Origin of the sequence: Arthrobacter sp. NPDC093128, from assembly GCF_040683875.1 — a bacterium.
Taxonomy (GTDB): Bacteria; Actinomycetota; Actinomycetes; order Actinomycetales; family Micrococcaceae; genus Arthrobacter.
The window spans coordinates 228,895-286,565 of record NZ_JBFBEY010000005.1; the positions used below are offsets into that span (position 1 = coordinate 228,895).

General features: G+C 63.8%; 50 protein-coding genes and 3 tRNA genes (1 of these 53 running past the window's edge). 26 read left to right on the forward strand and 27 right to left on the reverse strand.

The genetic code is table 11. The features are described from left to right. Window positions 1–3,203: 3,203 nt before the first annotated feature. From AB0N24_RS08280 to rpmH, 8 genes are all read right to left on the reverse strand, one after another. Window positions 3,204–4,472: a ParB/RepB/Spo0J family partition protein gene (locus tag AB0N24_RS08280; RefSeq protein ID WP_364122767.1), complete on the reverse strand. Its 1,269-nt coding sequence runs from the start codon at window positions 4,470–4,472 to the stop codon at window positions 3,204–3,206. A 65-nt stretch (window positions 4,473–4,537) separates the two neighbouring features. Then, entirely contained in the window at window positions 4,538–5,605 is a 1,068-nt protein-coding gene (locus AB0N24_RS08285; RefSeq protein WP_364122769.1) for a ParA family protein, read from the reverse strand. Between the two features lie 87 nt (window positions 5,606–5,692). Continuing rightward, a complete protein-coding gene (rsmG, locus tag AB0N24_RS08290; protein WP_364122771.1) occupies window positions 5,693–6,343 on the reverse strand; it encodes a 16S rRNA (guanine(527)-N(7))-methyltransferase RsmG in 651 nt (216 codons plus the stop codon). Window positions 6,344–6,362: 19 nt separating this feature from the next. Next, the gene (locus AB0N24_RS08295) at window positions 6,363–6,929 is read right to left on the reverse strand and encodes a R3H domain-containing nucleic acid-binding protein (protein WP_364122773.1); all 567 of its coding nucleotides are present in this window, start codon (window positions 6,927–6,929) and stop codon (window positions 6,363–6,365) included. Then, window positions 6,929–7,900 carry a membrane protein insertase YidC gene (yidC, locus tag AB0N24_RS08300; RefSeq protein WP_364122775.1) on the reverse strand — a complete coding sequence of 324 codons (972 nt, stop codon included), beginning with the start codon at window positions 7,898–7,900 and terminating at the stop codon, window positions 6,929–6,931. Before yidC ends, AB0N24_RS08295 begins: the two co-directional genes overlap by 1 nt. Window positions 7,901–7,916: 16 nt before the next feature. Then, window positions 7,917–8,258 carry a membrane protein insertion efficiency factor YidD gene (yidD, locus tag AB0N24_RS08305; RefSeq protein WP_364122865.1) on the reverse strand — a complete coding sequence of 114 codons (342 nt, stop codon included), beginning with the start codon at window positions 8,256–8,258 and terminating at the stop codon, window positions 7,917–7,919. Between the two features lie 46 nt (window positions 8,259–8,304). Beyond that, the gene (rnpA, locus tag AB0N24_RS08310; protein ID WP_104174609.1) at window positions 8,305–8,715 is read right to left on the reverse strand and encodes a ribonuclease P protein component; all 411 of its coding nucleotides are present in this window, start codon (window positions 8,713–8,715) and stop codon (window positions 8,305–8,307) included. Window positions 8,716–8,757: 42 nt separating this feature from the next. Beyond that, window positions 8,758–8,895 carry a 50S ribosomal protein L34 gene (gene rpmH / locus AB0N24_RS08315; protein ID WP_003800212.1) on the reverse strand — a complete coding sequence of 46 codons (138 nt, stop codon included), beginning with the start codon at window positions 8,893–8,895 and terminating at the stop codon, window positions 8,758–8,760. A gap of 468 nt (window positions 8,896–9,363) precedes the next feature. Between rpmH and dnaA the strand changes: the two genes are divergently transcribed. The 11 genes from dnaA (at window position 9,364) to AB0N24_RS08370 (ending at window position 21,627) form a co-directional block, all read left to right on the forward strand. Continuing rightward, window positions 9,364–10,785 carry a chromosomal replication initiator protein DnaA gene (dnaA, locus tag AB0N24_RS08320; protein ID WP_209741811.1) on the forward strand — a complete coding sequence of 474 codons (1,422 nt, stop codon included), beginning with the start codon at window positions 9,364–9,366 and terminating at the stop codon, window positions 10,783–10,785. 536 nt (window positions 10,786–11,321) lie between these two features. Beyond that, window positions 11,322–12,446, forward strand: a complete 1,125-nt coding sequence (gene dnaN / locus AB0N24_RS08325) for a DNA polymerase III subunit beta (RefSeq protein ID WP_214956250.1) — start codon at window positions 11,322–11,324, stop codon at window positions 12,444–12,446. 107 nt (window positions 12,447–12,553) lie between these two features. After that, the gene (gene gnd, locus AB0N24_RS08330; protein WP_364122779.1) at window positions 12,554–13,438 is read left to right on the forward strand and encodes a phosphogluconate dehydrogenase (NAD(+)-dependent, decarboxylating); all 885 of its coding nucleotides are present in this window, start codon (window positions 12,554–12,556) and stop codon (window positions 13,436–13,438) included. 36 nt (window positions 13,439–13,474) lie between these two features. Beyond that, on the forward strand, window positions 13,475–14,680 hold the full coding sequence (gene recF, locus AB0N24_RS08335) for a DNA replication/repair protein RecF (protein WP_364122781.1): 1,206 nt from the start codon (window positions 13,475–13,477) through the stop codon (window positions 14,678–14,680). After that, window positions 14,677–15,231, forward strand: a complete 555-nt coding sequence (locus tag AB0N24_RS08340; RefSeq protein WP_104174614.1) for a DciA family protein — start codon at window positions 14,677–14,679, stop codon at window positions 15,229–15,231. Before recF ends, AB0N24_RS08340 begins: the two co-directional genes overlap by 4 nt. Before the next feature lie 396 nt (window positions 15,232–15,627). Next, window positions 15,628–17,718 (forward strand): DNA topoisomerase (ATP-hydrolyzing) subunit B, encoded by a 2,091-nt coding sequence (gene gyrB / locus AB0N24_RS08345; protein ID WP_364122783.1) that lies wholly within the window; start codon window positions 15,628–15,630, stop codon window positions 17,716–17,718. 60 nt (window positions 17,719–17,778) lie between these two features. Beyond that, entirely contained in the window at window positions 17,779–20,487 is a 2,709-nt protein-coding gene (gyrA, locus tag AB0N24_RS08350) for a DNA gyrase subunit A (RefSeq protein ID WP_364122785.1), read from the forward strand. Beyond that, window positions 20,484–21,131, forward strand: a complete 648-nt coding sequence (locus AB0N24_RS08355; RefSeq protein WP_364122787.1) for a DUF3566 domain-containing protein — start codon at window positions 20,484–20,486, stop codon at window positions 21,129–21,131. The genes gyrA and AB0N24_RS08355 overlap by 4 nt, the downstream gene beginning before the upstream one ends. Window positions 21,132–21,229: 98 nt before the next feature. Beyond that, window positions 21,230–21,303: transfer RNA gene (locus AB0N24_RS08360), tRNA-Ile, on the forward strand. A gap of 23 nt (window positions 21,304–21,326) precedes the next feature. Continuing rightward, a complete protein-coding gene (locus AB0N24_RS08365) occupies window positions 21,327–21,479 on the forward strand; it encodes a DLW-39 family protein (RefSeq protein ID WP_258073995.1) in 153 nt (50 codons plus the stop codon). A gap of 72 nt (window positions 21,480–21,551) precedes the next feature. Beyond that, a tRNA-Ala gene (locus AB0N24_RS08370) sits at window positions 21,552–21,627 on the forward strand. A gap of 52 nt (window positions 21,628–21,679) precedes the next feature. Here AB0N24_RS08370 and AB0N24_RS08375 read toward each other — a convergent pair. Further along, window positions 21,680–22,048, reverse strand: a complete 369-nt coding sequence (locus tag AB0N24_RS08375) for a cupin domain-containing protein (protein WP_364122789.1) — start codon at window positions 22,046–22,048, stop codon at window positions 21,680–21,682. Between the two features lie 120 nt (window positions 22,049–22,168). Between AB0N24_RS08375 and AB0N24_RS08380 the strand changes: the two genes are divergently transcribed. Next, window positions 22,169–23,083 carry a DMT family transporter gene (locus AB0N24_RS08380; protein ID WP_364122867.1) on the forward strand — a complete coding sequence of 305 codons (915 nt, stop codon included), beginning with the start codon at window positions 22,169–22,171 and terminating at the stop codon, window positions 23,081–23,083. A 47-nt stretch (window positions 23,084–23,130) separates the two neighbouring features. Here AB0N24_RS08380 and AB0N24_RS08385 read toward each other — a convergent pair whose 3' ends face one another. Together AB0N24_RS08385 and AB0N24_RS08390 are read right to left on the reverse strand one after the other, a co-directional pair. Then, window positions 23,131–24,006 (reverse strand): glycosyltransferase family 2 protein, encoded by an 876-nt coding sequence (locus AB0N24_RS08385; RefSeq protein WP_104174701.1) that lies wholly within the window; start codon window positions 24,004–24,006, stop codon window positions 23,131–23,133. A 123-nt stretch (window positions 24,007–24,129) separates the two neighbouring features. Next, on the reverse strand, window positions 24,130–25,086 hold the full coding sequence (locus tag AB0N24_RS08390) for a hypothetical protein (RefSeq protein ID WP_364122791.1): 957 nt from the start codon (window positions 25,084–25,086) through the stop codon (window positions 24,130–24,132). A gap of 154 nt (window positions 25,087–25,240) precedes the next feature. Between AB0N24_RS08390 and AB0N24_RS08395 the strand changes: the two genes are divergently transcribed. Together AB0N24_RS08395 and AB0N24_RS08400 are read left to right on the forward strand one after the other, a co-directional pair. After that, window positions 25,241–25,786 carry a peptidylprolyl isomerase gene (locus AB0N24_RS08395; protein ID WP_364122793.1) on the forward strand — a complete coding sequence of 182 codons (546 nt, stop codon included), beginning with the start codon at window positions 25,241–25,243 and terminating at the stop codon, window positions 25,784–25,786. 6 nt (window positions 25,787–25,792) lie between these two features. Then, window positions 25,793–26,674, forward strand: coding sequence for a rhomboid family intramembrane serine protease (locus AB0N24_RS08400; protein WP_364122795.1), 882 nt, complete (start codon window positions 25,793–25,795; stop codon window positions 26,672–26,674). Between the two features lie 1,059 nt (window positions 26,675–27,733). Here AB0N24_RS08400 and AB0N24_RS08405 read toward each other — a convergent pair. Continuing rightward, on the reverse strand, window positions 27,734–28,345 hold the full coding sequence (locus AB0N24_RS08405; protein ID WP_364122797.1) for a DNA-3-methyladenine glycosylase I: 612 nt from the start codon (window positions 28,343–28,345) through the stop codon (window positions 27,734–27,736). 150 nt (window positions 28,346–28,495) lie between these two features. Between AB0N24_RS08405 and AB0N24_RS08410 the strand changes: the two genes are divergently transcribed. Further along, window positions 28,496–30,778 carry an immune inhibitor A domain-containing protein gene (locus AB0N24_RS08410; protein WP_364122799.1) on the forward strand — a complete coding sequence of 761 codons (2,283 nt, stop codon included), beginning with the start codon at window positions 28,496–28,498 and terminating at the stop codon, window positions 30,776–30,778. Window positions 30,779–30,878: 100 nt separating this feature from the next. On the opposite strand, the gene AB0N24_RS08415 is transcribed toward AB0N24_RS08410, so the two are convergent. After that, on the reverse strand, window positions 30,879–31,133 hold the full coding sequence (locus tag AB0N24_RS08415) for a cell division protein CrgA (RefSeq protein ID WP_214956275.1): 255 nt from the start codon (window positions 31,131–31,133) through the stop codon (window positions 30,879–30,881). A 176-nt stretch (window positions 31,134–31,309) separates the two neighbouring features. Between AB0N24_RS08415 and AB0N24_RS08420 the strand changes: the two genes are divergently transcribed. From AB0N24_RS08420 to AB0N24_RS08430, 3 genes are read left to right on the forward strand one after another with little or no spacing between them, the layout of a single operon-like run. Beyond that, a complete protein-coding gene (locus AB0N24_RS08420; RefSeq protein WP_364122801.1) occupies window positions 31,310–32,104 on the forward strand; it encodes a class E sortase in 795 nt (264 codons plus the stop codon). 4 nt (window positions 32,105–32,108) lie between these two features. Beyond that, on the forward strand, window positions 32,109–32,279 hold the full coding sequence (locus AB0N24_RS08425) for a hypothetical protein (RefSeq protein WP_364122803.1): 171 nt from the start codon (window positions 32,109–32,111) through the stop codon (window positions 32,277–32,279). Beyond that, window positions 32,276–32,917, forward strand: coding sequence for an aminodeoxychorismate/anthranilate synthase component II (locus AB0N24_RS08430; RefSeq protein ID WP_364122805.1), 642 nt, complete (start codon window positions 32,276–32,278; stop codon window positions 32,915–32,917). Before AB0N24_RS08425 ends, AB0N24_RS08430 begins: the two co-directional genes overlap by 4 nt. 79 nt (window positions 32,918–32,996) lie before the next feature. Here AB0N24_RS08430 and pknB read toward each other — a convergent pair whose 3' ends face one another. From pknB to AB0N24_RS08465, 7 genes are read right to left on the reverse strand one after another with little or no spacing between them, the layout of a single operon-like run. Next, window positions 32,997–34,889, reverse strand: coding sequence for a Stk1 family PASTA domain-containing Ser/Thr kinase (gene pknB / locus AB0N24_RS08435; RefSeq protein ID WP_364122807.1), 1,893 nt, complete (start codon window positions 34,887–34,889; stop codon window positions 32,997–32,999). Between the two features lie 57 nt (window positions 34,890–34,946). Beyond that, window positions 34,947–36,779 (reverse strand): protein kinase, encoded by a 1,833-nt coding sequence (locus AB0N24_RS08440; RefSeq protein WP_364122809.1) that lies wholly within the window; start codon window positions 36,777–36,779, stop codon window positions 34,947–34,949. After that, window positions 36,776–38,236 (reverse strand): penicillin-binding protein 2, encoded by a 1,461-nt coding sequence (locus AB0N24_RS08445; RefSeq protein ID WP_364122811.1) that lies wholly within the window; start codon window positions 38,234–38,236, stop codon window positions 36,776–36,778. The genes AB0N24_RS08440 and AB0N24_RS08445 overlap by 4 nt, the downstream gene beginning before the upstream one ends. Next, a complete protein-coding gene (locus tag AB0N24_RS08450) occupies window positions 38,233–39,696 on the reverse strand; it encodes an FtsW/RodA/SpoVE family cell cycle protein (RefSeq protein ID WP_364122813.1) in 1,464 nt (487 codons plus the stop codon). The genes AB0N24_RS08445 and AB0N24_RS08450 overlap by 4 nt, the downstream gene beginning before the upstream one ends. Then, complete coding sequence (locus AB0N24_RS08455; RefSeq protein ID WP_364122869.1) at window positions 39,693–41,411, reverse strand: PP2C family serine/threonine-protein phosphatase; 1,719 nt, start codon at window positions 41,409–41,411, stop codon at window positions 39,693–39,695. The genes AB0N24_RS08450 and AB0N24_RS08455 overlap by 4 nt, the downstream gene beginning before the upstream one ends. A gap of 59 nt (window positions 41,412–41,470) precedes the next feature. Then, entirely contained in the window at window positions 41,471–41,953 is a 483-nt protein-coding gene (locus AB0N24_RS08460) for an FHA domain-containing protein (RefSeq protein WP_104174632.1), read from the reverse strand. Beyond that, complete coding sequence (locus AB0N24_RS08465) at window positions 41,950–42,696, reverse strand: DUF3662 and FHA domain-containing protein (protein ID WP_214956780.1); 747 nt, start codon at window positions 42,694–42,696, stop codon at window positions 41,950–41,952. Before AB0N24_RS08465 ends, AB0N24_RS08460 begins: the two co-directional genes overlap by 4 nt. A 353-nt stretch (window positions 42,697–43,049) precedes the next feature. Here AB0N24_RS08465 and AB0N24_RS08470 point away from each other — a divergent pair. Continuing rightward, window positions 43,050–43,132: transfer RNA gene (locus AB0N24_RS08470), tRNA-Leu, on the forward strand. 144 nt (window positions 43,133–43,276) lie between these two features. Here the strand turns inward: AB0N24_RS08470 and AB0N24_RS08475 are convergent. From AB0N24_RS08475 to AB0N24_RS08485, 3 genes are all read right to left on the reverse strand, one after another. Beyond that, window positions 43,277–44,638 carry an MFS transporter gene (locus AB0N24_RS08475; RefSeq protein WP_364122815.1) on the reverse strand — a complete coding sequence of 454 codons (1,362 nt, stop codon included), beginning with the start codon at window positions 44,636–44,638 and terminating at the stop codon, window positions 43,277–43,279. 169 nt (window positions 44,639–44,807) lie between these two features. Continuing rightward, the gene (locus AB0N24_RS08480; RefSeq protein WP_364122817.1) at window positions 44,808–45,200 is read right to left on the reverse strand and encodes a universal stress protein; all 393 of its coding nucleotides are present in this window, start codon (window positions 45,198–45,200) and stop codon (window positions 44,808–44,810) included. Next, the gene (locus AB0N24_RS08485; RefSeq protein ID WP_364122819.1) at window positions 45,197–46,147 is read right to left on the reverse strand and encodes a 2-hydroxyacid dehydrogenase; all 951 of its coding nucleotides are present in this window, start codon (window positions 46,145–46,147) and stop codon (window positions 45,197–45,199) included. Before AB0N24_RS08485 ends, AB0N24_RS08480 begins: the two co-directional genes overlap by 4 nt. 306 nt (window positions 46,148–46,453) lie before the next feature. Here AB0N24_RS08485 and AB0N24_RS08490 point away from each other — a divergent pair, with 306 nt between their 5' ends. Genes AB0N24_RS08490 through AB0N24_RS08515 form a run of 6 tightly spaced genes read left to right on the forward strand, consistent with a single transcriptional unit; the run spans window position 46,454 to window position 52,898 of the window. Further along, window positions 46,454–48,013, forward strand: coding sequence for an ABC transporter substrate-binding protein (locus AB0N24_RS08490; protein WP_364122821.1), 1,560 nt, complete (start codon window positions 46,454–46,456; stop codon window positions 48,011–48,013). A gap of 28 nt (window positions 48,014–48,041) precedes the next feature. Continuing rightward, a complete protein-coding gene (locus AB0N24_RS08495; RefSeq protein ID WP_364122823.1) occupies window positions 48,042–48,971 on the forward strand; it encodes an ABC transporter permease in 930 nt (309 codons plus the stop codon). Window positions 48,972–48,979: 8 nt separating this feature from the next. Further along, a complete protein-coding gene (locus AB0N24_RS08500) occupies window positions 48,980–49,978 on the forward strand; it encodes an ABC transporter permease (protein WP_364122825.1) in 999 nt (332 codons plus the stop codon). Further along, a complete protein-coding gene (locus tag AB0N24_RS08505; RefSeq protein WP_364122827.1) occupies window positions 49,975–51,120 on the forward strand; it encodes an ABC transporter ATP-binding protein in 1,146 nt (381 codons plus the stop codon). The genes AB0N24_RS08500 and AB0N24_RS08505 overlap by 4 nt, the downstream gene beginning before the upstream one ends. Then, on the forward strand, window positions 51,113–52,162 hold the full coding sequence (locus AB0N24_RS08510) for an oligopeptide/dipeptide ABC transporter ATP-binding protein (RefSeq protein ID WP_364122829.1): 1,050 nt from the start codon (window positions 51,113–51,115) through the stop codon (window positions 52,160–52,162). The genes AB0N24_RS08505 and AB0N24_RS08510 overlap by 8 nt, the downstream gene beginning before the upstream one ends. A 10-nt stretch (window positions 52,163–52,172) precedes the next feature. Then, the gene (locus tag AB0N24_RS08515; protein ID WP_364122831.1) at window positions 52,173–52,898 is read left to right on the forward strand and encodes a sulfite exporter TauE/SafE family protein; all 726 of its coding nucleotides are present in this window, start codon (window positions 52,173–52,175) and stop codon (window positions 52,896–52,898) included. A gap of 40 nt (window positions 52,899–52,938) precedes the next feature. Here the strand turns inward: AB0N24_RS08515 and AB0N24_RS08520 are convergent, their stop codons facing one another. Next, window positions 52,939–53,970, reverse strand: coding sequence for a 2-hydroxyacid dehydrogenase (locus tag AB0N24_RS08520; protein ID WP_364122833.1), 1,032 nt, complete (start codon window positions 53,968–53,970; stop codon window positions 52,939–52,941). Next, window positions 53,964–55,265: a glucarate dehydratase family protein gene (locus tag AB0N24_RS08525; RefSeq protein WP_364122835.1), complete on the reverse strand. Its 1,302-nt coding sequence runs from the start codon at window positions 55,263–55,265 to the stop codon at window positions 53,964–53,966. The genes AB0N24_RS08520 and AB0N24_RS08525 overlap by 7 nt, the downstream gene beginning before the upstream one ends. 121 nt (window positions 55,266–55,386) lie before the next feature. On the opposite strand from AB0N24_RS08525, the gene AB0N24_RS08530 reads away from it, so the two are divergent. Continuing rightward, window positions 55,387–56,298: a LysR family transcriptional regulator gene (locus AB0N24_RS08530; protein ID WP_364122837.1), complete on the forward strand. Its 912-nt coding sequence runs from the start codon at window positions 55,387–55,389 to the stop codon at window positions 56,296–56,298. An 11-nt stretch (window positions 56,299–56,309) separates the two neighbouring features. Here the strand turns inward: AB0N24_RS08530 and AB0N24_RS08535 are convergent, their stop codons facing one another. Together AB0N24_RS08535 and AB0N24_RS08540 are read right to left on the reverse strand one after the other, a co-directional pair. Further along, window positions 56,310–57,005 (reverse strand): FadR/GntR family transcriptional regulator, encoded by a 696-nt coding sequence (locus AB0N24_RS08535; protein ID WP_364122839.1) that lies wholly within the window; start codon window positions 57,003–57,005, stop codon window positions 56,310–56,312. A 10-nt stretch (window positions 57,006–57,015) separates the two neighbouring features. Beyond that, window positions 57,016–57,671, reverse strand: the 3' portion of a protein-coding gene (locus AB0N24_RS08540; protein WP_364122841.1) for a mandelate racemase/muconate lactonizing enzyme family protein. 472 nt of this gene lie beyond the right edge of the window; only the last 656 of its 1,128 coding nucleotides appear in the window; the start codon falls outside the window, past its right edge; its stop codon occupies window positions 57,016–57,018.

Below are 57,671 nucleotides of genomic sequence, written 5' to 3' on the forward strand. Positions count from 1 at the left end.
TTTCCCCAGTCCTGCTTCGTTTCTCCACAGACGATATCCACATGTTTATCCACAGCTCCGGCAGCGAAGTTCTCATTGTGACTCTCGACATAACCGATACGTGCATCGGGCCGCCCTCGCCTGTGGCGCGAGTCACTTAATGCGACGGTTGTGAAGTGTACTGATTAGTCTTCAGGAATAGTCGCAAAAGACGCTTGAATCGGGCGATATTGGCCGAAATTGCCGATTTTGGATGCTGTTTTTCCTCGGAGAGAACGGCGGGCGATGTTTCACGTGAAACACGCAACGCGACGACGCCAAAACGGTCTTTCGGGCCTGCTGACGTTCGGCCGCGTAAAACCTGGGCGAGAGCGCTTCATCCCGGCTCTATCCACAAAGTTATCCACAGGGATATCCACCACGTTATGCACCTCGTTATACACCGCTGTGTCCGCTGCGCCTGGTCTTGGGCAAGAAGCTTGGATGCCGCCAGGCACCACCCGAGGGGACTGAGAAGACTCCAGGCCGCAGGACTAGAGACACCAATGCCCAGCGCAAGAACACATACCGGACCTCCTTGTTGTCGTTTCTTCCTGCGCTCAACAGTGACGTCCTAAAACGATCGTGAAGTGGCGACGCCAAATGCTTCGGGCTACGCCGGCGCCCATTAGCATGCCGCGGGATCGCGGAGGCGGTTCGCAAAGAAGAGCACACCCGGATCGATGGTCAACGAGCAAGGCGACGCGCGGACCAGCGAAGGCACGGCACGTAGTACGCAAAGTTGGGCCGCTGGCCGCAGGGCACGATACTTCAATTCTGTGGCTCTCCAGCCAGGCACCTCACGTCTCGGGCATCCGGGTCACGGTTCAAACCGGAATCACCCGCGCCGCTATGGGGGACCGTCCAGGCGGTTCGATACGAAACGGGGAACTCGCCATGAAGCCCGATGACGCTCCCAGTGCGTGGATTGCCATGGCTAGTTGATCCACCGAAGTTCGCATCCAGTAGACATTCCCGCGGGGGAGACTGGCTACACTCAACGCAGGGATGGCTGGAGTGGGCCGAGGCTTCCGTTCGAGGCCTGCACGGCATCACATCGATTGATACATCAGTGGCCCGGTCGCGGTTCTGCACGAACAGGGTTCGAGATAGGCTGCGGCAGATTCAAGTGCATCTGTCCGTCGGCCTGCCGGCAACATCGCAGCCGCAGCACCGGGCGAGGCCCAGCGGATCCTGGCGTCGTGATGACATGGTCTACGGGGGTACATGGAACAGTGTCGTTCATGGCTATCCACCGGGATTGCAGAGGCCGCCATTCGCGGCAGATTAAGTATGACTACTTGGCTCAACCCGCATGTTCCGCGTTTCACGTGAAACATCCAGTTCAGATCACCATCCCGAGTTCCAGCTGACGGATCCTGAGTTGCGCCACAGTCGAACCCCGTCGCCGGCTAGGTCGCGGCTTCAGAACACCGGCACCTCCGCTCACGACGGACCTTAGCAGCAGGGGAGACATAGTTGAAGACAAAAGGAGCCGTGGCCCGGGATTCAGTGCCGCGGCGTCACTGCCGTCAACCACAGATCAAGCAGCCTCTAACGCGTCCCCGGCATGACGAGTAGGGCGCCTCGGCCCATCAAAGGCGATGATCACGTTTCACGTGAAACATCTCGGATCCATACGCCGTTACCACCGGTCCTCTCCTGGCTCTTTGATCGTGCGACCTGGGTCCTTCTTTCTGGTCCCCCCAAGGCCGAGTCGAATTGACAACGAGCCCATGGTGTCGGAATCAGAGTCGGCGATCACAACCCGCTCCTCTGCTGCACACTGGGGTTCATACATAGCAACGACCTACCTGATGACTGCCCCGCCTCCCAAACAGCTTCATCCGCGCGAGTACTCCTTTCGACGCGGACAACAACTAACAACCTGCCCGCAAAACAAGCTGTTGTACCCAAAGCAGAGGCGGGAACAACGCAGACAAGAGTCATCCGAACACACGGACCAGCCTTCCGGATGTCTTAAATCTAGCCGTGGTCAAACCGTCGACGTAGACAGACCATGTTTGGGTGTCTTGATCAGATAGCCCGTCTACCCGCTGTGCTTCGTGGCGCGGAATTCGTCCGCATGTGTCCTGCATATGCCGGTAGAAGCCAGCGGACGAAGCGGGCAGTAGTCCCTCCGCGCTGTCCATTCGCGCACCTTTCAAAGACAGCGCGGCATGGACACACCCAGTACTGGCGCCTCCACAGCCTCCCGAATCCCCGAATGCGCCGATGCGCCGATGCGCCGATGCGCCGATGCGCCAGTCTGCCATCATCCTCGTCGTGCCCAGTGCAACCGCCACTGAACCGCCGTGGGCCACCATGTTTCACGTGAAACATGAGGGCAATTCAAACTGTGCAACCAAGAAGCCGGGGGGCCACATCCGGCTGAACGGGGAGAGCCCAGAGGCAGACTCCCTGTCGTGACCACCCCGATAGAACCATCGCGCGTCTGTTCCACCGAACCTTCACGCCACGATGGAAGTTCATATTGGTGAAACCAGGTTAGTTCACCGTGTTGGCCGGCGCCGATGCTGACTCTTGGCGACCAATCGCAAGCCGTCGCCCGAACCTCACTGCATAACAATCCGCCTCCGCAACTTTATCGGGCCTTCCAGCGTTAGCTTCCGGAGCGCGACTCCCATATAGGCGTGCAGCGATGGCGCAGTGATGTTTGGGCCTGACCACATCCTTTTGGTCCGAAACCTGCCGAGACGTGGAGATGAGCGGTTCCCCGCAATTTACAGCTGAAAATCCGCCCAACATCGGTGATTCCGTAGCGGTGGGGCCTGTGCGGCGCTCTGGGTGCGCCATCCGCCGCTAGGGGCGTCCCCGGATCAGCGAACAGCAGGCCGGGACTCACAAGGCTCCAGAAGGCCTCAGGGGATACTCCAGCAGCCCCTCAGAGCCCCTCCGAACCACCCGTGCCAAGGAATTCGAGTTGGAAAGCAGGGCATTCCAGCCCACCTCGGAGCATCGCCGCATGGTCTCGCCAAACTAGTAGCGCCAACGAGGTGGCGACCGGACAAGCAGAATCATGTCCAACTGCATGTACAGCAAGGACAGCAGTAGTGCACAACTGCACAACTGCCCTGGCCGACTAGAGTAGCTACGCCGAATCAAAAGGACAAACGAAAAGGGCCTGTTTCACGTGAAACAGGCCCTACTTCACTGCTGAGGTCTTAGTTCTCGGAACCAGGTGACAGTACTTCCATGATCCGGTTGAGGTCTTCCACGCTGGCGAACTCGATGCTCACGCGCCCTTTCCTGGCTCCAAGGGAGATCTTGACGTTGGTGTCCAGCCGATCCGAAAGTGACGATGCGAGGTAATCCAAGCGTTCGTGGCGTGCGCCCGGGCGGGGGACGTTGTTCTTAGTGGGTGCCGCCGGGCTCTGGTACAGAGTGACAGCCTCCTCGGTGGCGCGAACCGACATTCCCTCTGCGACGATCTTCTGGGCGAGGCGCTCCATCGCTGCCGCATCAGGAAGGGCAAGCAGGGCCCGTGCATGGCCCGCGGACAGAACACTGGCTGCGACCCGGCGCTGGACCAGTGGCGGCAGCTTGAGGAGACGGAGCGTATTCGAGACCTGGGGACGCGAACGGCCAATGCGGTCGGCAAGCTGCTCGTGGGTCGTGCCGAAGTCCTCGAGCAGCTGCTGGTAGGCAGCGGCTTCTTCGAGGGGGTTCAGCTGGCTGCGGTGAAGGTTTTCGAGGAGTGCGTCCCGAAGCAGGTCATCATCCGTGGTGTCCCTGACGATTGCCGGGATGGTTTCGAGCCCTGCGGCCTGTACTGCACGCCAGCGGCGTTCACCCATGACGAGCTCATACGGTTCGCCACCCTTTTCGGTTGAGGTGCGGACCACAATTGGCTGGAGAACGCCTATTTCGCGCACGGAGTGAATAAGCTCCGCCATGTCGTCCTCGTCGAAGACGGAACGCGGCTGCTTCCGATTCGGATGAATGTCACCGACCGGGATCTCAGCAAACCGGACGCCGGGAACCTCCACCAGCTCCGGTCCGTCGTCGGTGGCTGTAGCCGGGCCTGAAGCGGTCTCACTTTGTGCAGCTGCATCAGCTTCGGGCTGCTTTGCGGCACCGGAGCTGGCAACAGTTTTCCGGGCAGGAGATTTCGTGTCAGGAGACGCCGCACCATTGGCCGGGCTCTTGGTTGCAGCCGAACCAGAAGCATCCGCAGCCTTCGCTGAAGCCGCCTTGTTTCCGGAAGTCTTTTCAGCCGCAGCATTCCCGGAGCGTGGCTTTTCTGGCGCCGCAGCAGCTGCGTCCTCTTCAATGAGAACGCTGGCAGCCGTCGTCGGCTTCTTCCTGGCTTCCGGGAAAAACAGGTCAACAGGGCGTGAAGGCGCTGCGCCGTTACCCGAAGCGTTAGCCGGAGCGGAACTTGGAATGAGTGCGCCAAGACCACGACCGAGGCCGCGTCGCTTATCGCTCATGGTTAAATCCCTCCAATGGAAGAGCCCGGCAGACCCGGCTCTGGCTAGTGCAATTGTTGAAAATTCTAACGTTCAGCGATTTCCGCTGCGGCTTCCAAGTAGGAGAGTGCACCGCTGGAGGACGGATCGTAGGTCATCACAGTCTGCTGGTAACTGGGTGCCTCCGAGATCCTGACGGACCGCGGAACCACTGCGCCAAGGACCTGGTCAGGGAAGTGCTGACGTACTTCGGCAGCCACCTGTGCAGCAAGGTTCGTGCGGCCGTCGTACATGGTGAGGAGAATCGTCGAAACAACCAGGTCGGCGTTGAGGTGCTTCTGGATCATTTCAATGTTCTTGAGGAGCTGGCTGAGGCCTTCCAGGGCGTAGTACTCGCACTGGATGGGGATCAGGACCTCTCCGGCGGCGCAGAAGGCATTGACGGTGAGAAGGCCCAGGCTTGGCGGGCAGTCGATGAAGATGTAATCAAGACGCGCCTCGCCGGCCTTCTCGCGTTCCTTGGCGTAGACGTCAATCGCTCGCCGGAGCCGCTGCTCCCTGGCAACGAGGGAGACCAGCTCGATTTCCGCACCGGCCAGGTGGATAGTGGCGGGGGCACAAATCAGGTTGGCTATGTCCGGGCACGGAGCCACAACATCCTTGAGGGGCAAATCGTTGATCAGGACGTCGTAGATGCTGTCCACATCCGCATGGTGCTCTATCCCGAGGGCAGTGGAGGCGTTGCCCTGGGGATCAATGTCAATGACCAGGACGTTCAGTCCTGCAGCCGCGAGGGCAGCGGCAATGTTCACCGTGGTGGTGGTCTTGCCAACGCCGCCCTTCTGGTTGGAAACCGTGAAGACGCGGGTTTTCTCAGGCTTGGGAAGCTGCCGGCCGACCAGGCGTTCACGGCGTTTGTTCTCGTGCGCAAGGTCGCGGGCGATGGGGCTCGAATCATCGATGGAGTCCATGATGTTCCCGCTGACCGAGCTCGAAGTTTCACGTGAAACCGCGGTCGACTTGGAGCGGTTTGCAACCGAATTCAGATGATTCCACGAGTCACTCTGCGCGATTGAGGGCGCAACAATGGCCCGTGCGGACCCCAGGGACACAAACGGGGGTATCCGCTGTGTGGAGGCTTCGCTACTGGTCACTGTGACACACTCACTCTCATTCGGCTTTTTCTGCCGTTCACTAGCCTAACCGCTTCCCCCTAAAGTCCTGTGGCACCGGGCCAGCGGCTAGGCAATCTTTTGCTTCTTATTAACGATGATTCGGACCACAGTGGTGGGTTCCTCCAAGAGGTCCTCACCGACTACTACGACGGATGTCTGCACCCCACCGAGCTTCCGGATGGCTTTGGCAGCCTTCTCGATTTCTTCGCCGGCACTGCGTCCCTTGATGGCCACGACCTCGCCCTTGCCCGCAAGCAGGGGGATGGTCAGACCGGCCAGGTTCGACAACGCGGACACTGCCCGGGCCGTGACGACGTCGGCGTTCACCATGCCCACAGCCAGTTCGGCCCGGGTGCGCATCACGGTGACGTTGGTCAGCCCAAGATCGTCCACGACTTCCTGTAGCCAGATCACCCGGCGTTCCAGCGGTTCGATCAGCGTCAGTTCCAGGTCAGGACGGGCAATTGCCAGGCACAAGCCCGGCAGCCCGGCACCGCTTCCAACGTCCGCGACGTGGCTGCCGGCTGCGATTTCCCGCTCAATGACTGCACAGTTCAGTACGTGCCGGCTCCAGAGCCGGGGAACCTCGCGGGGGCCGATCAGTCCCCGCTCGGTCCCGGATGTGGCCAGGTGCTCCACATAGCGTTTGGCCAGGTCGAGGCGATCACCAAAGATCGCCTCGGCTGCCTTCAGCTCCGCGGCAGTGATGTCAACCATTGTCAGCGTCCCGGCGTCTTCAGTCTGCGGAGACAACGATGTGCCTCCCGGCACCTTCGCCTTCGGATTCGCTGACGAAACCAAGATCGGCCACAGCGTCGTGAACGATCTTCCGCTCGTAAGCGCTCATCGGCTCCAGCGCCACAGCGTTTCCGGATTCCTTGACGGAGGCTACGGCGTCCTCTGCAATCTTCTGCAGGTGGCCGGCACGCTCCTGCCGGTATCCGTTGATGTCCAGCACCAGCCGGGACCGGTTTTCGGTGGCTGAGAGTACGGAAAGGCGGGTCAGCTCCTGCAGGGCTTCCAGCACTTCACCGTCACGGCCGACGAGGCTGTCCAACCCTGATGACTCTTCCTCGGCCACGATGGAAATGTAGGTCCGTCCGTTCCGGACCTCGATGTCGATGTCGCCGTCAATGTCGGCGATGTCCAGCAGCTCTTCGAGATAGTCGGCTGCGACGTCGCCTTCCTCTTCCAGCCGGCTCGCGGAAGAACCCTTGCCCGAATCCTGGCTCTCGTCCCGGGCGTCGTCCTGGTCTTCAGTGGCCTCAGCGGTAACGGCGTTTTCGGTGCTATCGACAGACATTACTTCTTCTTCCTGTTCTTACGTTGTGGCTGGATGCGCTGGCCTTTGGCCTCGGCAACCGCGGCAGCGGCGGCAGCCTCAGCCTCAACGTCGGCCTTCTTGCCTCCCAGGATGGGCAGGGCCGGAAGGCCTTTGGCGGCACGGCGCTCGGCGAGGGCCTTGGCGGCGGGGGATCCCGGCGTCGGCATGCGGCGGATGACGAAGAACTGCTGGGCCATGGTCCAGAGGTTGGTGGTGGTCCAGTAGATGAGGACACCGATGGGGAAGTTGATGCCACCCACGCCAAAGACGATCGGCAGGATGTAGAGCATCATTTTCTGCTGGCGCATGAACGGGCTGGCCATGGCCTCTTCGGACATGTTCTTGGCCATGATCTGCTTCTGTGTGATGAACTGCGAGGCCGTCATGGCGAGGATCATCACGATGCTCAGTACGACAACGGCAACGTTGGTGGCACCACCGTGAAGAAGCGCAGACGACAGCGGAGCACCGAAGATGCTCGACGCGTCGAACTGGACCACCTGGTCATGGCTCATGGCGCCGATGCCCTGGCCCTGGTCCTTGGCAGCCGTTATGCCCGAAAGCACCTGGAACAGTGCGAAGAAGAACGGCATCTGGATGAGCATGGGCAGGCAGGCTGAGAACGGGTTGGTACCGTGCTTCTTGTACAGCGCCATCTGCTCCTGCGCCATGGCCTGGCGGGAGAGCTGGTCGGTCTTGCCCTTGTATTTTTCCTGCATCTTCTTCAAGTCAGGCTGCAGCAACTGCATGCCGCGCTGGGCCTTGATTTGCTTGACGAAAACGGGGATAAGGGCAGCGCGGATCACCAGCACCAGCCCGATGATGGACAGCGTCCACGTCCAGCCGTTGGCAGCCGGAAGGCCGATGGCGCTCAGGCCATCGTGGAATCCGATCATGATGATGGAAACCAGCCACTTGAACGGGGCCATTATTGTTCCAAAGAAGTCCATACGATATCCCTATTCGTCAGGCCGCAGAGCGGCCTTCTCCATCAGTCTGAGCAGCCAGGTATATATCCGGGTTGTTCAGCACAACAATTGTGGGGGTGTGGCCTTCCGGCCATTCACGGTGGCCAGCGGGGACATGGTCCACACCGCCGGCGTTCCAGGGATGGCAGCGCGCCAGGCGCCGGGCCGCAAGCCAACTTCCCTTCACGGCGCCGTGCACCGTGATTGCTTCGAGGGCGTACGCCGAGCACGAAGGAAAGAAGCGGCAGACCTGGCCGTACAAGGGAGAAATCACCTTGCGGTAGGCCATCAGCAGCAGGATAAGAAAGTTGCGGGGCAGATTCCAGAGCGTCTTGCCCATAAGGAGCGCTGCTGGTTTGAGGAAACGGACGACGGCGGCAATGGCATTACGCACGCGGTGTCCCTTCCTGTGTTGTTTCCCGTGAAACCGCTGACGCGGCCCGAGGAAGGCGGCCGCCCAGCCGTTTCATGGTCGTTTCCAGAGCGGCGTTGTAATCTGCCAGCAGTTGGTCCCAGCTGGCAGCCGCGGCCGCAGGCAGTGCCCGGACCACAATGGCGAACCCGGTACCGTAATCCTGCAACGACAAAGCGCCGGCTTCCCTCAGTCTCCTCTTAACGAGGTTCCTGACAACAGCGTTCCCAACACTCTTGGAAACGATGAATCCGATCCGGCTTGGTTCGTCAGCAGCAATAGCTACCGTATATAACACTACGTTCCGGCGTCCATTGCGGACGCCGGAACGTACAGTTGTTGAAAAATCGGTTGATGTCCTAAGACGGTTCCTGGTGGCTAGCACCGTTAAACTCGCAAAGGGATATAGACCGACGAGTCAGTGTATTTAGGCCGACAGTTCGGTGCGGCCCTTGCCACGACGGGCTGCCAGGATGGCACGGCCGGCACGGGTACGCATACGAAGGCGGAAGCCGTGCTTCTTGGCTCGACGGCGGTTATTCGGCTGAAAAGTCCGCTTGCTCACGTTAGTTACTCCAGTGGATCAAAGGTGCGCCCACCCGATCAAAAAGGGGAAGAACTGGCCGACGCTAAGTTTTGTATGTGCACACGCTGCCCTCGGCTCGTAGGACGCAGAACGTCAGAGAGATTCAAATGAGGTCGAAAAGCGGACACAAAGGACTTCACAACGTTAGGCCAAAAAGCCTGCCCTAGTCAAACCGGGCCAGGGTTCACTGCCCTGCACCCGCTGTGGTTAACCTCTGCCCACAGCCTGTGGATGAAGTGGCTCACAGGGTGCGTTTTCGAACCACACCAGTGTAATTATCCACAAGGCTCTACCCAGCTATCTTCTAGGCTTTTGATCCCCTAGAGTGGCTCAGTAGCCGATTATCCACGCTCTGTGCATAACCCTGTGGATATAAGCCGGAACCACCCCTGGTTCAGGACTTGTGGCTGCAGGTAATGCAGGCAAGCAAGTTTGAGGAACTGATTGATGACAGTAGACGAAGCCAACCACGCGAATACTGTCGGAAGTTCCTGGCGGCGGGTTGTGAGCCTTCTGGAGCAGGACCACCGGGTTTCACCCCGGCAGCGCGGCTTCGTAATCCTCGCCCAGGCGCAGGGACTGATCGGGTCCACCCTCCTGGTGGCGGTGCCCAACGAGCTCACCCGCGAAGTCCTGCAGACCCAGGTCAAGGAAGCCCTCGACGACGCCCTCCACAACGTCTTCTCCGACGACATCCGCTGCGCCATCGACGTCGACACCGATCTGGTGCCCCTCCACACGGAGCCGGAACCCGCCGTCGAACTTTCCCTCGCGACCGATCCCACCGTGGAACTCAAGCCGCAGCCCATGTTGCCGAGCACTTCCCACGAATTCGGCCGGCTCAACCCGAAGTACGTGTTCGACACGTTCGTGATCGGTTCCTCGAACCGGTTCGCGCATGCAGCCGCCGTCGCCGTCGCCGAGGCACCGGCCAAGGCCTACAACCCGCTGTTCATCTACGGTGATTCCGGCCTGGGCAAGACCCACCTGCTGCACGCGATCGGGCACTATGCCCGCCGCCTCTACAGCGGCATCCGGGTCCGCTACGTGAACTCCGAAGAGTTCACCAACGACTTCATCAACTCCATCCGGGACGACGAGGGCACCAGCTTCAAGACCACGTACCGCAACGTGGATGTCCTGCTGATCGATGACATCCAGTTCCTGGCCGGCAAGGACCGCACGCTGGAGGAGTTCTTCCACACATTCAACGCGCTCCACAACAACAACAAACAGGTTGTCATCACGTCCGACCAGCCGCCCAAGCTGCTCGCAGGGTTCGAGGACAGGATGAAGTCCCGCTTCGAGTGGGGCCTGCTCACCGACATTCAGCCGCCGGAACTGGAAACCCGCATCGCGATCCTCCGCAAGAAGGCCCTCAGCGAAGGCCTCTCGGCACCGGATGACGCCCTCGAATACATCGCGTCCAAGATTTCCAGCAACATCCGCGAGCTCGAGGGTGCCCTGATCCGCGTCACCGCCTTCGCCAGCCTGAACCGTCAGCCGGTGGATGTCGCCCTCGCGGAAATGGTGCTCAAGGACCTCATCACGGACGACGGCGCCCAGGAGATCACTTCGGCGCAGATCCTGACCCAGACGGCCGACTACTTCAAGCTCAGCATGGAAGAGCTCTGCAGCAAGTCGCGGACCCGCACGCTGGTGACCGCACGCCAGATCGCCATGTACCTGTGCCGGGAGCTGACGGACATGTCGCTTCCCAAGATCGGGCAGGAGCTCGGCGGCCGCGATCACACCACCGTGATCCACGCAGACCGCAAGATCCGCGAACTGATGGCCGAGCGACGTGTGATCTACAACCAGGTTACGGAGCTGACCAACCGCATCAAGCAGCAGCAGCGGGATTCCTGAGCCTGGCTTCAGGCCCGCATCCTTACCTTATTAACAGGGGCATGTGGATAAGCCTGTGGATAGTTAAGGGGACAACCGCGGTTAATGGGCTTAAAACCCTTAAGGCATCTGTGGATCAGCGAAACGGCCAAAAAAGTTGTCCCCATCCACACCCTGTTTAAAACCTGCTTCGCCCACAACGGATGAACAGGGCTTAACCGCGGAATCGTGCCGTCAAACAGGGTTATCCACAGTTTCCACAGCAGTTATTAACACTACTAATCCCAAAAAATTGAAATTCCCTCAAACAACAATCTCGTTCCCCGCCCCGCACAGCCTCGTGACCTCGGCCCGGAAGAACCAGCGTCCCTGCCAGGGATGGGGAAATCCTCAATGTTCCGGCTAAGCTGTCAGCAGCGCTCCCATCCTTGGGTCTGTTTGTGGTTCAGCAAGCGCGGACCATGCAGGTTCCGGTGTCCGGGGGCAAGGTTTTTTGGACTCCCTGAGGGAGTTCCCGTTGAAAAAATGGCAGCAGCAATGAAAGGCGGCACCCTTCCGTGAAGTTCAGAGTCGAACGGGACGTCCTGGCAGAAGCCGTCACATGGACCGCCCGGTCGTTGTCTCCGCGGCCGCCGGTTCCGGTGCTTTCCGGGCTCCTCCTCAAGGCCGAGTCCGGCACCGTGAGCCTCTCGAGTTTTGACTACGAAACCTCGGCCCGCCTCGAAATCCCGGCTGATATCAGCGTTGAAGGCACCATCCTGGTTTCCGGCCGACTCCTTGCAGACATCTGCCGCAGCCTGCCGTCTGCCCCCGTTGAGGTCGAAACCGACGGCAACAAAGTCACGCTCACCTGCCGCCGCAGCAGCTTCCACCTCGCCACCATGCCCGAGGCCGAATACCCTCCGCTGCCTGCGCTGCCCACCATCAGCGGAACGGTGCCGGGCGATTCCTTCGCCCAGGCCGTTTCCCAGGTGATAATCGCCGCCAGCAAGGACGACACCCTGCCGATCCTCACCGGTGTCCGGATGGAGATCGAGGACGACCTCATCACCCTGCTGGCCACGGACCGCTACCGCCTGGCCATGCGCGAAGTACCTTGGAAGCCCGTCACTCCCGGCATCTCAACCAGTGCCTTGGTCAAAGCAAAAACCCTCAACGAAGTTGCAAAAACCCTCGGCAACAGCGGAGACATCAACCTCGCACTGGCTGACGACGACAGCCGGCTGATCGGCTTCGAAAGCGGCGGCCGCACCACCACGTCACTCCTGGTGGACGGTGACTACCCCAAGATCCGGTCGCTGTTCCCGGATGCCACGCCCATCCACGCCACGGTGCAGACCCAGGAACTGGTCGAAGCTGTCCGGCGCGTGTCCCTGGTTGCCGAACGCAACACCCCGGTCCGGCTTGCCTTCACCGAAGGACAGCTCCACCTCGACGCCGGCACAGGCGAGGACGCCCAGGCGTCGGAGGAACTTGAAGCACAGCTGACCGGCGAAGAAATCACGGTTGCCTTCAACCCGCACTACCTCATCGAGGGCCTCAGCGTGATCGAAACCAAGTTCGTCAGGTTCTCCTTCACCACGGCACCCAAGCCGGCCATGATCACGGCACAGGCCGACGCCGACGGCGAAGACCAGGACGACTACCGGTACCTGGTCATGCCGGTGCGCCTGCCCAACTAGGTAGCAGCTGATGTCGTTTTAGGCCCCCAAAACGGCACTTACTGCGACCCAGTTGGGTACATCACCGCAGCCCCACCACAACACCAGCGCAGAAAAGAGTTCCTACCGTGCATATCGGACTGATCGGCCTTGGCAAAATGGGTTTCAACATGCGCGAAAGGCTTCGCAAGGGCGGCATTGACGTCACCGGCTTCGACCGCAACCCTGACGTCACCGACGTCGCGACAGTTGACGAGCTCATCGCGGCCGTTCCCGCGCCGCGCGTCATCTGGGTCATGGTCCCAGCGGGTGAAATCACCGATGCCGTGATCACCGAGCTCGGTTCCAAGCTCGACGCCGGTGACCTGGTGATCGACGGCGGCAACTCCCGCTTCACCGAGGACCAGAAACACGGGGCCGCGCTGGCTGAGCAGGGCATCCGTTTCGCCGACTGCGGTGTATCCGGCGGCGTGTGGGGCCTGGAGAACGGCTACGGGCTCATGGCCGGCGGCGATGCCGCCGACATCGAACGGGCCATGCCCGCTTTTGATGCACTCCGTCCTGAAGGCGACCGGGCGGACAGCTTTGTCCACGTCGGCGGAATCGGTGCTGGCCACTACGCCAAGATGGTGCACAACGGCATCGAGTACGGGCTCATGCAGGCCTATGCCGAAGGGTATGAACTCCTGGCCGCCAAGGACATCGTCACCGACCTGCCGGGAACATTCCGGGCCTGGCAGAAGGGCACGGTTGTTCGCTCCTGGCTGCTGGACCTCATGGTCAAGGCACTTGACGAGGATCCGGGCCTGGCCTCGATCGACGACTACGTCGAAGATTCCGGAGAAGGCCGCTGGACCGTCGAAGAGGCAATCGCGAACGCGGTTCCCGCGCCGGCCATCACAGCAGCCCTGTTTGCACGCTTCTCCTCCCGCGAGGACAACTCGCCGGCCATGAAGATGGTGTCCGCACTGCGGCATCAGTTCGGCGGGCATGCCACCCGTCCGGCCAAGTAGCGGCAGTCCTAGCAGTCCGGGAATCCTGAAGACAGCGTGTACTTAGAAAAGCTTTCGCTGACCGATTTTCGCAGTTATGCCCAGGTGGACCTCACCCTCGAGCCCGGGGTGACGGTGCTCGTGGGGTACAACGGCATCGGCAAAACCAACCTCATGGAGGCCATCGGTTACATGGCCACCCTGAGCTCGCACCGGGTCAGTTCGGACGCTCCGCTGTTGCGCTTCGGAACAGAACGCGCCCTGATCCGGGCCAAGCTGGTCCGGGGTGAGCAGTCCACCGTGCTGGAACTGGAGATCAACGCGAGCCGCGCCAACCGCGGGCGTATCAACCGCAGCAACCCTGTGCGTGCCCGTGACATCCTCGGCATCTGCCAGACCGTTCTGTTTGCCCCCGAAGACCTGGCTTTGGTCAAGGGCGATCCTTCCAACCGCCGGCGTTTCCTCGACGAGCTGCTGGTCAGCCTCATGCCCCGCCATTCCGCCACGCGAAGCGACTACGACCGCGTCCTCAAACAACGCAACGCCCTTCTGAAATCAGGCCGTGCCGGCAAATTTACCGCCGGCCACGAGGCAACCTTGGATGTGTGGGACCAGCACATGGCACGGGCCGGCGCGGAACTGCTGCACGCCCGGCTGGAACTGGTGGAACGGCTCAGGCCCCACCTGAACAAGGCTTATGCGCAGTTGACCGACGGTTCCAAAGAGGCGGACGCCATTTACCGGTCCACGCTCCAGGACCTGCTGGACGACGACGGCGCCGGTGCGGCCCACGCTGCCGAACCGTCCGCCGTCGGGCGCGTTGAGGACCTGCGGGTACTCTCCGTCGACGAGCTGACCGAACGCTACGTGCAGGCGTTTGCGGCGTCCCGCCGCAAGGAACTGGAGCGGGGCATTTCGCTCGTGGGGCCGCACCGTGACGATGTGGAACTCATCCTCGGTGAGGCACCGGCAAAAGGGTACGCATCGCACGGTGAAACGTGGTCCATGTGCCTTTCCCTGCGGCTGGCGTCCTACTACGTGATGCTGGACGATGCCCGCACCGGCGGGTCCGCGCCGATCCTCATTCTCGACGATGTGTTTGCCGAACTTGACGTCCAGCGGCGGCGTAAACTGGCGGCAATAGTATCCGGCGCCGAACAGGTGCTGGTGACTGCCGCCGTCGACGCCGATATTCCGGAGGAACTGACCGGGCGGCGGGTGAAGGTCATCCCGGGAGGAATCGATGAGTCGGAATCCCCATGAATAAGGACACCGGAGGTCTGCAGCCCGGCCGCGATCCCGACGACATCGATGCTCCCCAGGCCGCCCTCAACCGGATGCGCGAAGCGGCGGCTGCCCGGGGTGAAATCCGCCGCAAGCACCCGTTGCCCGCAAACGGAGCCAAAAAGCCGGGGCGCAGCGCGGGAACCCGCGGCTTCACCCAGTTCCACGGCACCGGCCGCGATCCGCTCGGCCTGGGCAAGGTGGTGGGACGGTTGGTGGCAGAACGCGGCTGGACCTCCCCGGTTGCGGTCGGATCGGTCATGGCCGAATGGGGCACCCTGGTGGGTCCGGAGATCTCGGCGCACTGCACCCCGGAAAGCTTCACCGACACCACGCTCCACGTGCGGTGCGATTCCACGGCGTGGGCCACCCAGCTCCGTCTCCTCAGCTTCAGCCTCCTGGAGAAATTCCGCACGGAACTGGGTGAGGGCGTTGTCACCAAAATCCAGGTCCTGGGACCGGCGGCGCCCAGCTGGCGGAAGGGCGGACGGACAGTCAACGGCCGCGGCCCCCGCGACACGTACGGATAGCGGAAGGCACGACCGCCGCTGCGATCCCGACTCTTGAAAAATGGTGAAACGGCGTGTAGGGCGCTCAAACTGCCCTGGGCCGTATAGGAACCCAGAGGCCGGACCCCTGGAGCCTTGCAGGCGGAGCCAATGGCCTGCCAGCGCCACTTTCCTCCGCGTTTGCCGCCTTGGAATGCGGGATTCCGCCCGCCCACACGGTAGAATCGGGGTAGATAACTGGGCGCCGGTGAAACGTTGACTGAGTCCGTTTTCCGGCGCATTTTCCTGCGGCCGGGGCACGGTTCCGCCAGTCACCGAAGTAATCGGCGTTATCAGTGACGTGCCTGTTGGCGGGAACCTCTTCTATCGGAGACGGTGACGGCCGGCCATACGAATACAGAGGAGTCGAAAGCGCCTGTGGCTAACGACAATGCAGATATCCCGGCAGTGGAACATGCAGCTGAGGATGCCCGTGCAACTGATGCGCCGGCGGAGGCAGCCGAACGCAAGGGATACGGTGCCAGCGACATCACCGTCCTTGAAGGGCTTGAGGCTGTCCGCAAACGGCCCGGCATGTACATCGGTTCCACGGGACCCCGCGGCCTCCACCACCTGGTGTACGAAGTGGTGGACAACTCCGTAGATGAAGCCCTGGCCGGGTACTGCACCCACATCGAGATTGTTCTCCAGGCCGACGGCGGCGTCAAGGTGATTGACGACGGCCGAGGCATCCCCGTGGACATGCACCCCACGGAGCACAAGCCCACGGTTGAAGTTGTTATGACCATCCTGCACGCCGGTGGAAAGTTCGGCGGCGGCGGCTACGCCGTGTCCGGCGGCCTGCACGGCGTGGGCATTTCGGTGGTTAACGCCCTCTCCAGCCGGGTGGACACCGAAGTTCGGCGCCAGGGCCATGTCTGGCGGATGTCCTTCGCCGACGGCGGCAAGCCCCAGGGCGGCCTGGACCAGGGTGAAGAGACGGACCAGACCGGTACGACGCAGACCTTCTACCCGGATGCCAGCATCTTCGAAAGCACGGAATTCGATTTCGAGACGCTCCGCGCCCGGTTCCAGCAGATGGCGTTCCTGAACAAGGGCCTGCGCATCACCCTGACGGACGAACGCAACGCCACACTCGAAAACTCCGAAGACGGAGACCTCGATCTCGACGCCGTACCTACCGAGGGCGAAGTCGCCGCCGAATACCGGACGGTTGTCTACCAGTACGACGACGGCCTGCTGGACTACGTGAAGCACCTGAACTCCGGCAAGAAGGTTGACGTGGTCCACGAGGACGTCATCGCCTTCGAAACCGAGGACACGGAACGGAAAATCGCGCTGGAAATGGCGATGCAGTGGACCAACGCGTACTCCGAAAGCGTCCACACCTACGCCAACACCATCAACACGCATGAAGGCGGCACCCACGAAGAGGGCTTCCGCGCCGCGATGACGTCACTCATCAACCGCTATGCACGCGAGAAGAACATCATCAAGGAAAAGGACGACAACCTCACGGGTGATGACATTCGTGAAGGGCTCACCGCCGTTATCTCCGTGAAGCTGGCCGAACCGCAGTTCGAAGGCCAGACCAAGACCAAGCTCGGCAACTCCGAGGTCAAAGGCTTCGTCCAGCGCGTCGTCACCGACGGCCTGGGTGACTGGCTGGAACGCAATCCCGGCCCTGCACGCGACGTGATTCGCAAGGCCATTTCAGCTGCCCAGGCCCGCATGGCCGCCCGCAAGGCCCGCGACAATGCCCGCCGCAAGAGCCCCCTGGAGTCCTTCGGCATGCCGGGCAAGCTGTCCGACTGCTCCTCCAAGGACCCGGCCAAGTGCGAGGTCTACATCGTGGAGGGTGACTCCGCCGGCGGCTCCGCCAAGCGCGGACGCAACCCGGAAACGCAGGCCATTCTGCCCCTTCGCGGCAAAATCCTGAACGTGGAACGGGCACGCCTGGACAAGGCCCTCGGCAACAACGAGGTCCAGTCCATGATCACGGCCTTCGGTACCGGCATCGGCGAGGACTTCGACCTCAGCAAACTCCGGTATCACAAGATCGTGCTCATGGCCGATGCTGACGTTGACGGCCAGCACATCACCACGCTCCTGATGACACTCCTGTTCCGGTACATGCGCCCGCTGATTGAAAACGGTTACGTGTACCTTGCCCAGCCGCCGCTGTACCGGATCAAGTGGTCCAATGCACCGCACGACTACGTCTACAGCGACCGTGAACGCGACGCCCGGCTCGTGGCCGGCCAGGCTTCAGGCCGCCGCATTCCGAAGGACAACGGCATCCAGCGCTACAAGGGCCTTGGCGAGATGGACTACACGGAGTTGTGGGACACCACCATGGACCCGGACCACCGGACCCTGCTGCAGGTCACCATGGATGACGCCCTCGCGGCTGACCAGATCTTCACCGTGCTGATGGGTGAGGATGTTGAGTCCCGCCGAAACTTCATTCAGCAAAACGCCAAGGATGTCAGGTTCCTGGATATCTAAGAGCCCAACGGCCTTAAATATTCTCGATGCGACATATACCTGAAACGGAAAACATAGACTATGAGTGACGAAACACCCGAGGTTCCGGCCGAATCCGCCGGTCCCGCCGAGCCCGTCCTGGAGGGCGACGTGCTGGTCGACCGCGTGGAGCAGGTGGACCTGCAGACGGAAATGCAGCGCTCCTACCTCGACTACGCCATGGCCGTTATTGTCGGCCGTGCGCTGCCTGACGTCCGTGACGGACTCAAGCCCGTCCACCGCCGGGTTCTATACGCCATGTTCGACGGCGGATACCGCCCGGACCGCTCCTTCAACAAGTGTGCCCGCGTGGTGGGCGAGGTCATGGGCCAGTACCACCCGCACGGCGATACGGCCATCTACGACGCCCTGGTGCGCCTGATCCAGGACTGGACCATGCGCTACCCCCTGGCACTGGGACAGGGAAACTTCGGTTCGCCGGGCAACGACGGCGCTGCAGCACCGCGTTACACCGAAACCAAGATGGCCCCGCTTGCCATGGAAATGGTCCGGGACATCGACGAGGAAACCGTCGACTTCCAGGACAACTACGACGGCAAGAACCAGGAACCCACCATCCTGCCGGCGCGGTTTCCCAACCTGTTGGTCAACGGCTCCTCGGGCATCGCCGTCGGCATGGCCACCAACATTCCGCCGCACAACCTCCGCGAGGTTGCCGACGGCGTGCAGTGGTACCTGGCCAATCCGACGGCCAGCCGCGAAGAGCTGCTGGAAGAACTTTTGCTCCGCATCAAGGGCCCTGACTTCCCGACCGGCGCCACGATCCTGGGCCACAAAGGCATCGAAGACGCGTACCGCACCGGCCGCGGCTCCATCACCATGCGTGCCGTGGTCAACGTTGAAGAGCTCCAGGGACGCACGTGCCTGGTGGTCACCGAACTGCCCTACCAGGCCAACCCGGACAACCTGGCCATCAAGATCGCCGAACTCGTCAAGGACGGGAAGATCTCGGGCATAGCCGACCTCCGGGACGAGACCTCCGGCCGCACCGGCCAGCGCCTGGTCATCGTGCTCAAGCGCGACGCCGTGGCCAAGGTGGTGCTGAACAACCTCTACAAGCACACCCAGCTGCAGGACAACTTCGCGGCAAACATGCTGGCCATCGTTGACGGCGTCCCGAGGACCCTCAGCCTGGACGCCTTCATCCGCCACTGGGTCACCCACCAGATGGACGTCATCGCACGCCGGACCCGGTACCGCCTGCGCAAGGCCGAAGAGGAAGCACACATCCTGCGTGCCCTCCTCAAGGCCTTGGATGCGCTGGACGAGGTTATTGCCCTCATCCGCGCGTCCAACACCACCGAAGCGGCCCGCGACGGCCTGATGCAGCTGCTGGACATCGATGAACTTCAGGCGCGCGCCATCCTGGACATGCAGCTTCGCCGGCTTGCCGCCCTGGAACGCCAGAAGATCCAGGACCGCCATGCCGAACTGGAAGCCCTGATCGCCGAGTACAACTCGATCCTGGCCTCCGAAGAGCGCCAGCGGGAGATCATCAGCACCGAACTTGCCGAAATCGTCGCCAAGCACGGGGATGACCGCCGCACGAAGATCCTGATGGGCTTCGACGGTGATATGTCCATGGAAGACCTCATTCCTGAAGAGGAAATGGTGGTCACCATCACCCGCGGCGGCTACGTCAAGCGCACGCGCAGTGACAACTACCGCTCACAGCAACGCGGCGGCAAGGGCATCAAGGGCGCCCAGCTGCGCGGGGACGACGTCGTGGAACATTTCTTCGTCACCACAACGCACCATTGGCTGCTGTTCTTCACCAACCTGGGACGCGTGTACCGTGCCAAGGCTTACGAACTCGTGGAAGCGGGGCGTGACGCCAAGGGCCAGCACGTTGCCAACCTGCTGGCTTTCCAGCCGGACGAGCACATCGCCCAGGTGCTGGACCTCCGCGACTACCAGCACGCCCCGTACCTGGTGCTCGCCACCAAGCGCGGCCTTGTCAAGAAGACCCGCTTGGAGGACTACGACACCAACCGCTCCGCGGGTGTCATCGCGATCAACCTGCGCGACGGCGACGAACTCGTCTCGGCACAGCTTGTCTCGGAAACCGATGACCTCATGCTGGTTTCCCGGATGGGACAGTCCATCCGCTTCACGGCTACGGACGATGCACTGCGCCCCATGGGCCGTGCGACCTCCGGCGTGACCGGCATGAAGTTCCGCGACGATGATGAACTGCTGGCGGCAGACGTCGTCAAGGACGGCTCGTTCGTTTTCATCGTCACCGAAGGCGGCTACGCCAAGCGCACTGCGGTGGAGGAATACCGCCTCCAGGGCCGCGGCGGCCTCGGAATCAAGGTCGGCAAGTACCAGGAAGAACGGGGCCACCTCGTGGGCGCCCTGATTGTCCAGGAAGAGGACGAGGTCCTGGTGGTCATGGAAGGCGGCAAGGTGGTCCGGTCCTCGGTGGCCGGCGTGCCTGCCAAGGGCCGCGACACCATGGGCGTCATCTTCGCCAAGCCGGACAAGAACGACCGCATCATCGAGGTTGCGCGCAACAGCGAACGCGGTCTGGAAGGCGAGGAGGCTGAGGCCGCCGACCCGGAAAACCCGTCCGAAAGCCCGGCTGCGGCCGGGGATGACGTAACGTTGGCTGAAGGTGCAGGATCACATGACGGGTCCGCAGAGGAAGATTCAGCACCGGCCGCGGAGTCCGAAGAGTCATCGGACGACGCTGAGCTGGACGAAGAAAATACCGGAGGTAACGAGTGAGCAATTCCGACTCATATCCCAAGCCGAACAGCAACACTCCCGGCGGGATCAGGCAGCCGGCGTCCGCTCCGCGCGTGAACGCCCCCGTACGTCCCCAGCAGCGGCCCTCGACGCCGGGCGCTCCGGCGCAGCGTCCTGTGGTCCCCGGGCAGCGCCCAACCCAGGGGCAGCGCCCTGCGCAGCCGCCCCAGGGCGCGCGCCCCGGCGTTCCCGGCCAGCGTCCGGGCCAGGGCAGCGCCCAGGGCGCTCCCGGGCTGGTCAAGCCGGCTCCGAAGGCGAAGGTCCGCCGTGCCCGGCTCCTCGTTAGCAAGGTGGACCCCTGGTCCGTGCTGAAGATGGCCTTCCTGTTGTCCGTTGCCCTGGGCATCGTTACGGTTGTTGCGGCGATCGTCCTGTGGACCGTCCTGGACCTGACCGGCATCTTTGACCAGGTGGACAGCCTGCTCGGAACACTTGCCGGTTCAGAAGGCGGCGGGTTCGAACTGAAGAAGGTGGCTTCCCTCGGCCAGGTCGCTTCCTTTGCGGTCATTATCGCTGTGGTGAACGTTGTGCTGCTGACTGCCCTGTCGATGCTTTCGGCCGTGCTGTACAACATTTCCGCCACCCTCGTCGGTGGCATCGGCGTGACCCTGACGGACGACTAGTCCGTGGATTTTCGCCGGAATTCCACCGGCGAAATGCCTCGATTTGAGATCGGGCCGGGATGTGCTGTAAAGTCATGTCTCGGCCCGATGAGGCATCGGGGCGTATAGCTCAGGCGGTTAGAGCGCTTCGCTGATAACGAAGAGGTCCCAGGTTCAAGTCCTGGTACGCCCACGGAACCTGCACAGGTTTTGGAAATGGTTCGGGTAACACCGAGCCGGAACGGGGTGCATGTGAAGAAGTTGCTGGTTGTTGCAGTGGCTATCGCAGGCGCCTTGCTTTTCAAGAAGGTGCAGGAATCCGAAGCCCGGAAAACGGTCTGGAGCGATTCGACTGACAAGGTCGAATAGTCCGGATTCCCGGTCCGGACGCTGGTAAGCAGGGTTCCGGAACTAGGGTATGATTGACGGGTTGCTTCTTATGGGGGCATGGCGCAATTGGTAGCGCACCTGCTTTGCAAGCAGGGGGTTCGGGGTTCGAGTCCCCGTGCCTCCACCATAAGAAAGGCCCCGGAATGCGGAAACGCAATCCGGGGCCTTTGCTTTTGCCCTCAATCCTTGTGCTTGGCGTAGTCGTCCATGCCCTGCCAGTCGATGACGACGTAGGGTTCGTCTCCCACCACCCAGGCGTCGTGTCCGGGCGGAACGATGCCGAAGTCGCCGGGTCCGTACTCCATCTCTTCGCCGTCGTCCATGACCACCTTCAGCCGGCCCGAAATCGTGTACCCCATATGGCTCGCCATACAGCTTTCCGTTTTCGCGATTGGTTTGACGTGTTTGGACCACTGCCAGCCTGGCAGGAACGTGGCCCGTCCCACTGCGCCGGCGTTAATGTTGACCAGTTCCAGCTGACCCGTTCCGTCTTCGAAGGGGCGGGTTTCCTCCGGTTTGTCCAAGCTCATGCGGATCAGTGACGCCATGATGGTCTCCTTCTTGAATGACAGTGAGACCGGGATATAAGAATGGCACTGCGGTATTTCGCCGTCAAGGACGCGCGGGCAGCGGAACCAGGCCTTCAGGGCAGCACTACTCTTGGAACAGTGAACTTCTTCCTCGCCGCCTTGGGGGTGCTGGGAGTGGCCTCCTCCGGGCCCCTCATCGCCGCCACGCTGGGGGCCACCACTGTCAGCGCCCTGGCCATCGCCTTCTGGCGCAACGCCATCGGAGCCGCTGTCATGGCCTCACCGGTCCTGGTGACGAATCTCCGGCAGTTCGGGAAAGTGACACCGCGCGAGTTCCGCTGGTCCGTCCTCGCCGCCGTCGCCCTGGCGCTGCACTTCGCTTGCTTCATCACCTCCCTCCAGCTCACGTCCGTGGCGGCGGCGACGGCGCTGGTCTGCCTCCAGTCCGGCTGGATCGCGGTGTTCCAGCTCTTCCGGGGAGTGCGCCACCCCTGGCAGGTACTCGCGGGCCTGGGGATGGCGTTCGGCGGCGTTGTGGCGATCACGGGCTTCGACATGGGCACGTCACCGGAAGCCCTGCTGGGCGACCTGCTGGCGGTAGCTGGAGGCGCCCTGGCCGGCCTCTACACGCTGGCAGGCGGCAAGGCGCGCGAAACCATGGGCACCGGCACCTACACGACGCTCTGCTACGGGATGTGCGCGGCCGTGGTGGCGCTGCTGGCGCTGGTCTCGAGGCAGCCGCTGGTGGGTTTCGACGCCGCGGGCTGGCTGGGGATCCTTGCCATCACCGTGTGCGCCCAGCTGGTGGGGCACACAGCCTTCAACCATCTGTTGGCGACCATGAGTCCGCTGCTGGTATCCATGATCATCCTGCTGGAGATTCCCGGCGCCGCTCTGCTGGCTGCCGTGTTCCTGGCTGAGACCATCCCGGGCGGCACCTACGCCGGTCTGGCGCTGATCATGGTGGGGCTCGCCATCGTCGTAGCCGGGCAGCGGCGCAAAAGGCCCTTACGCACCGGCACAACCCGCCTGGCGGAGCTGGGAACGGACTGACGCCGGGGCGCCGGGTTGCCCGACCCCACTGAAGTCGATGTTGAAGGCTACTGGCCGCCGCGGCGCGCAGGCTGGGTGGAGTTCACCGTATGGATGGCGCGCAGGAGCTTGGCCGGGAAATAGACGGAGAAGAACACCACCATGGGCGCTTTGAGGGCCATCTTCTTGACGTTGTGGGCCTTATACGTCCGGTCGAACCGGGTCACGTAGTACCGGTAGTCGCGGGGAGAGTCCTCGAGCCGGCGGGCGGACATTCCGGATACCATCTGGGGCCAGTACTGGACCCTGAGGTCGTGGTCGGCCAGATGCAGGGAGAGGTCGATGTCCTCGTGCATCTCGTCTTTTTCGTCCCGGCAGGTCTCGTCCCGGATGGTTTCCCAGGCGGAGCGGCGGAGCGCCATGTTGGAGCCGAAGAGGAAGTGGTACTGGTGCTTGGCCAGCTTGAGCATCAGTTGACGCATTTTGTCGTCTGCTTTGAGCCCGAAGCGGCGCATCGGCATGTCGTAATAGACCACGGGGCCGGTGGCAGCCTGGACGGAGGGGTCAAGGAAGGCTTTCTGGACCTGTTCCACCCAGTCCGGTTCCACCACGGAGTCCGCGTCGATCCGGCCCAGCACCTCGCCTGTAGCGTGGTTGAGGCCGAAGTTACGGGTCGGAATGAGGCCCTGGTCCCGGTCCTGGCTCAGCAGGATGATCGGACTCTCGGGGTATTCCAGCTGCATTTGCCGCACGATCTCTGCCGTGCGGTCCTTGGACATGTTGTCCACAACAATGATCTCCGCGGCAGGCACCGACTGGTAAACAGCCGCGATGAGGCACTGCCTGATGACGCTTTCTTCGTTATATGCCGGTATGACGATGGATACGCCCGGCAGTAGCGCAGCGTCGTGCGAGGCATCCTCGGCGGATCTATCGGGTGACATCACCACAAATTTAGCACCCTTGGGTGTCGCAGCCCGGGATGCCGGGTGAAGGTCGCGGAAACAACAGAGGGACCCCGCACTGCGGGGTCCCTCTGTTGTGGTGCCGTACGACGACGGTCAGGCTTACTTCTCCGTTGCCTTGGCGGCACCGTTGTTCATGCTGGAAGCGATGTTCTTCACGGCAGTCTTGGCGTCCGTGGCAACCTTGGCTGCCTCGTTCTTGGCGTCCTCAACTGCATCCGCGGCCTTCTCAGCGGCGTCGTCGGAAGCGTCAGCAGCAGTGTCCGCCGCGTCGACGGCCTTCTCGCCCACGGTGGCCGTGGTGCTGGCGTCCTCGACGGATGTCGCAGTGACGTCATTGACGGTGGTGGCGGGAACGGGCGCAGGCGCTACAGGGGCCGGCGTCTTCCACGGATCCTCCACCGGTTTGGAGGCCTTCCAGGCGGCCACACCGGCTGCAACCGCTGCGGCGATCACGCCGAAGATCAGCAGTCCGCGGTGCTTGGGCTTCTGCGGCTTGGCCACTTCACCGGTGACAACGCGGGTGGCTTCGGCTGCTGCAGCCTTGAGCTGCTGGCCCGCGACCTGCGCCTGGTCCTGGATGGAATGCACAACGCCGGAGTCGGCAAGCCTCTGGGCGACGGCATCCACATGGGCCGGTGCGCTTTCGAGGGTGCGGTGCACTGCCTCCGACGCCTGGCCGATCTGGTCCGAAAGCCTGGGGAGGTACTCCACCACAACGCGGTCGCGGGCCTGCGAGATCACCGGGGTGGCCTTGTCCAGTGCCTCGTGGAGGCGCGGGGTGGCGTTATCCACAACGTCATGGATCTTGGGCGCGAGGTGGGCCAGTCCATCCTGGATCCGCGGCGTCACGGTGGCAACGCCGTCGGCAAGGTTGTGGGCTGCCGACTTGAGCCCTTCCTGAATCTTCGGGGAAGCGGTGTCTATGCCTTGCTGCAGGCGGGGAACCGCCCAGTCCACGGCTGCTTCTACGCGGGGGGTTGCCCAATCCTTGGCGTTCTCTACCGCGCTGCTGACTGACTGCTCCAAGTCACGGGCAATACGATCCGATTTCTTCACAACTACCTCCCGATTAATGTGACGGTTCTTTCGTTAGCCTACGTGGATTGGATGGCACCGGCTATTCTTCATCAGCATTTTGGCCGGATTTCACCTAGCGCGGAACTGCACGGGAGGCCTCCTGCGCCATAGCCCGACATGGAACAATGGGCCTATGACTGCCATCGCAACTGCAAAAGCAACCATCCACACCAGCCTCGGCGACATCGTCGTCAACCTCTTCGGCAACCACGCGCCCAAGACGGTCAAGAACTTCGTCGGCCTGGCCACGGGCGAGCAGGCCTGGACCCACCCGGAAACCGGTGAGGACAAGACCGGCACGCCCCTGTACAACGGCACCATCTTCCACCGCATCATCAAGGACTTCATGATCCAGGCCGGGGATCCCCTGGGCCGCGGCGTCGGCGGACCGGGCTACAAGTTCGACGACGAGATCCACCCCGAACTGACCTTCAACCAGCCGTACAAGCTGGCCATGGCCAACGCCGGCATCCAGATGGGCAAGGGCACCAACGGCTCTCAGTTCTTCATCACCACCATCCCCACCGACTGGCTCCAGGGCAAGCACAGCATCTTCGGTGAAGTTGCCGACGACCAGTCCAAGAAGGTCGTTGACGCCATTGAAGGTGTCCGCACCGGCATGGGTGACCGCCCGGTCGAGGACGTCGTCATTAACAGCATCGACGTCGAGCAGCTCTAACACTCCATGAGTTACGGAATTCCGGCGGCAGAGCCGTCCGCGCAGATTCCGGTGTGCCCCCGGCACCCGGATAGGCCTTCCTATGTCCGGTGCCAGCGCTGCGGGCGCCCGGCATGCCCGGAATGCCAGCGGGCGGCCGCCGTCGGGTTCCAATGCATTGACTGCGTCAACGAAACAAAACGTACGACGCCGACAGCCAGGACCGTCTACGGCGGCACCGCCGTCACCGGCAGGCCGTTGGTGACGTTCGGGATCATCGCGGCATGCGCGCTCGTCTACGTGCTCCAGTGGATAGTTCCCAATGACGGGATCTACCAGAATTTCGCTTTCGCCACGGTCTACGCCACCCCCGAGTACGGGGTCTTCGAACCGTGGCGCATGCTGACCTCCGCGTTCCTCCATTCCCAGGGTTTCATCCTTCACATCATGCTGAACATGTACATGCTGTGGATGTTCGGGCAAGCACTTGAACCCCTCCTCGGGCGCATCCGTTTCCTGGCTCTCTACCTGCTGGCTGCGGTGGGCGGATCCGTCGGCTACCTCCTGCTGACGCCGGCCTATACCCCCGGCCAGCCGCTCGCCGGCGTCGTGGGGGCGTCCGGCGCCATCTTCGGACTGTTCGGCGCCATGCTGGTGGTCCAGCGCCACCGCGGCGGGGATACGAAGCAGCTATGGGTGCTGATCGCGATCAACGGTGTCATCGGCTTCATCGTCCCCCAGATTGCCTGGCAGGCCCACCTTGGCGGCCTGGTCACGGGTGCTGCCTGCGCCGCAGCGATCGCTTACGCCCCCCGCGGTCCGCGACGCTGGCTCTGGCAGTCGGCCGGCCTGGTGCTTGTCCTCGGCCTGCTCATTGGTGCCACCTGGCTAAGAATGGCCGCCGTCTAAAGCATTCGGCTTACGCCGGGTCTGCTGGTTCTCCCCCGCTGGGCCTGTCCCGGTGAGCCCTGCCCCACCCGAACCACTCCGCACGGCGCTTCACGTTCTACTCGCGCGCCGTCGCGGAGCCTGTTTCCTCCCAGGCCCGCTTGCCCTCAGGACCCCGGCCCCGGACGCGCTCAGTTCCCGCCGACGCAAGGCGCCATGCGCACGTGCGTCCCCGCCCCGCCGACGCCTTGCTGACGCATCCGGCGGCGTGCGGACGCACGTGACCGCCCGTCCGCATGCCGCCCGGCCCGACTTCAGCCCCGTCGTTCCGGAAGTTTTCCACAGGGGTTATCCACAATGTTGGTAACTTACACGGTTGTAGTTCAGTGTCCGCCTTCCCTGTTGCCCTTGCCAGCTGGCGATTATCGACAGGGGACCCGTTTTTTCTCCACATCTGTGGATAAAGATGTTCCTGTGGGCTGTGGTTAAGTGGACAACTTGGCCGCCGGGACAGCTCCTCGAACACCTGGAAGAACCCTGGGTGTTCCGCCCGCAGCCAGCCGTTTCCCTCCCCGCTCAGAGAAGCGCCCTCCGCAATCCGCACACATCCCGGTGGAAAAGTGCCGATACGGAGGGTAAAACAACGAAAGGCACTAAGTCTTCAACAGGTTATGCACACTGTTAATAACTGCACGCGCCGAAGCCGAACACACAAATCGACCGGCATGCGGCCTGAAAGGGCCATCGACGGCGAAATAACCCCCAGGTTATCCCCACCTGTGGATAACTTCTGGGGATACTGCTGTTCTTAAGTGGATAAGTGCGTGTCACCGATAAATCGCCGCCATCGGCGACGCCGCTGAGGCTTGAGGTGGGAACGTCAGGCATGTTGGAGCGGATTTTCGGCAAACGCCGGCGGTGGGTGGGTTATCCACAGAGAATCCACAGTGTTAATAACTTACAGCCCTGTGGTTCAGCCCGGGAATGCATCGATGACGGGCCATGGCCTGCGGAATGGTCGGCCGGCGGTCCAAGTCTTATCAACACTGTGGATAACTTTCCCCACAGGGCGGGATAAACCTAGGCCGGATCCGTCCACACGCCGGACGAACCTCGGCGGTGGCTGTCGACCAGATGGGTGTCGATCATCCCGATCGCCTCCATTAGTGCGTACATCGTGGTGGGGCCCACGAACGCGAAGCCTTTGTTGCGCAGCGCTTTGGAAAGTGCCATGGATTCAGGCGATGTTGTGGGTATCTCGCCGTGGGTCAGGGGCACTGGGGTTACCGCCGGTTGGAAGCTCCAGACGAAGTCCACCAGGCCGCCCTCGCCCCGCAGGGCGATAGTGGCCTGGGCATTGGTGATGGCGGCCATGATCTTGAGCCTGTTCCTGACAATGCCGGCGTCGAGCATCAGGCGTTCGACGTCCTCTTCGGTGAAGGCGGCCACGGTATCGGGCTGGAAGTTGTGGAAAGCCAACCGGAAAGCGGGCCGTTTCCGCAGGATAGTGGCCCAGGACAGTCCGGCCTGGAAAGCCTCCAGGCTGATGCGTTCGAACAGCCCCTGCTCGTCGCGGACAGGCATGCCCCACTCAGTGTCGTAATACTTCTGGAGCAAGGCGTCTGTGGCGGCCCACGGCGGACGGGCAAGGCCGTCGCTGCCGACAATAGTGCCGCGTTCTTCCGGGGTCATCTGGGTTCCTAGCTATCCGGTGCGGGTTTGCTGCCTTCAGCATATTCAGCGGCAGGCAGCTGACATGCCTCCGCCGCAGCGAAGGTCATAGTCGAAGGCGCACTCTCACATTATGCTGTGGCTCTGATCACAAAATACTGGGAGGTACGTGTGAGGAAACCCAAAATTGCCGTGGCTGGCATTGCAGGGGTCGTTCTCGGGATGCTCAGCATCCAGGCCCCGGCCGTAGCCGCACCACAAGTCGACGACGGGACCGCCGGGCCGGCAGCGGCAATCCGGCAGGACAACCGTCCCGGACCGCGCACGAAGGAACTCGTTGACAAGCGCAAAGCGGCCATTGAAAAGGTGGCCCGTGGACAGGCAAAGGCCAGTGACGACGGCGTAGTCCAGTTGGCGGAGGACAAGTTCGCCGAAATCGAAACCAGCAAGCAGGACAGGATCTTCACCATCCTGGCCGAGTTTGGTGACCAGGGTTCTGGTCGCTTCGGAACTGTGGCGGGTCCGTTGCACAATTCGATCGCAGAGCCGGACCGCACCGTGGACAACACCACGCTGTGGACCGCGGATTTCGGCCCGGCCCACTACGAAGAACTCTTCAACGGCAGCGGCGAATCGATGAAGGGTTACTACGAAGCAGTTTCAAACGGCAAGTATTCCGTCACCAACACTGTGACGGACTGGGTCAAGGTGCCCAACAACGGATCCTTCTACGGCGACAACGCCACCGAAGACACCGGGGGCTCATGGGCCTTTATCCGTGACTCCGGCAATGCATGGTGGAATTCCCAGGTTGCGGCCGGCAAAACGCCGGCAGAAATCGACACGTACCTCGCGCAGTTCGATGTGTGGGACCGGTATGACTTCGACAACGACGGTAACTTCGACGAATCCGACGGCTACATCGACCACTTCCAGGCAGTGCACGCCGGCGAGGGTGAGGAAGGCGGCGGCGGCGCCCTGGGCGAGGACGCCATCTGGTCCCACCGCTGGTACGCCTTCGGCAACCAGTTCGGCTCGGCCGGCCCCGACGGGAACCTTTCCGGCGGCACCCGGATCGGGTCTTCCAAGTACTGGCTGGGCGACTACACCACGGAACCCGAAAATGGTGGCGTCGGTGTGTTTGCACACGAATTTGGCCATGACCTTGGACTGCCGGACTTCTATGACACCTCGGGCGCCGCGACCAACAGCACCGCGTTCTGGACACTGATGAGCTCGGGGTCCTGGCTGGGCCACGGTTCAGCGGCCGAAGAAGGGATCGGCACTACCCCGGGCCTGATGGGTCCGGAAGAGAAGCTCTTTCTCGGCTGGCTGGACCACAGCACCGTGCAGGCAGGCTCCACCGGCGACTTCGTCCTTAATCCGGCCCAGCTTCAGGCCGAGGGCAAGGACCAGGCCGTCCGGGTTAACCTTCCGGACAAGACAACCACCACGGACTACACCGCCCCCTCTTCCGGAACCAAGGCATGGTGGACGGGCAGCGAGGACAACCTCAACGAGTCGCTGACCCACGCTGTTCCGGCGCAGTCGCGGGTAACCGTAACGGCGAACGCCTGGTACGACATCGAGGCGGACTACGACTTCCTCTACGGTGAATACTCCACGGACGCCGGCAAGACCTGGCGGTCCGCCGGGCATGCGCTCAGCGGAGCAGCCGGATGGGGGCAGGTGCGGTACTCGTACGACGCCGCTGGCGCGGCCTCTCTCTTCCGCTTCAGGTACCAGACCGACGGCGGCGTCCACAAGGCGGGTGCCTTCATTGACGACGTGAAGATCTCGGCCGGGAAAACCGTCATCCTCAGCGACGACGCCGAGTCCGGCCAGGGACAGTGGCTTGCCGACGGGCAGTGGCAGCTGAGCACCGGTTCGGTCACCCGCACAACTGAGCAGTACTACCTCGTGGAAAACCGCGAGTATGTGGGCTTTGACACCACACTCGCGGAGGGACCGTACGCCTTCACCAAGGGCATCACCTCTCCGAACTGGGTCGATTTCTTCAAGTACCAGAACGGGATGCTGGTCTGGTACATCGACGATTCCTATGCTGACAACAATGTTTCCGCCCACCCGGGTGCAGGCTCGGCGCTGCCGGTCGATGCCCGGCCCGCACCGCTGAAGTGGTCCGACGGCACGATGCCCGGCAACAGCCGGCAGCCGTTCGACGCGACCTTCGGACTGGAAGCAACGGACCCGCTGTGCGTCGCGAAGGAAGTGCAGACGGGCACTAAACGCAATCCGGCCATCGGGTCGCTGGACGCCTGCGCGGTGAGCAGCGCGCCGATCGGAGTCTTCAAGGACATTGATCCGCTGGCCTACTACAGCGCGGAGAACCCCTCCGGAAGCGTAAAGGTTGCAGGGCACGGGGTAGAGATATCCGTAACGTCCGACGCCGGCTCAGACCTCGCCATCCATGTGGTCAACCCCGGTTTGTAGCAGGGGCACAAAAAAGTCGGACCGGCACAACGTGCCGGTCCGACTTTTTGCGTGAAGCGGGGTGTCGCACAAGGGGCTGACAGCCCCGCGGCGGATTCGGCTATGAACGCCACCGCGTGGTCATCAGGAACCCGGCGATGGCAATTCCGAACCCGGCCACGATATTCCAAGATTCCCATGCCTTGACGGGGAGGGCGCCTTCACTGATGTAGAACGTAATGATCCACAGCAACCCGATGATCATCAGGCCGAACATGACGGGCTTGAACCACACCGCGTTGGGCTTGTATGCCTGCGATGCAGAAGCCGGCTTTTCCGCGGCGGCGGTTTTCTTTCGTGGCTTTGACTCGGGCACGGGTCCTCCTGGTCGGGCTGAATCAAGGGCGGAGCCTCCGGCTTGGTATCCTGCAAGAAGGAAGATGCCGGCGGTGTTGGCGCCTTTGGTCAGGTCTGAATTCTTACTAGCAGCCAATTCTAGCTGTAGTTCAGAACACACCGGCGCCCGCCCGCGCTGCCAATTGAGGAGATCACGTGGTGTTGCTGGAGAAGGGGACGACCTCCGCCGTGCCGGCACGCAGCGGTGGAGGTCTCCGGAAGCTCGTCCAGATCGCTGGTGAGCTGCTCATCACGGTGGGAGTCGTCCTGCTCCTGTTCGTTGCATGGCAGCTGTGGTGGACCAACGTGGAGTCCGATGCCAAGCAGACCGAGACCATCAGGAATTTTGCCCAGGAACTGGGCGGTTCCGAGGGCCCTGTGGCTTCAGATCCGGCCGGCGGGACACCTTCAGCGCCTACCGACTACGGCCCGCCGAAGGTGGCTGAGGCGCCCGGACATGGCGGAACCATCGGCATCATGTACATTCCCCGGTTTGGTGCGGACTACACACGGCCCATCGTGCAGGGAACTTCCACGGATGTCCTGGATACACTCGGCCTGGGACACTACAGCGAAACGGCGATGCCCGGGGCGACAGGTAACTTCGCGGTGGCAGGCCACCGCCAGACGCACGGGGCCGTCCTGGACAACATCCACACCCTGGTCCCGGGCGACAGGATCTACGTCCAGACCAAGGACGGATTTTACGTCTACGTCTTCCGGAACAACCAGATTGTGCTTCCGTCAGCAACGGACGTGCTGCTGCCGGTACCCACCCAGCCCGCGGCCCGGCCAACGGAAGCGTACCTCACCATGACCAGCTGCAACCCGCGGTTCGGCTCGCAGGAACGCATCATTGCGTATTCCCTGCTGGACCACTGGCAGCCGGCTTCCGCGGGGCCGCCGGCGGAAATAGCGGCCCAGGTGGCCAAGGCGCTCGGGAAGGGCTGACGTTATGTACGGATGGATTTTCCGCCACCTGCCGGGACCGCTGTGGCTCAGGATCGTCACATCGCTGGTGCTCCTTGCCGGCGTGCTGGTATTGATGGTTCAGTTCCTCTTTCCCTGGATGTCACAGTTCACCCAGTTCACCGACTCAACGATTGGTTTAGTAACTCGACAATGAGCACCACCAAGATCCTGGTCGTAGACAACTACGACAGCTTTGTTTACACCCTGGTGGGATACCTCCAGGAGCTCGGCGCCGAGACAACGGTGGTGCGTAACGACGACGTCACCCTCGCCGAGGCGATCGAGATGGTGGACGCGCGTGACGGTGTCCTCATCTCGCCCGGGCCCGGCACCCCGGCAGAAGCCGGCGTCTGCATCGACCTGATCAAATGGTGCGGCAGCCATGACAAGCCGATGTTCGGCGTGTGCCTGGGACACCAGGCACTGGCAGAAGCATACGGTGCCACCGTGACGCACGCCGCCGAGCTGATGCACGGCAAAACGTCACTGGTGGAGCACGAAGGAACCAGCGTCTTCGCCGGCCTCCCCTCCCCTGTCACGGCCACCCGGTACCACTCCCTGGCCGCCGTCCGGGAGACCATTCCCGACGTCCTGGAAATAACCGCCCAGACGGCCAACGGAGTGATCATGGGCCTCAGGCACCGGACAGCACCGCTTTGCGGGGTGCAGTTCCACCCGGAATCGGTCCTCACCGAGGGCGGCTACCAGATGCTGGGCAACTGGCTGGAATCCCTGGGCATGGAGGGCGTAGCCGAACGCGCTGCCAAACTGAGCCCGCTTATCCAGCACTGACCTCTCCGTCACCGAATTTCCGGCATCGAAGTGGCGGGCGGGCGCTTAGGCGGTTACCCGAGCGCCTAGGGTGCGGCTCCTAGCCCCGGTCCCGGTCAGTCGCTGTGGGTGTGGGGGTCGGCGTCGGACTGGGGCTGGGCTTAGGCGCCTTGGCAACAATCACGCTAATGGTCTTGCCCTGTTCAACCAGCGCGTTGACCGGGTCGCTCTGCTCGGTCACCTTGCCCGCTTCAACTTCCGAGTTTTCGACTTCCCTCACGGCGATGCTAAGGCCGAGGTTCTTGAGTGCCGCCTCCGCCTCCGCCTGCGGCAGGCCGCGGAGCTCGGGCATGGCCACCTTGCCGGTGGACACAACAATTTCCACGGTGGTTCCAATGGCGACGGTGTCGCCCGGAGCGGGCTTGGTGGTGATCACGAGCCCCGCGGGCACCGTGGCGCTGTTCGCCATGGTGGTGCCGGGCGCGCCGGCCAGGCCGATCTGACGCAAAACATCCCGGGCAGCGGCTTCCGTCCGCCCCGGCAGGTCATTCGGGATCTTGACGGCGCTCGGACCGTCGGAGATGTTCAGGGTCACCTTGGAGTCGGGTTCCATGGACGTTCCTGCCGCCGGCACCGTACCGATGGCTGTGCCCTTGGCGACAGTGTCGTGCTGGATCCGGTTGATCTGCGGACTGAGCCTGGCGTTGTACAGCCGCTGCAACGCCTCGGATTCGGTGAGCGCAGATACCGAGGGCACCTGGATCTTGGCCACCGGAGGGGGCGCCTGGTTCATCATGTTGTAGAGCCAGAGGCCACCCCCGGCGAGGACCAGCAAGGTGAATATCACCAGGGTGGCAATCCAGGTCCGACGGCGGGACTTCTGCCGCGGCGTGCGGTCACGTTCCGGCGGAAGCCCGAGGGGAAGCTCGCCGGCCTCCGACGGTTCGTATACCTGGGCAGGAATGGGCCGGTCATCTCCGAGGGTGTCCTGGACAGGCCGGAGCCGTCCGCTCGGGGAATCGTCAAGGAAGCTGGCACCCGTGACCGAGTACGGGGCGGCCCGGGCCGTCCGTTCCGCGGCCGGGACCGTGTTGTGGGGTTCCGTCGCCGCCTCGGCAGCCGCCACGTCCGGCACGGGAATGCCATTGCGCGCCGCCCGGAGGGCACGCTGGAACGCCGCCGCATCCTGGAAGCGGTCCGCACGATTCTTTTGCAGAGCCTTGGCCAGAACGCTGTCCAAAGCCTCTGACACGTCATGGTTGAGGCTGCTGGCCGGTTCCGGGATCTCACGGACGTGCTGGTAGGCCACGGAAACGGGACTGTCGCCAATGAACGGTGGCCGCCCCGTCAGCATTTCGTACAAGAGGCAAGCCGCGGAATAGAGGTCACTGCGGGCATCAACCGTTTCACCGCGGGCCTGCTCAGGGGAAAGATACTGCGCGGTGCCCACCACCGCCTGGGTCTGCGTCATCGTGGCGGACGAATCGGCCATGGCCCGGGCAATGCCAAAGTCCATCACCTTGATGGTGTCCGAATCCTCGCAGAACATCACGTTTGCCGGCTTGATGTCGCGGTGGACGATTCCGGCCCGGTGGCTGTACTCAAGGGCCGAGAGCACGCCAAGGGTGAAGTCGATGGCATGGCCGATGCTGACCTCCTTGGCGCGGATGAGATCCCTGAGGGTCTTTCCGGACACGAACTCCATCACGATGTAGGGCACCCGGACGGTGTCCTCCGGACCTCCAGGAACCGCGTGGTCCCCGGTGTCGTAGATGGCAACGATCGAGGGATGGTTCAACGCGGCCACGGCCTGGGCCTCACGCTTGAACCGCGCCTGGAACTGCGGGTCCCGGGCCAGGTCCGGGCGCAGGAGCTTGATGGCCACTGTCCGGCCCAGCCGGGTATCAACGCCGCGGTGCACGTCGGCCATGCCGCCGCGGCCAATCAGCTCACCGAGTTCGTATCGTCCGTTGAGGACGCGCTGGGTATTCACTGGGAGGCTGTCCTCTCTGTGCGTCGGGATACGGGGTGAGTCCGGCAAGGGTGCGCCCTAGTTCGACGTCGAGGTAGTGGGCGTGGGCAGGAGTTCCCGGGCCAGGTGGTACGTCACGACAGAACCGGCGGGTACCTTCTTGCCGGCGCCCGGCTCCGAACTGACGAACGTGCCGGGCTGCTGGCCTGCGCTGCCTGCTACGTCTTCACCCTTCACCCAGCGCAGCCCGGCGTCTTCGATGGCGCGCTGCGTCTGTGATTCGGAACTGCCGACGCCAATTGCCGGCACTGACGACTCCTGGCTCGGGTCGGGGCCCTTCGAATAGGTGACCGTGATGGCCTGCCCGGGGTTTACCGGACCCGAGGGCTCGATATTGGTGACAGTGCCTGCGGGCGCATCGTTGAAGACCTGCTCGCCAATGACCTGGAGTCCCATGCCGACGAGCTGGCTTCGGACTGTGTTGTATGGCTGGCCCAGGTAGGCGTCCGGGATCAGGTTGATGGTCTCCGGAGTGCTTTGTGTCGGTGTGGGCGTCGGGCTCGCGCTGGTGGGCGTGGGGCTCGCCGATTTGGACGTCGGGGACGCGCTGCTGGGCTTGGCGCTGCTTGACGTCGACGAGGACTCTGCCGGAGCGGACGGAGAGAAGACGCCGGCCTGTGTGAGAATGACACCTATCAGTGCGAAGAGGACCAGAACGATCAGGGCGATGAGCGGCCACGTCCACGGGCTGCGGCCCTTGCGCTGGGGCTCGTCCACGGGTTCGTCGTAGTGGTCCTGCTCCTCCTCCTGCTCCCAGCTGCGTTCGGCAGCAAGGGCGTCGGCGCGCGACAGCGTGCCGCGCGGACCAGTTGCCCCGGCAGAACCGGCACCGGCGGCAAGCCCTGCGGCTGCGCCGGCGCCTGCGGCGCCGACAACGGGAAGTGCGGAAGTCGTCGTCGCCGATTTGTCCTTTTCCGCACTGGATTCGATGACGCCGGTCGCAGCGGTGGGGATGTCCACCGGTGCTGTGATTGGACCCGTGGCTGCCTCGAAGAGCAGCATCCCGGGTACAGCGGCATGCGCAGCGGCGATGTCGCCGTTGCGGATGGCTTCCGCTGCCTCGGAGAGCTTGATGGCGTTGGCGGGGCGGTTCTTGGGATCCTTGGCCAGCATGGACATCAGGAGGGCCCGTACCGGCGTCGGCAATGTTTCCGGCAGCGGCGGCGGGGCATCATTCACCTGGGCAAGCGCAATGGCGATCTGCGATTCACCGGAGAACGGACGGTGGCCCGTGAGGCACTCGTAGCCGATGACGCCCAGTGAGTAGATGTCTGAGGCGCCGGTGGCGGTCTGGCCGGTGGCCTGCTCCGGGGCGAGGTACTGGGCCGTGCCCATGACCTGCCCGGTCTGGGTGAGCGGGACCTGGTCCGCCAGCCGGGCGATGCCGAAGTCGGTCACCTTGACGCGGCCGTCCGGCATGATCAGCAGGTTGCCCGGCTTGATGTCGCGGTGAACCAATCCCTGTGAGTGGGCCACGGACAGGGCGCGGGCAGTCTGGGCGATCATGGACAGCGTACGGTCCGGGGACAGCACCTGTTCGCGTTCAATGATGCTGCTCAGCGGATGGCCCGGGACCAGCTCCATCACCAGATAGGCCGATCCCTCTTCTTCCCCGTAGTCAAAGACGTTGGCAATGCCGACGTGGTTCAGCAGCGCCGTGTGGCGCGCCTCGGCACGGAAGCGCTGGAGGAACCCGGGGTCGCCGGTGTACTCCTCTTTGAGCACCTTAATGGCGACTATCCTGCCAAGGATAAGGTCCTTGGCTTTCCAGACTTCTCCCATCCCGCCAATCGCAATACGCGTGGTCAGCTGGAATCTCCCGCCGAGGGTGATTCCTGATGTAGGCCTCACTTATTCAACACCGCCTCAAAAATCTTTTTCGCGTTCGGACTGGTTAGCTGTGCACCGGTAGTGATGTCCACGCCCTGCATGACGATGGTCACCGACACCTGCGGGTCATTGGCCGGGGCGAACCCGGTAAACCATGAATTGTTCAAGCCGTCTGTTCCCAGCTCGGCGGTGCCGGTCTTGCCGGCCACCTGGACGCCCGGCACGGCCGCGCCACGGCCAATGCCTTGACTGACGACACTGGTCATCCACTCGGTGATCTGCCGCGAAATCTCCGGGCTGGTGGACGTCCGGAGGACCTCCGGTTTCGGCTCGCTGATGATCCGCAGGTCCGGGGACCGCAAGGTCTTGATCAGGTTGGGCCGCATCTGGACGCCGCCGTTGGCGATGGCTGAAGTCATCAGCGCAATCTGCAGCGGTGTGGCACGGACATCGCGCTGGCCGATGGCGGACTGGGCGAGCCCGGCCGCGTCGAGTTCCTCCTCCGGGAAGGCCCTCTTGGCGTAGTCCAGCTTCAGCTGATCACCGAGGTCCTCGCCGAAGCCGAACTTTGCGGCCTGGTCGGCGATCGCTTGCTGCCCCAGGTCCCGGGCAATCTCCGCGAACGGAGTGTTGCAGGACTGCTGGAGGGCAAAGGCGAAGTCCGCCGTGTTCTGCGTGTAGCAGTTGCCGCCGGCGTAGTTGGGCAGCTTGTACTGGATGCCGGGGAAGCTCATCTCGGCAGGGTTGGGCAGGACACTGTCCTTGTTGTACTTGCCCGAGCTGAGCGCCGCTGCGGTGTCAACGAGCTTGAACACCGAGCCTGGCGCCAGCAGCGCGCCGGTGGGGCCGCTGACGTTTTGGTTCAGGTTGATCCCGGGGATCTTGTTCAGCTCGTTGTAATTGGCCGCCTCGGCGTCCGCGTCCTGGGTTGCGATCAGGTTGGGATCGTAGGACGGCTTGGACACCATGGCCAGGATGTCGCCCGTCTTGGGGTTTGTCACCACAATGGAGCCGCGCTGACCGTCCGGAATCAGGTCGTAGGCGAGCTTCTGGATCTCAGGATCCAGCGTGAGTTCAACCGAGGCCCCCTTGGGCTGGTTGCCGAGGAACAGCTGGCCCACCCGGTCCAGGAAGAGCTGGTCCGAGCTGCCGGCCAGTTGCTGGTTCAGGGCGCTTTCCAGCCCGGTGACTCCGTAGTTCTTGGAGAAATAGCCTGTGATGCCGGCGTACAGTTCTGGCTCCGTGTAGGTCCGCTGGAACTTACAGCTTTCCGACGCCGCAACGGACTGGGCGATGGGCTTTCCGCCGACAATGATGGCACCGCGGTCGTTGCAGTAGTTCTGCAGGATGGCGCGTTTGTTCCAGGCGTTGGCCTGCAGTTCGTCCGCGCCCACCACCTGGACATAGCTGAGGGCGCCGAAGATCAGCGCGAACATGGCTACCGCGGCAATCCATGAATTCCGAATTGCATGGTTCACAGTTGTTTCACCGCTTCAGTTGGCGCGTCGGGATGGGCGGAGGAAGGCTGCCGGCCGGGTTGTTTGGCCGGTCGCGGCGGGGAGGACGGAGCGGGCTTCTTTTCGCCGGGTTCCGCGCCGTGCGGCATGGGCGTAGTGTCCACCGGACCGCGTGCAGTATGCGAGATCATCAGCAGCAGGCCAACGATGATCCAGTTGGCCAGTAGCGAGGACCCGCCCGCTGCCAGGAATGGAGTGGTGAGTCCGGTCAGCGGAATCAGCCGCGTGACGCCGCCGATCACCACGAAGCACTGCAGGGCGATGGCGAAAGACAACCCGCAGGCCAGCAGCTTCCCGAAAGCATCCCGTGTTCCCAGTGCTGCACGGAAACCGCGCGTGAACAGGAGCAGGTACATCAGCACGATGGCGAAGAGGCCGATCAGGCCGAGTTCCTCGCCGAAGGAAGCGATGATCATGTCGCTGTTGGCAAACGGCACGAGGTTGGGCCGCCCCTGGCCGAGGCCCGTGCCCACCAGGCCGCCGTTGGCCATGCCAAACAGGCCCTCGACAATTTGCAGGCTGCCGCCGAACTGCCGTCCGTAAACTTCATCCGTGAAGGCGTTGAGCCACCCGTCGATGCGGAGGCCCACGTGCGAGAAGACTTTGGAGGCAACAAAGCCGCCGCCCAGAAGCAGCGCAACGCCGATGATGACCCAGCTGATCCGGCTCGTGGCCACGTAGATCATCACGATGAACAGGCCGAAGAACAGCACTGACGAGCCGAGGTCCCGCTGGAAAATCAGCACCCCGATACTCACCAGCCAGGCTGTGATCATGGGCCCCATGTCCTTAAAGCGCGGGAACTGGAGCGGCCCGATCTTCCGGCCCGCGAGCAGGATGAGATCGCGGTTGGAGGAGAGATACCCGGCGAAGAATATAGCCAGGGTGATCTTGGCAACTTCACCCGGCTGGAAGGTCATCGGCCCGATCTTGATCCAGACGCTGGCGCCAAGGACCTCGCCTGCGGAGATGCCGGGCACCAGCGGCAGAATCAGCAGCAGGGCGCTCACGGCAAGTGAGATGTAGGTGAACCGCCGCAGGATCCGGTGGTCCTTGAGGAACCAGATAACGGCGATAGCGACGCCCATGGCGACCAGCGTCCAGCGGAGCTGGTTGTTGCCGGTGTCCTCGCCCACCCGGTCGAGGCGGTGGATCATGGCCAGGCCCAGGCCGTTCAGGGCGACCACGAGGGGAAGAATAACCGGATCGGCATATTTTGCGCGGATGCGGAGCACCACGTGGAAAGCAAGGGCGGCAGCGGCCAGCATGCTGGACTGGAACCAGAAATCCGTGTCAAACGCTTTTTCCTGGTCAACCCCTACGAGGGCGTTGGCGCCGATGCCGACGGCCAGGGCAAGAACCAGCAGGGCAAGCTCGGTGTTCCTGCGCGGCTTGGGGGTGGCGGCCTCGAGCTGTGTCATTTGGCCTCCTCACAAGCGTTGGCAGTCTGGCTGGGCGTGGCGGTCGGTGTGGGCGTTCCGGGCGGTGCGGTACCGCTCGGCGAGGGCGCTGCTCCGGAGGCCGACGGGGCGGTGGTGGAGGTGGGCGACGAAGTGGGGCACTCGTCCGCCGGTGACGTGGTCCCGGTCAGGTCCAGGTTCTTGACGATCCGCTGGGCGTCATAGAGGTCGCGCGCCGGCACCGTCTGGCGGACCCGCTGCTGCGAAAATTCCGGGAGGTCCGACATCTTGATCTCCGTCACTGTCTCCAGGGTCGACAGTTGAATGGGTCCCAGGCGCTGCGAAACGCCGTTGTAAATGGCAACCCGCTGGTCGTATTCGCCGATGTAGTAGCGCGTCTGCGTCCAGGCATAGCCGAGCCACAGGCCGACGCTCAGGATCACGAGCAGCGCGGCGGCCGTGGCGATGGTGACCCAGCGGCGCGGCTTCGCGGCAGGCTTGTATTCGTCGGTTTCCTCACGGCCCTGATCCGACTTGTGCGTGAGCACGGTCGCGGCGCGGCGCGCAACGGTCCGGCCGGCGATCGTGGGGATGGAACCGGCTTCAGCGGCCGTGGCGGCCGCGCCAACGAGCTCATGCGGACGCGTTGAAAGTTCCTCGCGGAGAACGGCAGCCGAAAGGTGCTCGCCCAGATGCGGGTCCGTGGTGGTGGAGGGTTCTGCCGGTTTGGGTGCCGGCCCGGGGACGCTGGTGCCGGCGCTCCCGCCGTCAATGCTCCCGGTTCGGTCGTCCCCGCTGGCATCGTCTCCGGCAGGCTTCGGTTCGGAACCATCGGCAGTCCCGGGGGCAGTTTCCGGGGGCTGTGCCTCGCCAGCCCCGCCGCGGACGTCCTGCAGCTGTGCCTCTTCGTCAGGAATTTTGGTAGCGGGCGCCGGGGTGCTCGCGAGGGCGGCCGCGCCGGCAGCAATTGCGCTGCCTGCCTGCGGCTGGACGATTTCGACGGCGGCCGTGCGGACGTCGTCGGGAGTTTGCTCCACGATTTCCAGCATGACCACGGTGACGTTGTCCGGGGCGCCGGCCTCAAGGGTCAGGTCCACGAGCGTTTCGACGCATTCGCGCAGGTCCTTGGTCTCGCGGACCGTACGTTCCACCACGTGTCCCGCAACGTAGTTCAGGCCGTCGGAGCAGAGGAGCCACCGCTCGCCGGGTTCGACGTCAAGGGTGGCCAGATCGAGCTCCGGGCTTGCATCGACGTCGCCCAGGACCCGCATCAGAACGTTCTTGTGCGGATGTGTTTCCGCTTCCTCCGGGCGCAGCCGGCCCTCGTCGATGAGCCTTTGGACGAACGTGTGGTCGACACTGATCTGCTTGAATTCGCCGTTGCGCAGCCGGTAGGCCCGGGAGTCGCCGATATGGGCGAAGTGCAGTTTGCCTTCGGCCAGGAGCAGGGCCGTGACAGTGGTGCCCATCCCGGCAAGCTTGGGGTTGATGTGGACCAGTTCGGACAGGAGGGAATTGGCGGTCTGGATTTCGTCCGCCAGCACGGTTCCCGCGTCGCCGTCGTAATTCCCGTGGTCCAGGTGGAGCATGTCCAGGACAGTCGCCGCGGAGGCCACGTCACCTCCGGCGTGGCCGCCCATGCCGTCGGCCACAACGGCCAGGTGCCGGCCGACGTAGGCGGAGTCATCATTTTTGGCGCGGATGCGTCCCACATCCGAGCGGGCGGCGTAGCGCATGATGAGCGGCCGCAGCGGGGTTGGGCCCTTTTCGGCGGGAATCTCCGGGACGGCCACGGCTATGGCCTCAATTCGATGACCGTCTTGCCGATTCTCACGGGGACACCGAGCTCCACCGGGAGGGCTCGGGTGAGCTGCTGATTGTTGAGATACGTGCCATTGGTCGAGCCAAGATCCTCGATGAACCAGCGGCTGCCCTGCGGGAACAGCCGGGCGTGCCGGCCTGAGGCGTAGTCATCCTCAAGGACCAGCGTGGCTTCCTGCGCGCGGCCCAACAGGATGGGACTCTCTGCAAGCGGGATGGTGTGGCCTTTGAGCGGACCCTCTGTGACAACCAGCTGCCGAGCCTGCTGTTTCGCGGGCGGCGGAGCGGCTTCCGCCAGTTCGGGGTGTTTGCGTACCTGGCGGGCAGTCGGGGCACCCATGGCGGCCTTCCGGCCGATCATCAGGTCCCGGCGCATGGCGGACACGATGCTGAAGATAAGGACCCACAGCAACAGGAGGAATCCGAAGCGCAGGGCCGTAATGGTCAGTTCGCTCACTGGCGGCCACCGGAGTTGGCGGGCAAAAGGCGGAAGATGATTTTGGTCCGTCCCATCGTGATGGTGGAGCCGTCAGTAAGGTCTACGCTGCCTACGACCTTGTGTCCGTTGACGTAGCTGCCGTTGGTGGATCCCAGGTCGACGGCCTCTGTAGTGCCGTTGGTGGTGCGGATTTCAAGGTGGCGGCGGGAAACCCCGGTGTCGTCCACCAGGATGTCGGCCTCCGACGACCGGCCCAAAACGATGGACGCGGCATTCAGGGAGTATCGCTGTCCGTCAATGTCCAGGACCGGCTGGAGCCGAACCGGCTGGCGGCTCGGAGCAGCCGGGACGTTGTTCCGTGGCACCGGCGGAGCCGCAGCGGAACCGGAGGCATTCTCAGTCTTTGAATCAATCTCGAAATCGCCCGCGCGGATTTCTTCGTCGCGGCGGAAGGAAATGCGGACCGAACCGCGGAGCGTGTAGCCCTGGCTCCGGACGTGGTTGATGACCACGTCGCAAAGTTCTTCCGCCAGGGGCGTGCCCCACTCCTGTGCCCGCTTGAAGTCGTCGGCGCTGAGGCGGACGTCAAAAACATTGGGGGCAAGTGTGCGTCCGGCGGCGATGGTGATGGCCTTGTGGTCCACTTCCCGGCGAAGACGGCTGGCGATTTCCACAGGTTCAACCTGGGCGCGCGAACCGGTGGAGAAGACACCGCGGACGGCCTTTTCGATGCCGCGCTCGACTTTGTCCAGCATTCCCATGGCACCTCTCCTCTCCTGACGGCTGCGGGGCAGCACACGTTTCGGAACTCAGTTCACAACATTGCCGGGAGTGCGCCGGGGACGGGCACTCCTACATCAGATACTACTGGGCAGGGCTGTGAATGACCTTAATGCACAACGCCGGGGCGGGCAGAATAGTTCATCCCGGCCTGCGCTGGCGCGGTTCGGACGGCATCATCCGAAGGCCCCGTCCCTGGGCGCATTTCTGCCCGGACGGTCGGCCGCAGGGCCCGATTGGTGTTTTGCCGTGGTTGTCCGTTATGCTTGATCTCGCTGCTTTTGCAAGGCTGGGAGTCCGGAAAACGGGCGTCTTGTCGTGTAAGAGAAGTTGCGCGCGAGTGGCGGAACGGCAGACGCGCTGGCTTCAGGTGCCAGTGTCCGAAAGGGCGTGGGGGTTCAAATCCCCCCTCGCGCACGCAAATGGAAGAACCCCGGTCTTAGGACCGGGGTTCTTCTGCTTTAAGATTTATGCGGCGTTTCCCCGCCCCACGGTCCAATCCCCTGGAATGACCGGGGGACGGCGCCACAGGGGCGGGGAATAGCGGCGCGGGGCCCGTGCCTAGCGGGCTGCGGCCGGCTGCCGGGTCTCCGCTGTGGCGGCACCTTCGGGGGCCTCCGCAGCAGGAGGGGCCGACGTCGTCCGTTCCTTGAGGAAGTACACCAGGCCGGCGGCTAGCGTGGACGCCGCCGCCAGCGCGAACAGGCCGGGGACAACACTTCCGGTCTGTTCCTTGATGAGGCCGAAGCCGAACGGTGCAACGAAGCCGCCCAGGTTGCCGAGCGAGTTGATGATCGCGATGGCCGGCGCGAGCACCAGGGGGTGCAGGCCTGACTGGGGGATGGTCCAGAACAGCGGCGACGCGCTCTTGAAGCCCATCGCGGCGACGGCGAGGAATACGAGGGCCAGGACCGGGGAGGCAACGGCTGCCGCGAACGTTCCGACTGCGGCGACGAGCAGGGCCACCACCAGCAGCGGACGCTTGGACTTGGCCCGGTCCTGCCATTTGGCCGCAAAGTACATCGCGAAGACGGCACAGACCCACGGAATGGCGGACAGGAACCCAACGCTCAGGTCCGTGGTGCCGGGGATCTGCTTGACGATGCTCGGCAGCCAGAAGGTGTTGGCGTAAATGGACAGCTGGACTGAGAAGTAGATGCCGCATAGGAGGAGGATCTGCGGGTTCAGCAGCATCTTCCAGCGGTTGACCTTTGTGTCCTTGCCGGTGGTGTGCTCAGCATCCTCGCTGGCGATGGCGCTGATGAGGGCCGTTTTCTCCCTGCCGGTCAGCCATTTAGCGTCCTCGATCCTGGCGTCCAGGAGGAAGTAGACCGTGATGCCGACGGCGACGGAGAGCAGGCCTTCGAAGCCAAAGAGCCACTGCCAGCCGCGGAAGCCGAGGGCGCCCTGGAGGCTGAGCAGCATTCCGGCGATGGGTCCGGAGAGGGCAGCGGCAACCGAGGAACCGGCAATGAAGATGGCGGTGGCCTTGCCCCGCTGGCCGGCCGGAACCCACCGGGCGAAATAGAAGATGACGGCGGGGAAGAACCCGGCCTCAGCCGCGCCGAGCAGGAACCGCAGCACGTAGAACATCATTTCGTTCTGCACGAAGGCCATCAGGAAGGAAACGATGCCCCAGCTGATCATGATCCGGGTGAGCCAGACCCTCGCGCCGAACTTCTCCATCATCACGTTGCTGGGCAGTTCAAAGATTGCGTAGGCAATGAAGAACAAACCTGCACCGAAGCCGTAGGCGGCGGCGCCGATTCCGACATCCGCCTCCAGGTGCTCGTGGGCGTAGCCGATGTTTGACCGGTTCAGCTGGTTGCAGACGAGCATGACCAGCATGATGGGCAGGACGCGCCGGAAGAACTTCTTGGTGGCAGACGCCAGATCCGTGACAGCGATGTCTACAGATTGCATGGGGTAAATCCTCTGTATAGATGAATAAAGCTCACGCTGCGGGGGGACGGGTGGCTGGCCCTTGTGGTCCCCGCCACAGCTTCCCCTCGACTTTATTCAACGGCAGTAATGCCCGTCCAACACACTTTTTGCATTGCTTGATACCTACAGGGCACCGCGGGACCTTGGCTCAGGTGCGCGGGCCGACCTCTGGTTTAACCGCGGTGACCGGGCAGCCGGCTTCGAGGATGACGCGCTGGGCAGTGCTGCCCAGGAACAGCTTCCCCACCGGGGAGCGCCGCCGAACGCCGATCACTATCAGCTCAACATCCTCCTCATAGGAGGCGTCGATCATGAAGTCCGCTGCGTCAGTTCCTTCGTTGGGGCGGAGCGAGGCCCGGACGCCCGCGGCGGCTGCCGCGGCGATGGCGTGGCGGATGTCCGACTCCGCCTCGGCGGATGCTTCGCCCGCGACGGGGCCCATGATCTGCAGGGCGGTCTTTCGAAGTGCCGCCTCCCCGATGGCGGCGCTGAGCGCGGCGCGGCCCTCCTGGCTGGCGACGTAGCCCACCGCCACGCTCATGCCTGCACCGCCGTCAGGACCGAACCGGTGGCCACGAACTGCCGCAGGTTGGCGAGGGTAAGTTCTGCCATGGCCGCCCTCGTTTCGTGGGTCCCGCTCCCGAGGTGCGGCAGGAGCACCACGTTGTCCAAGGTGAGGAGGTCTTCCGGGACCTTCGGTTCCTCTGCAAAGACATCCAGCCCCGCGCCGGCCAGCCGTCCGGCCAGCAGGGCAGCTACGAGGGCCTCCTCATCCACCACGGATCCGCGGGCGATGTTGATCAGGTAGCCCTTGGGCCCGATCGCATCGATGACGTCGGCGTCCACGAGTCTGGCCGAACCGGGTCCGCCTGCGGCGGCGACAATCAGCACGTCGCAACCGGCAGCGAGTTCGCGCGGTGAGGCCTTGTACTCATAGCTGACCCCGTCCACCGGATTGCGGCTGTGGTAGCTGATGCCGCAGTCGAAGCCTTCCAGCCTCCGGGCGATGACCCGCCCGATCCGGCCGAGTCCGAGAATGCCCACCCTCTTGCCGCTGGCTTTGGTGGCCAGGGGGAAGTTGCCTTTGCTGAGCCAGTCACCGCGGCGGACGAAGCGGTCCGCGGCGCTCACCCGGCGCAGGACGTCCAGGTACAGGGCGATGGCAGTGTCCGCCACGCAGTCGTTGAGGACATCGGGGGTGTTGCTGACGGTGATGCCGCGCCGGGCGGCCTGGGCAACGTCCGTAGTGTCGTAGCCGACGCCGAAGTTGATGACCGCGCGAAGGTTGGGCAGGGCGCGCATCAGGTCCGGGCCGACGCCGAACTTTCCGGAGGTCACGGCAACCTCGAAGGTCCCGCCGTGGTGCTGCAGGAATTCTTCCCGCTCCGGGCTGGAGTCGGGGAGCCGCACGGCTTCGTACTCGCTCCTGATGGATTGTTGGACGGTTGGCATGAGTGGCCCTACCTGCAGGACAGCGATGTTCTTCATATCTGCACCCTAGGTTTCCGATCCATACGCGTCCAACATGTAAATGGCATGGATCGATGTCCGAAGTGAATCGATTGGACTACTCTCGCGGAACCGCGCGGATTTCCGCGATAAGTGGCTCCCATCACAGGGTGCAGGTGCCACGACGGGCCCAGCCGCGCGTCCCCGGAGGCCGGCGAAAACCTTGTGGAGCCTTTGGACCTCAACTAGCTTGAGTCCAGCGCGGCCCGAAACACCTGATCTTGTTGCCTGTTCCACCGGTGCAAGCGCACCCCCTGCCGCAAACACCCAATTCGGAGGAATCCAATGACGTCTTCTTCAAAGCCCCCATTTCCTGTCGCCTTGCTCAAATGGCCGGCCCTGGCATCCGTCGCGATACTCGGTCTTAGCGGGTGCTCAGTAGCCAATTCCGACGCCGGCGCCGCGTCCTCGAATACAGTGCGCGTTGTGCTCGGCCAGGAACCGCCTACCCTGGAAGCCTGTGAGTCGAACCTGACTTCCACCGGTGTTGTGGTGCGCTCGAACGTCACCGAACCGCTGATTGAACGCAACCCGCAGAGCGGGGAACTCGAGCCCAAGCTCGCCACCGAATGGAAAGCCACCACGGATACCGAGTGGACCCTCAAGCTGCGCGAAGGCGTGACCTTCCAGGACGGCACGCCCTTCAACGCCGAAGCCGCCGCCTTCACCATCGAAAGAGCCGTCAACTCCAAGCTCGGCTGCAACGTGGAGGGCTACGTCTTCGGCGACGCGGACCTCGCCGTAAAGGCCGTGGATGCCACCACCCTGACCGTCACCACCCCCGAACCTGATCCCATCCTGCCGCTGCGCCTTTCGTTCCTCGAAGTGGTTCCGACGTCGACGAGCGCCACGGAGAAAGTCCGTGAGCCAATCGGCACCGGTCCGTACAAGATTGAGAAGTGGGACGCCGGCCAGAAGATCACGCTGTCCAGCTGGGACGGTTACTGGGGAGACAAGCCCGCCTACGCCAAGGCCGAGTACCAGTGGCGCTCCGAGAGCTCGGTGCGCGCTGCCATGGTCACCAGCGGCGAAGCTGACGTTGCCATGGGGCTGAGCCCGGACGACAACATCGGAGACCTTGGCGTCGACTACCCCAACAACGAGACGGTGGCGCTGCGGCTCGACGCGAACGAGGCCCCGCTCAATGACATCCGCGTACGCCAGGCAATCAATTACGCGCTCGACAAAGAGGGAATCGTCAACTCGCTCTACCAGGGCAAGCACCAGGTGGCTGCCCAGCTGGTTCCCGAGGGCATCGTGGGGCACAACGCGGAACTGAAGGGCTGGCCGTTCGACCTGGACAAGGCGAAGTCCCTCGTAGCCGAGGCAAAGGCCGCCGGCGTTGATACGTCCGCGCAGATCTCCCTCGTGGTCCGCAGCGCACAGTTTCCCAAGATCACTGAGCTGGCCCAGGTCCTCCAGGAGCAGCTGAGCCAGGCCGGCCTGAACGTGAAGCTGAAGATGCTCGAAACCAGCCAGCACCTGACGTACCAGGTCCGCCCGTTCGCGGACGACGAAGGCGCGGTTGCCCTGATGACCCAGCACGGCAACCAGGCCGGTGACGCGGCCTTCACGGTTGACCAGTACATGCTGTCCACCGGAGCGCAGAGCTACTTCGGCACGCCTGAGTTCGACGCCATGATCAAGGAGGCGGACGCGGCCTCCGGCGATGAGCGGAAGAAGGACTTCGAGGAGATTTTCGCCTACCAGAACGACAAGGTTGTCCAGTTTGCCCACATCTCGCACCAGACCGGCATCATCGGCAAGGCCAAGTCCGTGAATTACACGCCCAATTCGTCCAGCGGCGACGAGCTGCGTGTTTCGGAAATGACCCCGGCAAACTAGCGCGGACCTCCGGGAAAGAAGGACAGCCATGCTGATCTACTTGAGAAAGCGGATTGTCTCCAGCGCTTTGCCGCTGGTGGTGGTGATCGTTGGAGTGTTCGCCCTGGCCAGGATGACGGGAAACCCCGCCAGCCTGTACCTGCCGCTGAATGCCACCCAACAGATGCGCGACGACTTCACCGCGCGGAACGGACTGGACCAGCCGCTGCTGGTGCAGATGGCCGACTACTTCAGCGGAGTGCTCCGGCTCGATTTCGGGCAGTCGCTGCGCACGGGGCAGGATGCCGCGGCCATGGCGCTGCGTGCCTTCCCCGCCACCCTGCAGCTGGCCGCCACCACCATGGTGCTGGCGGTGTTGCTGGCACTGGTGGTCGGTTGTTGGGCTGCCCTGAAGCCCAACGGCATTGCGGACCGCATCTCAAGTTTCGTCTCGATGGCTGCCGCTTCGATCCCGGATTTCTGGCTGGCAATCGTGGGCATCTGGGTCTTCGCCATCACCCTGGGCTGGCTCCCGACATCAGGTGTGTCGGGAGCCGGTGCCTGGGTGCTGCCCATCGCCACGTTGCTCCTGCGGCCGTTCGGCGTGCTGGTCCAGATCGTCCGCGGCTCCATGGTCTCCGCCCTCTCGGAGCCCTACATCAAACTGGCCCGCAGCCGCGGAGCAGGCGAACTCCGGGTGGTCACCCACCACGCGCTCCGCAATGCGGCCGCCCCTGCGCTGACGGTGGCCGGCGACCTGACCGTGGGCCTCGTCAACGGGGCCGTGGTGGTGGAGACCATCTTCGGCTGGCCGGGGATCGGAAAGCTCATGATCGATTCGATCCTGCAGCGGGACTTCGCCGTCCTGCAGGCAGCCGTCTTGCTCACCGCCGTCGCGATCTTTGCCCTGAACATCCTCATCGACATGGGGTACGCGCTGCTGGACGCGCGCGTCCGTCCCGTCACGGTTAAGGCTTAGGAGTAGCCATGAAGAGTTCACTGACTGAGGGTGTGGCGCCGGAGCAGCTGCCGGTGGCCCACGAACACCAGAACGAAAGGGATGACGGAAAACAGGATGGAAAGCTGAGCCTCTTCCGTCTCCTGCTCAAGGACCGCTTTGCTACGGTGTCTGCGCTGATCCTGGTGTTCGTCGGCCTGACTGCCCTTGTCGGCCCTGCGCTGATGGGCGATTTGGCCACCAAACAGAACCTGCTGTTCGCCAATAAAGCACCATTCATGCTGGCGCACGGCTGGGAATACTTCCTGGGGAGTGATTCGCTGGGCCGCAGCATGCTGGCCCGCCTGGTGGTGGCGAGCCGGACCACCCTGTCCGTCGCTTTGCCTGCGGTGGCCGTGGCCCTGTTCGTTGGCTCCCTGTGGGGCGTGTGGGCAGGCTATCACCGGGGCTGGCGGGAGAACGTGTCCATGCGGATGGCCGACGTGATCATGAGTTTCCCGTCCCTGCTGCTCGCCGTCGTCGTGCTTTATGTGTTCAGCCCCAGCGCAGCAAACATCGTGCTGATCCTGGCCCTTACCCGCATCCCTATATACCTGCGCACCGCACGTGCCGAGTCAGCGGAGCTCCAGAGCCGGACATTTGTTGATGCGGCGCGCACGTTCGGCGCCAGGCCCAATGCGATCATCGTCCGGCACGTCATCCCGGTGGTGTTGCCGACGCTCCTCACGCTGGCCACGCTCGAGTTCTGCTACGTGATGCTCGCCGAGTCGTCACTGAGCTTCCTGGGCATCGGCATCCAGCCTCCGGACGTCAGCTGGGGCCTGATGGTCTCCCAGGGCCGGCAGTACCTGCAGACCGCGTGGTGGCTGTCGATCTTCCCGGGTGTTGCCATCGTTGTCACCACCATCGCCGCCAACGTCCTCGCCGCCTGGCTGCGGATCGCCACCGATCCCGCCCAGCGCTGGCGCCTCGCACTTCCCCGCAAGCGGCTGATCGCCCGCATCCCAGCCAAGGAGGCAAAGCCGTGAAAACAGCTACCGACCAAGCGCCCGCCAAACGCTCGCGTGCCGCAGCCGCAGCCGCAGGCACAGGCACAGGCGCAGCAACAGGGCAGGCGAAGGCACACGACGTCGTCCTGCAGGTCCGCGACCTCGCGGTGGACATCCGCACACACCGCGGCACGGTGCGCGCTGTTAACAGCGTGGCTTTCGAGGCCCGCGCCGGAGAGACGCTGGCGCTGCTCGGGGAATCGGGCTGCGGAAAATCCATGACAGCCAAGGCACTTGCCGGGATCATGGATCCCGTCTGCGACCTGGCTGACGGTGAGATCCTCCTCAACGGCACCGACCTCGCCGCCCTCAGCGCCAAGGAACGGCTCAAATTTGCCGGGCCCGAGCTGGGCATCGTCTTCCAGGACGCCCTGACTGCGCTGAACCCCGTCTATACGGTGGGCACACAACTGGGTGAGGCCTTCCGTATCCACCGCGGCCTCAACGCCAAGCAAGCACGGGTTGAGGCGATTGACCTGATGAAGCGCGTCGGAATCCCCGAGCCGGAATCCAGGATCAATTCCTACCCCCACCAGTTCTCCGGCGGCATGCGCCAGCGCATCCTCATCGCCATGGCCGTGGCCCTCAACCCGCGCCTGCTGATCGCCGATGAACCCACCACCGCCCTGGACGTCACAGTCCAGGCGCAGATCATGCAACTTCTGCGGAAGCTCCGGGAGGAAGGCCGGATGGCTGTCATCCTCATCACCCACGACCTTGCGGTGGTGGCCGAGGAAGCCGACTCCGTGGCCGTGATGTACGCCGGCAACGTGGTGGAGAGCGGACCGGTCTCCGAGGTTTTCGCCGACCCGCGCCACCCCTATACCAAGGGGCTGCTGGAATCAGTGCCCGTCCACCTGGAGCGCGGCGCCCGGCTGAAGTCAATTGCCGGCAGTCCGCCGGAGCTCCACGACATTCCCGCCGGCTGCGTCTACCAATCCCGCTGCCCGCTGGTGCAGGACATCTGCAGGGCGGAGCGGCCCGTGCTCCGTCCGGTTACCGGTACCCCGGTCACAGGCGCTCCGGTCTCAGGCACACCCGTGAGCGTCCCTTCCGGCACGGAGCCGCGGCCCGCGCGCTCTGCCGCCTGCCACTTCAGCGAGGAGATCAACAATGTCTGAGCCGCTTCTGAAAATTGACGGCCTGACCAAAACGTTCCATGTGGCCAAGAGCGCCAGCGGCAACACCCGGCTCAAGGCCCTGGACGGCATCAGCCTGACAGTGGGCCGGGGGGAGACGCTCGGGCTGGTGGGCGAGTCCGGCTGCGGCAAGTCCACGCTGGCGCGGACCCTGATGATGCTGGAAACACCGGATGAGGGGACCGTGAGCTTTGAGGGAACCAACCCGTTCGGGCTTCGCGGCAAGGAACTGCTGAGCTGGCGGCGGCGCGTTCAGATGGTCTTCCAGGACCCCTTCGCCTCCCTGAACGCCCGGATGAACGCCGGCGACATCATCGCCGAGCCCTGGGCCACCCACCGTGGCCTCTACCCGACGTCCAGGGAACGCGAGGCCAGGGTCCGCGAGCTGCTCCACATGGTGGGGCTGCGCCCCTCCGATGCCCGCAAGTCGCCGCAGGAATTCTCCGGCGGCCAGCGCCAGCGCATCGGCATCGCCCGTGCCCTGGCCCTGAACCCGGACGTCATCATCCTCGACGAGCCGGTCTCGGCCCTGGACCTTTCCGTCCAGGCGCAGGTCCTGAACCTGCTCAACGAGCTCCAGCAGGAACTCGGGGTGTCCTACATCTTCATCTCGCACGACCTGTCCGTGGTCCGCCATGTGGCGGACAGGGTGGCCGTGATGTACCTCGGCCGGATCATCGAGACAGGGGCCACCGAGGAAGTCTTTGACCACCCCCGGCACCCCTACACTGCGGCCCTGATGTCGGCGTCCCCGAAGCTGGACGTCACCGGAACCAAGCGGGACAGGATTGTCCTCCAGGGCGAGCTGCCCTCTCCGCTGGATCCGCCGTCGGGCTGCCGTTTCCGGACGCGGTGCTGGAAAGCCCGGGACATCTGCGCTGAACTGTCGCCGGAACCGCAGGTCCTGGCGGCCCCTGACGGCACGAAGCATGTTGCCGAGTGCCATTTCCCGCTCGATTCCATCAAGGGCCTGACCGGCGCCACGGCCGCGGCGATGTCCACTGCCACTGCCGCCGCCCAGTGACGGAACCTGAGTGACTGGTGCGGAGTATGCCGTCATCGCCGGGGTGATCTTCCTGGCCGCGTGCCTGCAGGCGTCCAGCGGCTTCGGCATGGGTATGCTCGCAGCGCCGGTGATCGCGATGGTGGATCCGGCGCTGCTTCCGGCCACGCTGATCCTCCTTGCCTTCCTGGTCACCGTGATGGTGACCGTGCGGGAGCGCCAAAGCCTGGATCTGCGGGGCACGGGCTGGGCTTTGGTGGGCCGGATTCCCGGGAGTTTCCTTGGTGCATGGCTGGTGACGGCCCTGTCCAGGGAAGGCCTCGCCTGGGTGGTGGTGGCCGTGGTGCTGACCGGCCTGGTGCTGGCGGGCCGCGGCTGGGCGCCCCGCCCCGTCCGCGCCAACCTGATCGCTGCCGGCGCGGCCTCCGGCATCATGGGCACCGCGACGTCCATCGGCGGCCCGCCCATGGCCCTGGTCTGGCAGGGACACCATGGTCCCAAGCTGCGCGGCACCATGAGCGCGTTCTTTATGGTGGGATCGTCGATTTCGATGGTGATGCTGTGGATGACCGGCGCGGTCACTTTGGAGATGCTTTCCCTGGCGCTGTGGATGGTTCCTGCGGCCGTTGGCGGCTACGCGGCATCGCGGTTGGTTAATCGCTTCCTCAACGCCGCACGCCTGAAGGCACTGGCCTTGGGGGCGTCGGCGCTGGGAAGCGCCATGCTGATCGTGCAGTTGGTCCTGGCGGTTCCGTAGCCGCAGCCGCTCCTAGCCTTAGCGGGCCGCGGCTTGGCGGCTACGCAGCCGGAACGGGCCGTTGCACCATGTTATTGAGCTCCCCGCCGCGCGCCAGCAGCCCGATGTTGGCGGCAATGTCCGCCGCCCGGCGTTCAAAGGTGATGCGCGCATGACCGGAATGATGCGGGGTCAGAACGGTGTTCTGCAGGGACGCGAACGGCAGTTCCGCAGGCGGAACCACGCCATCCGCGGGCGACCCCCACCAGACGTCGAGGCCCGCTGCGGCGATGCGCCGTTCCTTCAGGGCTGCGTACAGCGCGCCCTGGTCAACCACGGGTCCGCGTGCCACGTTAATAAGGAACGCCGAGGGTTTCATGGAAGCCAGTTCCGCCGCCCCGATCATCCCTTCTGTGTCGGAATCCAGCGGCACGGTCACCACTACGACGTCGGACGCGGCCAGGAGCCCCTTGAGCTCGTGGTTTCCGCCCACCCAGTCGAGGCGGACTCCCTGCGGCAGGACGGCCGACGGATTGCGCCGCACAGCCCGGACCTTCATGCCCAGCATTCCGGCGACGCGGGCGACTTCAGCGCCGATGGAACCCAGGCCCACCAGACCCAGTGTCAGGTCGGCGAGAACGGGATGGAACGGCACGCCGTCGGCCGTTGCGATGGTCCGCCACTGCCCCTGGCGGATCTCCCGGTCGGCGGCGGCAACATTGCGGGAAAGCATCAGGGTGACCATCAGGACGTGCTCTGCGATGGGCCGTGCGTGGTGGAAGGTGTTGGCCACCAGCGCTGACGGCACCAGGTGCGGGAAGGAGATCTTGTCGTAGCCTGCACCCGTGACATGGACCAGCCGCACGCGGCCGGCAGCCTCCGCTTCCGTGGGGCCGAGGGAGGAGCAAACCACGACGTCGGCGCCCGCCAGGGCGCCAAGCCGGCGTTCCGGAGTCCAAGCCGCAGCCATGTCCCACTGGTGAGTGCCGCCGTCGGCCCTTAGCTTTTCCTCAAAGCGGCTGATGATGGGGTCCGTAACCACGATCTTCAGTGCTTCCAGGCGGTCCGGATTCTGCTCCCCGGGGTTTACCACCGGGGGCTCTGGAGTTCATAGGAGGGGTGGAGCCGCTGCATATAACCGGTGTCATCCCGGCTCCTGAGTCCGCAGTCAAGGTACTGGCGGTGCAGGCGTTCGAGGGCGTCACGGTCCACCTCGATTCCCAGGCCCGGGCCGGCGGGGACCTTGACGGCGCCGTCCGTGAAGGTGAACACGCCGTCGGCAATGACGTCCTCCGACGGGTCCTTCCACGGCCAGTGCGTGTCGCACGCGTAATCGAGGTTGGGGGTGGCTGCCGCCAAATGGACCATGGCGGCGAGGCTGATGCCCAGGTGGGAATTCGAGTGCATTGACAGCCCCAGGCCGAACGTCTCAGTGATGCCGGCGAGGAACTGGGTGCGGCGGAGGCCGCCCCAGAAGTGGTGGTCCGAGAGGATGACATCCACTGCGCCGGCAGCCACGGCAGGGGCCACGTCCGCGAAGCTGACCACGCACATGTTCGTGGCCAGCGGCATGTCCACCTCCCGGCGCACGGCCGCCATGCCCTCAATGCCGGGCGTGGGGTCCTCAAGGTACTCCAGAACGCCGTGCAATTCCTTGCCCACGCGGATGGAGGTTTCCACCGTCCAGGCGCCGTTGGGGTCGATGCGGAGGGGCAGGTCGGGGAACTCCGCACGGAGGGCCTGGATGGCCGCGATCTCTTCTTCCGGCGCGAAGACGCCTGCCTTCAGTTTGAACGCGCTGAAACCGTAGCGGTCCACCATGGTCCGGGCCTGCTTTACGATCCCGGCGGGATCCAGGGCTGCGCCCCAGGCGTCGTCTTCCTGGCCGGGGTGGCCCGCCCACTTGTAGAACAGGTACCCGCTGAACTGCACAGAATCGCGGACGGCGCCGCCGAGGAGGTCGCTGACCGACCGGCCGAGGAGCTTGCCTTGAATATCCAGGGCTGCGACGTCGAAGGCGGACAGCACGCGGTCGGTTGTGCTCGAACCGGTGACCATGCCGCTCATGCCGTGGCCGCCCTGGATGGTGTCCTGCTCCAGCGCCTGGACGATGCGGCTGCGCAGCCCGTTGATGTTGAAAACGTCCGTCCCGGGGAGGGCCGCAGCTGCGAGCTGGAGCCGGGCAACGTGGCCGGCATCGCCGTAGGTTTCACCGAAACCTGATACCCCGGCGTCCGTCCGGACCTCCACGATGGCACGCAGCGCGAACGGTTCGTGGACGCCCACGGTGTTCAGGAGCGGCGGGTCCTTGAAGGCCACCGGCGTGATGGAGACGCCCGTAATCCTGGCCTGGTTAACGTGCTGGGCGGGATCGTATGCCTGGTCCACTGCGCTGTGCTCCTTGGGTTGGCTCGGGGTTGATTTACCTGCTCCGTTCACCGACCATAAAGGGAGTCATCGATCCAAGTCCAAGCTAATTTGTGCACTCAACAATTCAGTAAAGGTATGAATGTTCTCCCTACCCCAGTTAGAAGCGTTCGTGGCCGTCGCTGAAGAGCTCCACTTTGGCGCCGCGGCTGAGCGGCTCAACATGACGCAGCCGCCGCTGAGCCGCCAGATCCAGATGCTCGAAAAGAAGCTGGGAACCCAGCTCTTCGGCCGCACCAGCAGGAAAGTGGAGCTGACCGCGGCAGGTGCCACCCTGCTTCCGCGGGCGCGGCAGATCCTGGATATGTGTATCAAGACGGACCTGGATGTCCGTCGGGTGTCGTCCGGCGAGTCAGGCGCCATCACGGTGGGGTACACGGCCATAGCGGGGCAGAGTGCACTGCCGGTGATGCTGCGTCGTGCCGCGGAGGGGATGCCCGGGGTGTCCTTTGTGCTCCGGGAACTGGTCTCAACGGACCAGATGGACGGGCTGGTGAAAGGCAGTGTGGATATCGGCCTGCTGCGGCCCATCGTCGCCCGGCCGGGCGTGGTGTCCCGGCCGCTCATGCAGGACCGCCTGGTGGTGGCGCTGCCTGAGGGGAGTTCACTGCTGGGCAACATGGCGGCGCCGAAGGGGGAGCCGCTGCCCCTTGGGTCCCTGGACAGGCTGCCGTTGCTGATGTATTCCACCAAGGAGGCCCGGTACTTCCACGACCTGGTGCTCCGGCTGTTCGCCAGCGCCGGCGCGCATGCCAACATCACCCAGTACGCGAGCCAGGTTCCGGCTCTCCTGGCCTTCGTCCAGGCCGGTCTGGGGGTGACGCTTGTCCCCGCTTCCGCCATGGCTTTCGCCCCCGCCGGAGTGGAATTCCACGAGATTGACGGACGGCACGGCATCCGGGAGCTGAACCGGGTGGACCTGGAGCTGGCGTGGAACGAAGAAACAGCCAACCCCGCTGTGCTGCGGCTTCTTAGGCTGATCGAGACGTTCTGACCGGCACACGCCTACTGGCGTCCGGCCCGGAGGCGCCGCCTCGAGTTGGCCAAGTGGCTGCGCATGGCGGCCGACGACGACGGTACGTCGCCTTCCGCGATGGCCGCATAGATGGATTCGTGCTCGTGGACAACTTGTTCGAAGTGGTCGCGGGCATAGTGTTCGACACCGGTCATCAGCCGGGTGCGGGGCATCGCGATCATCGTCTGGCCCAGCGCCGCGAGGCAGTCCGAGTAGAAGGGGTTTCCCGACGCCGCGGCGATTGCCTTGTGGAATTCGTAGTCGGACTTCATGGCGTGCGCGGGGTGGTCGCCGCTGGCAGTGAACTCCTCCAAGGCGTTCAGGACGGTCTTCAGTTGCCGGTCCGTCCGGTTGCGGGCAGCAAGGGCGGCTGCTTCAGCCTCGACGCCGATCCGGAACTCGAGCAGGTGGAGCCGGTCCTCCATACTCGCCACCGGCCGGCCACCCGGTGCCGGCGGATCACCGTGCGGAGGCGGGGTCAGCGCGAAGCTGCCCCGCCCGCGCTCGGTTTCGACGAGTCCTTCGGCCTGCAACCGGGTGAGGGCTGCCCGGACCACGGTGCGGCTGACGCCGAATTCGCCGATCAGCGTGTTTTCGCTCGGAAGCTTGTCGCCGGGCTGGATGACGCCGTCAACGATGCGCGTGCGAAGGTCGGCGGCGAGGTCCGCGGTCAGGTTCCGGCTCATGCGTTCAAGGTTACGCGCCGAACTCCACCGTCTCGGTGGTCCAGGCCCGGGCCTGGTCACTGAGGGTCACGCCGAGGCCCGGGCGGTCCGGAACCAGCATGCGGCCGTTCTTGGTTTCGAGGCGCTCGTTGAACAGCGGGTCCAGCCAGTCGAAGTGCTCCACCCATGGTTCGCGGGGGTAGGCGGCGGCGAGATGGAGGTGGATCTCCATGGCGAAGTGCGGTGCGAGTCCCAGTCCCCGCTCGTCCGCCAGGGCTGCCAGGCGGAGGAACTGGGTGATGCCGCCGACGCGGGGAGCATCGGGCTGGATGATGTCGCAGCCGTTGGCATTGATCAGGCCCTTGTGCTCGGCCACGGAGGCCAGCATCTCGCCGGTGGCGATGGGTGTGTCCAGGACCTGGGCGAGGTGGGCATGGCCCTCGAAATCGTAGGCGTCCAGCGGCTCTTCGATCCAGATGAGGTTGAATTCCTCCAACTGCCGGCCCATCCGCAGGGCGGTGGCGCGGTCCCACTGCTGGTTGGCGTCCACCATGAGTGGAACGTCCCAGCCGATGTGTTCGCGGATTCCGGCGACACGGCGCAGGTCCTCTTTGCTGTCTGGAAGGCCGACCTTGATCTTGATGCCGCCGATTCCCTCCTCGATGGACTGGGTGGCGCGTGCCTTGA

Coding starts and splice junctions, on each gene's coding strand:
- AB0N24_RS08425 (WP_364122803.1), top strand. CDS start 32,109: ATGTACGGATGGATTTTCCGCCACCTGCCGGGACCGCTGTGGCTCAGG.
- yidC (WP_364122775.1), bottom strand. CDS start 7,900: ATGGACTTCTTTGGAACAATAATGGCCCCGTTCAAGTGGCTGGTTTCC.
- AB0N24_RS08405 (WP_364122797.1), bottom strand. CDS start 28,345: ATGACCCCGGAAGAACGCGGCACTATTGTCGGCAGCGACGGCCTTGCC.
- AB0N24_RS08385 (WP_104174701.1), bottom strand. CDS start 24,006: ATGTCACCCGATAGATCCGCCGAGGATGCCTCGCACGACGCTGCGCTA.
- AB0N24_RS08480 (WP_364122817.1), bottom strand. CDS start 45,200: ATGAGCGTGGCGGTGGGCTACGTCGCCAGCCAGGAGGGCCGCGCCGCG.
- dnaA (WP_209741811.1), top strand. CDS start 9,364: ATGACAGTAGACGAAGCCAACCACGCGAATACTGTCGGAAGTTCCTGG.
- AB0N24_RS08400 (WP_364122795.1), top strand. CDS start 25,793: ATGAGTTACGGAATTCCGGCGGCAGAGCCGTCCGCGCAGATTCCGGTG.
- AB0N24_RS08535 (WP_364122839.1), bottom strand. CDS start 57,005: ATGAGCCGGAACCTGACCGCGGACCTCGCCGCCGACCTTCGCACGCGC.
- AB0N24_RS08340 (WP_104174614.1), top strand. CDS start 14,677: ATGAATAAGGACACCGGAGGTCTGCAGCCCGGCCGCGATCCCGACGAC.
- AB0N24_RS08395 (WP_364122793.1), top strand. CDS start 25,241: ATGACTGCCATCGCAACTGCAAAAGCAACCATCCACACCAGCCTCGGC.
- AB0N24_RS08450 (WP_364122813.1), bottom strand. CDS start 39,696: ATGACACAGCTCGAGGCCGCCACCCCCAAGCCGCGCAGGAACACCGAG.
- AB0N24_RS08490 (WP_364122821.1), top strand. CDS start 46,454: ATGACGTCTTCTTCAAAGCCCCCATTTCCTGTCGCCTTGCTCAAATGG.
- AB0N24_RS08500 (WP_364122825.1), top strand. CDS start 48,980: ATGAAGAGTTCACTGACTGAGGGTGTGGCGCCGGAGCAGCTGCCGGTG.
- AB0N24_RS08295 (WP_364122773.1), bottom strand. CDS start 6,929: ATGTCTGTCGATAGCACCGAAAACGCCGTTACCGCTGAGGCCACTGAA.
- AB0N24_RS08485 (WP_364122819.1), bottom strand. CDS start 46,147: ATGAAGAACATCGCTGTCCTGCAGGTAGGGCCACTCATGCCAACCGTC.
- AB0N24_RS08365 (WP_258073995.1), top strand. CDS start 21,327: ATGGTTCGGGTAACACCGAGCCGGAACGGGGTGCATGTGAAGAAGTTG.
- yidD (WP_364122865.1), bottom strand. CDS start 8,258: ATGGGCAAGACGCTCTGGAATCTGCCCCGCAACTTTCTTATCCTGCTG.
- AB0N24_RS08465 (WP_214956780.1), bottom strand. CDS start 42,696: ATGGGAATGCTGGACAAAGTCGAGCGCGGCATCGAAAAGGCCGTCCGC.
- AB0N24_RS08455 (WP_364122869.1), bottom strand. CDS start 41,411: ATGCGCTACGCCGCCCGCTCGGATGTGGGACGCATCCGCGCCAAAAAT.
- AB0N24_RS08430 (WP_364122805.1), top strand. CDS start 32,276: ATGAGCACCACCAAGATCCTGGTCGTAGACAACTACGACAGCTTTGTT.
- AB0N24_RS08375 (WP_364122789.1), bottom strand. CDS start 22,048: ATGGCGTCACTGATCCGCATGAGCTTGGACAAACCGGAGGAAACCCGC.
- AB0N24_RS08475 (WP_364122815.1), bottom strand. CDS start 44,638: ATGCAATCTGTAGACATCGCTGTCACGGATCTGGCGTCTGCCACCAAG.
- gyrA (WP_364122785.1), top strand. CDS start 17,779: ATGAGTGACGAAACACCCGAGGTTCCGGCCGAATCCGCCGGTCCCGCC.
- AB0N24_RS08280 (WP_364122767.1), bottom strand. CDS start 4,472: ATGAGCGATAAGCGACGCGGCCTCGGTCGTGGTCTTGGCGCACTCATT.
- AB0N24_RS08510 (WP_364122829.1), top strand. CDS start 51,113: ATGTCTGAGCCGCTTCTGAAAATTGACGGCCTGACCAAAACGTTCCAT.
- rsmG (WP_364122771.1), bottom strand. CDS start 6,343: ATGGTTGACATCACTGCCGCGGAGCTGAAGGCAGCCGAGGCGATCTTT.
- AB0N24_RS08530 (WP_364122837.1), top strand. CDS start 55,387: ATGTTCTCCCTACCCCAGTTAGAAGCGTTCGTGGCCGTCGCTGAAGAG.
- AB0N24_RS08495 (WP_364122823.1), top strand. CDS start 48,042: ATGCTGATCTACTTGAGAAAGCGGATTGTCTCCAGCGCTTTGCCGCTG.